A 56,247-nucleotide genomic window follows, 5' to 3' on the forward strand; every position below is an offset into this window, starting at 1 on the left:
GCAAAATAATTAAAAAAATGAACCTAAAAATTTTGGAATATAACATAGAATGTTCGATGCAGTCAATCTTTTTTGCAAACGATTTTAGATTAAATAAAATTTTAAGGTATGCAAAAAAAAGGATTTCCGCTCAAATTGAGGGATGGGATTCATCGATTACAACTGAAATATTAAAAAAATCTAGGTAAGTGAGACTGCGTGCAATTCTACGTTGCATGATAACTATTACTGCAATTTATGCTCTAATATCTAAAATCTAACCTCTAACTTCTATTAAATCTAAAAGATTACTTTTAAATTTGACAATTGAAAATTTTATCAATGCTCAACTTTATCAAGAGAAATATTGCGCTCATCTGGGCCAAAAAACATATCGAAAAATCCAAAAGTTTCAAAGCTAATGCCATCCAGAATCAGCAAGAATTGCTTTTAGATTTGGTAAAAACAGCAGAGAAAACATTATTTGGCAGAGAACATCAATTTGAGTCCATAACATCAATTGAAGATTTTCAAAAAAATGTTCCCATTGCGGATTATGAAGACCTGAAACCATACATCGAAAAAATCAAAAAAGGACAATCCAAAATCCTCTGGCCAGGCTTGCCGGAATATTTTGCGAAAACGTCTGGAACAACGTCCGGCTCCAAATATATTCCCATTTCCAAAGAAGGTATGCCTTTTCAGGTTGCGGCCGCACAAAGCGCCATTTTCCATTACATCGCTCAAAAGGATAATGCGGACTTTGTGAATGGGAAAATGATTTTCCTGCAAGGTTCTCCCGAGTTGGAAGAAGTCAATGGCGTAAAAACTGGTAGGTTGTCTGGGATTGTTGCCCATCACATCCCGAATTATCTTCAAAAAAACAGGTTGCCAAGTTGGGAAACCAATTGTATCGAAGATTGGGAAACCAAAGTGGATAAAATTGTAGAAGAAACCGAGAAAGAAAATATGACTTTGATTTCTGGGATTCCACCTTGGTTGATTATGTATTTTGAAAAACTGATTGACAGACACGGTAAGAAAATCACTCAGATTTTTCCTAATCTCCAGTTGATTATTACTGGTGGTGTTAACTACGAACCTTACCGGGAGAAGATGAACGAATTGCTGGGCAAACCTGTTGACATTGTGCAGACTTTCCCGGCTTCGGAAGGTTTTTTTGCGTTTCAGGATGATTATCAAAAAGAAGGATTGTTGCTTTTGACCAACCACGGGATTTTCTACGAGTTTATTCCACTCGAACAATACGGGAAACCAAATGCTGAACGATTGACGCTAAAAGATGTGGAATTGAATAAAGATTACGCTTTGATTCTGACAACTAATTCCGGGCTTTGGGCTTATTCGATTGGAGATGTTGTCAGATTTATTGATAAAAATCCTTACCGTATTTTGGTAAGCGGGAGAACGAAACATTTTACGTCGGCGTTTGGCGAACACGTCATTGCCTTTGAGGTGGAAGAAGCTCTGAAAGCGACTGTCAAAAAATATCCTGCGCAGATTACCGAATTCCATCTCGCACCAGAAGTTAATCCAGCGGAAGGCTTGCCTTATCATGAGTGGTTTATCGAGTTTGAAAAAGAACCAATGGATTTTAAGGCTTTTAGATCTGAACTGGATCTGCAACTCAGAAAACGAAATACTTATTATGATGATTTGATTTCCGGTAATATTCTGCAACATTTGGTTATTACTAAGCTTAAGAAAAATGCCTTTCAGGATTATGCCAAATCTCAGGGGAAATTGGGTGGGCAAAATAAAATCCCACGTCTGGCAAATGACCGTAAGATCGGAGATTTTTTGTCTGAATTTAAGTTGTCATGATGCCGAAAGCTTTGATAAGAAGAGCAATCCCATAGCCCTAATGGGAACGGCATCCTTTTGCAAATTGGCGGTGAAAAGCTTTGGTTTTGCAAAAGATATAGTGGACAGCAGGTTCCCGGCTCCTTAAATAATTAGTGACTGACGGCTTTTAGTCCTACAATGGAGGCAATTAATGTGAAAACGAAGAATAACCGCCAAAAAGTGGCTGGTTCTTTGAAAATCAAGATGCCTACCATTACGCCACCTACGGCACCAATGCCCGTCCATACAGCATAAGCAGAGCCAATAGGTAAGCCATTTTCGCCGGAAATAGCCTTGAACATTAGCAGCATGCTGGCAACAATGCAGATGGCAAAGCCAATCCACCAGTAGATGCTTTCTTTGCCAGAAGTCTCCTGCGCTTTTCCAAGGCAGGTTGCAAAGCCGGTTTCGAAAAGTCCTGCGATAATGAGTATAAGCCAATTCATGCTGCGAAGATAAAATTTTGAAAATTAACATCAGATTAATTAACGATCGACTACTTTTGTCTTATGATTTCTTTTACACCGCTCAAAGTTTTAAGCAATATAGAGTTTCGGCACCTTTTAACTGGTCGTTTTTTCCTGATTATCGCCTTCCGCATGCTGGCAACATTGCTGGGGTGGTGGGTTTACCAATTGACGAAAGATCCTTTTTCCATTGGTTTGATTGGTCTCTCGGAAGTGATTCCCGCAGTTTCCTGTGCGCTTTATGCGGGTCATATTATTGATATGAAGGAAAAAAAACAATTGCTTCTTTTCTGTAATTATGCTTATGTAGTTTTGATCAGTCTCCTGTTAATCCCTGCATTTTTGGGACACCGGATGCATTTTAGCGGGCATCAAATTACCTATTTTATTTATGCTGTTATTTTCTTTACGGGGATTTGCCGCTCTTTCCTTGGGCCCCTTGTTCCGTCCATGATACCAAGAATTGTGAGGCAAGAAAATCTGCCCTATGCCGTAACGCTTAACCAGGCGACATTTTTAACGGCTTCGGTTTCTGGGCATGCTTTGGGAGGTTTTTTAATTGCATTGATCAGTATTAAATGGACTTTAGTTGTGATTGTTGGGAGTATGACGGTTGCATCTCTATTTTTCTGGACATTACAAAAACAACATTCTGAGAATAAAAAACTGGATGTTAATGTCTTCGAAAGTATGAAGGAAGGTTTGGCATATATTTACAAGACCAAAGAGATTTTGGGTGCTCAGATGTTGGATATGTTTGCCGTGCTGTTTGGTGGGGCGGTGGCTATGATCCCGGTTTTTGCAAGTGATATTCTGAAAGTAGGATCCGAAGGTTTTGGACTCCTGAATGCAGCTTCTGATATAGGATCGATGTTGATTATTATCACGCTGTCGCTGGTTCCTTTGAGAAAAAATCAAGGGAAAATATTACTTTTTGTAGCAGCCGGATTTGGGTTGTGCATCATCGGTTTTGGACTCTCCACAATGTACTGGCTGTCCTTTGGGTTTCTTGTTTTAAGCGGAATGCTTGATGGAATCAGTGTTGTGATCCGGGGAACTATCGTTCAGCTTAAAACACCTGAGCATATCCGCGGCAGGGTACTGAGTGTCAATTCAATTTTTGTGATGTCCAGCAATGAGTTGGGGCAGTTTGAGAGCGGATTGACAGCCAAACTGATGGGTGTGGTAAGATCCGTCGTTTTTGGTGGAACGATGACCGTTTTGACAGCTTTGTTTATTGGAGCAAGTTCTAAGAAATTGCGAAAAATGGAGTATTAATTCTAAGGAACTATTTCAGGTTACCAATTAAAAATGGCTGATCTGCGTTGTCACTATAATCTCTCAGGAAGCCAATTTCTTTATTTTTTGTAATTTCTGACTTGGTAGTACCAGAGAATCCATCCCCAAAATCGATACTGAAATCGATATAAGAGAGTTTGTTTTTGACAAATTTCATTTTATTAAAAACGAGAATGATATTTTTATCTTTTAAGTTTTTTTGTAAACTGACTAGATCTTTTTTTGTCATTTCTTTGTTAAAAACAACTGCAATCACCTTCTTGTTAGATGTGAATGAGAGCATTCCAAAGACAAAAACGGTTAAAAATAGCAGTGGGAAAAGTGTGGTCTTCTTCATGGTCTTTATCAGATGTGCAAATTTATAAAATGTTTTACTAACAGAGATTCCAAAATTTTATTTTTTTAACTCATTATCAGTAATGTTATTAATGATTCGATAACCATGCCAGTTATGAATTAATAAGACTTATTTTTAAAAAAACTGCTCCTATTGAGTCAATGGGAGCAGTTGATATTTAATTATTGTTTATTTTGTAGCTATTACAAAGAGTAATTGGGAGCTTCCTGTGTAATAATCACATCGTGAGGATGGGATTCTTTCAATCCACTTCCTGTAATCATCACCATCTTACCATCTTTTTGAAGGGTTTCTATATCTTTTGCTCCGCAATAGCCCATTCCCGCACGCAATCCTCCGGTTAACTGGAAAATAACATCTTCTAGCTTACCTTTGTGAGGAACCCGCCCTTCGATACCTTCGGGAACAAATTTTTTGGCTTCACTTTGGAAATAACGTTCCTTGCCACCGCGTTTCATCGCAGAAAGGGAGCCCATTCCCTGATAGGATTTGAATTTCCTACCTTGGAAAATAATTTCTTCTCCCGGTGCTTCATCCGTTCCTGCAAGGAGTGAACCAAGCATCACGGCGCCGGCACCACTGGCTATAGCTTTTACAATGTCACCGGAAAGTTTAATTCCACCATCTGCTATGACAGCTACATTTTTCTTTTTTGCAAATTCGTAAACGTTGTAGATGGCAGACAACTGGGGTACTCCAACACCAGCAACAACTCTGGTTGTACAGATAGATCCTGGTCCTACACCTACTTTTAAAACGTTGGCACCAGCTTTTATCAGGTCCTTCGCGGCATCGGCGGTTACAATGTTACCACCAACTATATCAAGATCAGGGAATGTTTTGCGTATTTCGGCAATTTTATCCAGAACACCTTTGGAGTGACCATGCGCCGAATCAATCGCGACGATGTCTACACCAGCTTTTACCAATGCAGTAATACGTTCAATAGTATCTTCACCCACGCCTACGCCCGCACCTACAATCAGGCGTCCGTTTTGGTCTTTATTGGCGTTGGGATATTCCAATTGGTTATCGATGTCCTTGATAGTAATTAAGCCAACCAGCTTGTTGTTTTTGTCAACGATGGGTAGTTTTTCTACCCGGTTTTTAAGAAGGATTTCTTTGGCTTTTTCTAGATTGGTGTTTTTGTCAGAAGTAATGAGGTTCTCTTTTGTCATGATTTCCTCTACTTTGATGTCCAGATTTTCCTGATATTTTACATCGCGGTTGGTTATAATGCCAATCAATGTGTTGTCCTGATCCACAACAGGCAGTCCTGAAATCTTATATTTGGACATTAGCTCCTTGGCCTGAGCCAGCGTGTGGTCTTTGGACAATGTTACAGGATCTGCAATCATTCCGTTTTCGGAACGTTTTACGCGGTTTACCTGAGCGGCTTGCTCTGCGATAGGCATGTTTTTATGGATAAATCCCAGTCCGCCAACCCTTGCCAAAGCAATGGCCAGCTCAGCTTCCGTTACAGTATCCATGGCGGCGGAAACAATCGGAACATTAAGTGAAATTTTGTCTGTAAGTCTTGATTTAAGGGAAACCTGATTCGGTAAAACTTCTGAATAAGAAGGGACTAGAAGAACGTCATCGAAAGTGATGGCTGTCTCTATAATTTTGTTATGAATAGACATCTTTACTTTCTTTGCAAAATTAGATTATTTTTATCAAACAGGAAAATATCTGATTTTTAATTGATGATAATTTAATATTCGGGGGAAAAGTTGAATGGATGACAAAGGCCCCTAGCCCTGATGGAAGCGGCATCCTTTTGCAATATGGCGATGGGAGAGCGATGGTTTTGCAAAAGATACAGCGGACAGCAGGAAATGGCTTCAAAATAATGAAGTTCTTATCACTTACAATTAATCAAAAGCGGCTGAGGATTCCCCAATGGATTTTTATTTCGTTGAATTTGAAAGGGTTGCCAAACTGATTGCCGTTGGAAATCTGAAAACTCATAAGCCCAATAGGCAGAAAAAAGTTGAACCCAAAGCCAAGGCTGTAAAGTTTAGGCGTTATTCCCAGTGCTTTGTTGGACATTTGACCATATTGCGCAAAGAGGTCGAAAAATGCGGAATCGTTTACAAGATAGCGGTATTCGGCGCCGGCAAATGCGTAAAAATCACTGATAAGGCTCTGCTCATTAAAGCCGCGCATGGAGTTCCAGCCGCCAAACCGAAAGAGTTCGTTGGTGGATAATTCGTTTTTGGCACTCAGCAAGGCGGATTCTCCCTTGATGTTGAGGAAATGGTTGCCCGACAGATTGAAATTGTGTTCTGCAGAAAGAAAATACCGAAGTTGATTATATTTTTCTTGGGTTTTATCATAAGTGGTTTTCAGGAAATCTGCTTCTACACGAATGTTGCTTCTATTGATAAACAACGGAATGTCGCTCGTTTCCTGAAACTGGTAATACAGGCCAACGCCTTTTTTGCTGTAATCGCGGCCACCAGTGTAAAGCGAATCCAGAATGGCAGAAGTCTCGAATGTGCCTTTGATACCAAGCCGCTGCTTGGGCGAAAGGTGGTAATAGATTGCGGGCAAAAATTTGACATTCGCAAAAGTGGAATCCTGGCGAAAAATATTGACATTCACATTCAACCCCACATTGCTCCCAAATGTGTAAGGGATGTCGGTCTGTAGGTCAAAAGTCTGGCCTTTGTCCGGGTTGCGTTGCCAATAGATACCAATACTTTCGAAGCTGTTGAACATGTTTTTCATCTGGACATTCAACGTCCCGTTGACGGTAAATTTTTCGGTTTTATCATTTCCGAAACCAATCATTCCGTCAAAAGTGTTGGTTTTCCTTTTTTGCGTGAAAAGAAAAACCTGGGTAGAATCTTTTGTAAATAATGTCTGAGGCGGTTTTTCCAATGCTACAAACTGATGATTCTGCAAGGATTGATTCATCGCAACCAGCGACTTGTCATCATAGTTTTTGCCTAGATATTGTTTGTTGAGGTTTTTAACGAATTGTTTCGGTAAACGCGTATAACCTTTGAAAACAATACCATCTATTTTTCTTTGAGAGGCTGGAACTACCGAAATTTTTACAGAAGGAATCCCATTTTCCATTTTCTGGAATTTGGTTTTCACCCGGTTGAAGGCAAATCCTTTGTCCCGGTACTTTTGGTTGATGTTTTTCTTAAGCGAGTCTAAATTTTTGGTGAAGATCTCATTCTTCTGAAACTTTAAATCATTAACTAAAGAGTCGGAAAAATTGACATTGGCCTGGTTAAAATTGGGGCCTTTGTCATAGTAGATTTCAGTATGGTTTTCGGTTTGTTTGACGTCCTTCAGCTCTGTGAAAAAATAAGAATTCTCTGCCAGAGAATCCAGAAATTTAACTGCTTTGGCGGAATCAGAAACAATTTTTTTAACGTTTGTTTCTTTGTCGATAAGCCAATATTCTTTTTTCTGTGCTGTAGAAAAAACAAAGATGAAAAAAGCAAGTATGTATAAAACACGGGTCAATGTGGATTAATGTCTTTTTGATTGAATTATCAGGCTGAGCGAAGTAGAAGACCTTATGTTATTACCATTAGAAACAGAAACCAGTCTGTTTTATTGTTTATTTAGCTTTTGCAGATTTGATGTCAAGGTTGTTGCTCAGGTTAGGAAACATTTTTAAGAGGTTCTCTTTGGGCTGATTCATCGTATTGATAAAAGTCCAGTTTTTCCCTTTGTTACTGCTGATGGCAATCAAAATACTTTTGTTGGTCACAACACCTTTAGGCGTTTTCATTTGGCTGTCTTCATCCAGTGTCAGCTGGATTTCGTTGTTTTGGGTAATCGGTTTCCCCGGGTTTTTATAATTCAGGCTTTGTATGCTTAGGTCTTTTCCCATTTTGGCATACATCATTTTCATCATCGCAACAGTATTCGCTTTGCCTCCCGTAAGTTCAAAGGATTTTGGGTAGATGTAATTGGCAAAAGTTTCAAAATCTTTTTGCAGAAAGGCTTTTTTCATCGCATTCAAATCCCGGTTGAGTGCTGCATTGGATGTTTGAGCAAAAACAAGGTTTGCTAAAACGAGGCTAAAAGCAATTAACAATTTTTTCATGAGTCCATTTTATTATATTTCTTCATCAGGTTTTCGTAGGTGTTTTGAGGCAAAATCCACTTGAGAGGAACACCAATTTTTTGTCCGAATTTCCCGAAATAATAATGCGCTTTCCATTTTGATTTCGCTAAAAGCTGGTCGATGTAAGCGGCAACCTCCAACGGTTCTGTTCCATCGCCAACGTGGGCATTCATCAGAGCATAAACTTTATCGAAAACCGATTGGTAAGCTTCGGAAACTTTTGTTTTCACCCGGTTTTCTGCAATATTGGTTTTGATGTCGCCCAGATGGAGCGAGCAAACATCAATGTTCCAAGGGTAAACCTCATATCGGATGGCTTCGGTAACTTTATCCAACGCCGATTTGGATGCCGAATAAAATCCGCGGAACGGTAATCCCATCTCTGAACCTATGCTGGAAATGTTGATGATTTTCCCTAATTTTTGCTCCCGCATCTTGGGGAGTACTGCCGTGATCATCTGGACAGAACCAATCACATTAAGATTAAAAAGTCTGGTAATATCTTCTTTTGTAGAATCTTCTACTGAGCCAACCATTCCCATTCCTGCATTGTTAATCAGAACATCAATTCTGGTTTCCGATTTCAGGATTTCAGCAATGGCACTATCAATTTGTTCTTTTTCAGTAATGTCTGTAAGGATCGAAACAAAATAATCTGAAGTTACAGGTTTTCTGCTCAATCCGTAAACTTTGTTTCCTTTTTTTCCAAAATATTCTGCCAAGGCCAATCCAATTCCGGATGATGCGCCTGTGATGATGATCGTTTTCGACATAATTACTCTGTTTCTTGCGTTACGGTTCGGAAATCCTCCCAAAATTCAGGGTATGATTTTTCTACTACATCTTCATTTTCGATATTTAATTCCTTAACCAAAGCAAACGGTGCAAAAGCCATCGCCATACGGTGGTCGTTATATGTTGCGATACTGATATGGTCTTCGGGCTCAATAAATTCTGATGATTCTATTTTTTCGGTGGTGATGTAGGTCCTTACGCCTAATTTTAACAACTCGTTTTGGAGCGCCACCAATCGGTCGGTCTCTTTCACTTTCAAAGTATGGAGCCCGGTGATGATGAACGGGATTTTAAGTGCTGTGGCTGTTACACAAAGGGTTTGTGCAATGTCCGGGCAGTCATTCATATCCAAAGAAATCAATTCGGGATATTCGAAGGAAGGTTCCGGTAATAAGGAAATAGAGTTTTCGGCATAGTCAGAAACCGTATTGATTCCGAAGTATTTCCAATAAATTTCCTTAATCACACTGTCGCCCTGTAACGAGATTGCCTGGTAACTTTTTAGGTTAATGCTTTTCCTTCCAATTGCAGCGAGAGAGTAGAAGTAGGATGCCGAAGACCAGTCGCTTTCCACTTCATAATGCTCGATCCGGGTATTTTCAGGGTGAGGCAGGATTTCTATTTTATTCTCGGCAAAATGGGATTTGATTCCAAGTTCATTAAGGATTTTCAAAGTCATTTCCAGGTAAGGGCGGGAAGTGATTTCGCCTACTAGGTCTAATGTTAATCCGTTTTCCAGCTTGCCTCCAATCAAAATCAATGAAGTCAAAAACTGGCTGGACACATTGGCCGAAATTTTAACGGCATCTTTTTCAATCTTTTTTCCGATGATCTGCAATGGCGGAAATCCCTCTTTTTCCAGATAGGTGATGTCTGCTCCCAAAGATCTCAACGCATCTACCAGAGGTTTGATAGGGCGGTTTTTCATCCGGTCAGAACCTGTAAGGATGGTTTTTTTTTCATCCATAATAGAATAATAGGATGTCAGAAAGCGCATTGCTGTCCCGGCGTGATGAATGTCGATAATGTCGTCATTGGAGTCCAGTGCTTTTTTTAGCAAAGTTGTATCCTGGGAATTGGAAAGGTTCTGAATGTCGATATTGCCAAACAATTTTCCCAGAATCAAAAGACGGTTCGAAATGCTTTTCGAACCGGTGATTTGGATGTTTTTTCCGTCTTTAAGTTGAGACTTTTTTATAATCATCAATACTTATTTTAATTTTTCATTATTGGCGTGACGGTCTTTGTCACGCTCGGTTTTAACCTTCATTTTTTTATCAAAAGCGGCCTGCAAATCTGTTCCGGTTTGGTTGGCTAAGCAAAGCGTCACAAACAGTACATCAGCCAATTCTTCGCCCAGATCTTTGGATTTGTCGGATTCTTTTTCGGACTGTTCGCCGTATCTTCTGGCGATAATCCGTGCCACTTCGCCCACCTCTTCGGTGAGCATCGCCATATTGGTCAACTCGTTGAAATAACGGACACCAATGGTTTTGATCCATTCATCAACTTGATTTTGAAGTGTTGTGATTTCCATTATTGATAAGCGCCTAAAGTTGCAGGATAGGTTCTGTTATTTCCAACTATGTCAGTTGCTGTAACAATCGTGTTCAGATTAGTCCCTTTTGCTTTTGCTTTTGAGTTGGCTTTAACTCTTAAGTTCATTTTTTGAGTAAAATAATTCTGAAATTCGGGGTCTTCATTTCGGATGATATTTTGACCTATAGGAACAAAGGTTGCTTTGTCACTTATTTTAAGGAATGAATTATTGATGTTCATCGTAAAACTCCCCTGATCGATTTTTTTGAAAACCACCATGTCAGGAATATTTCCGTAAATAATCGAATTATTAGCATTAATGATAGGGTTGCCCGTAATTTTTTCATCATTGTTTTGGTAAACATTGGTCGCAAAAATACCGAGTGCAGATAATGAAGGGTTCAGATTCCAATAATTTGCGATTGTGCAGTAATTCAGATTATAAGTCCCGCCACCAGCAACCGCCAGGTCAGCTTCTCCGCAATTATTCATCACCACATTATTGGCGGTGAACTGTTTTGATTGGATGGCGTAGATTCCTGCATTTTGGAAGGTGTGAAAAATAGAATTGTTAATTTCTGCAGTATTTTGTTTTAACTGAAGACCTACATTTCCTCCAAAAAGCTTAGCGTAATTCATTTTTAGTTGTGTGTTTTCCGCCATTTTGATTCCGTTCCAGTTTGCAGGAAGCGTGTCATATTTGGTGTCACTTCTATCGCCCCGAAAAATAACTTCGGCGCCCAAAGTACCGTTCACAATCAATCCAGAATTTTTCTCAAAGTTCATTCCGCTGTTTTTTCGGAAATAGACTTTGGTGCCTTGTTCCATGGTTAGGGTTTTGCCTTCAGCCACATTCAGGTTTCCAAAAATGACCTTCACTTTATCTTTGGTCCAGGTTGTGTTGGTGTTTATGGTTACGGGATCTTTCCCGGTTTGGATAAAATATTCTGCATCCTGAACAACAGAGAACAGCGTGACTTTTTGTTCGCCGGCTGGCGTATTGAAAACCACTTTGTCTTCAGCAATTGCTTCTGGTGCATTGGCAACAGGCGCAATTTCTACAAAAACATAGAGACTATCTTTTCTTCTTAGAGCTACGTTTTCAAAACTCGTCCCAACTTTTCCATCCACATTGATTCTGTAAAGAGAAGAATTGCCGCCTTGTAAAGCGATTTTGGGAATTAGAACATCTTTATCTTCTTTATTATAAACCTTTACAGCATAGGTTTCAGAACGCATTTGGCTGTAAACCGTGTCACAAAAAACAGTATCTGTAGAGAATCTCAGCAGTTGGCTGGGGCTTTCAAACGAAATATCATCGCGGTTGCAGCCGGCCAAAAGTAATATGGCCCAAAATGCCACACCAAGAAGTAATTTAATCTTCATTATTTATCTTTAGTCTTCAAAACTACAAAAATTAAGGTTTTATTTTATTGCGGACGTAAAAAACTGAACATCTTTTTGGATTTAGTGTTTATTCATAATCAATATCAGGTTATGCATTAATTCTTTTGATGATATTACTGCTTAATAAATTTAAAATTGATAATCCCTTCTTTTGTTTTAATATGTAGCATGTAAACGCCGCTTGGTAATCCGGCAACAGGTATTTTTGACCCAGATTTAGTACTGATCTGTTTACCGCTCAGGTCGTAGATGTACACCTTCTCGATGTTGTATTTTGAACTAACGATGTAGAGGTAATCCACGGCTGGGTTGGGGTAGATGTTAAAATATTTTGCGGCTTCGGCAGTGGCCAGTTGGTCTACAAGCCTGATGGGCTCGCGGAATTGTGATAAATCAAAATTGATATTATTGTCAAGTTTCCTAGCGGTATAGGCTTCCACGGTGTAAGTGGCGTAGTCTGACTGTTGCACACTGTTGAAGTTGAGGCTTTCTCCTGTGTTTCCTGTGTTAGCATCCAAATTTTTGAACCATGTAAATGTGTATTGGTCTCCCGATAGGGACTGATCCAACTTGGCCTGCTGCCCAATAATTCCGACAACCTGTTTGTCTTCATCATAACGTTGTGGCGAGTAGCTAAGCTCGGTCTGCTCGGGATAGTAGCCAAGCCTGTTGATTAATTGATCTTTGCTAAATCTGTTGTTGCTGATAAGAAGGATGCTTGGCAGTTTGCCAGGCAACTCACCGGACAGTTGATTGCTATTTAGATTAAGCATTAAAAGTTGCGACATGCCAGATAGTTCCTGAGGAAAACTCCCCGACAATTTGTTGTTATTAAGAAAGAGCTGTTGCAACTTTGGTAAACCTGTTAACGCGGTCAAATTCCCGGAGATGCTATTCCGGCCAAGGTTGAGTGTCTGAAGGTTTTTTAACTGAGAGATTTGTGAAGGAACGGTTACTAATTGATTGTCTTCCAGCGATAGCCATTGCAGGCTTGTAAAATTAGAAAGAGGGCCTAAGCTTTCAGATGACAGATTATTATGACTGAGATCTAAGTTTTTAAGACCTGTAAGTTGCTGTACAGGTGTTGGTATTTGGTTCAGTGCCATCCCGGATAAAGATAAAAACTGAAGCTTAGATAATCCCGAAAGGTTGCCAAAATTGTTTACCAGAATGGGATTATTGTCCAATATCAAGTTTTCAAGATTAGAGAAGGTGCTGATTTTTGAAGGGACATTGCTAAGACCAAGATCGGCAATGTTAAGGTTTTTGATATTATTAAAGCTTTGGAGTAATCCGTTTATGTCGGTGATAATGTAAGAATTACCACCGATGCCAAGATCCTCTAGGTTATAAAGCCCGGAAAGCGCCATCGTTGGATCGCCCGTTAATCTGTTGTTGCTGATGTCTAGCCTCTTTAGCAGGCTTAATGAAGAGATCCCAGTCGTCGTTTCCCCAGAAAGTTGATTATTGCTAAGATCCAGCTTCGTCAGTTTTGTAAGAGACGATATTGTGGAAGGGAAAGTGCCTTTCAGCGCATTGCCAGAGAGGTTTAGTTCTGTAACGCTGTTGTTTTTCACAGAAACTCCAAACCAGTTTTTGGGATCTGAGGTAGTGTCCCAAGTTCTATTCCAATTTTCGCCGCCTGTTGTATTATATATATATAGGAGTGCATCCCGCTCTGCATTAGGAATGCTCCACTGGGAAAATAAAAGGTTAGAAATGAGGATAAAGAATAAAGCTTTTTTCAAATTGGTGTTAAATAAGACGCAAATATAGTAGTAAATTAAATTGTTGTAGTTTTTTGAAGTTAATATTTGCATTATTTCCAATGTCAAATCATCAGCCTTTATAAGTTTTATTTATGATCATAAAAGTTTTATTTTATTTAAATCTACCTCTGCAGTCGTAGGTATTATTACTTATATTCATTTACATTAATTCTAGATAAGTATTTGTATTAATTCCCAGATCTTTCTGGAAACTAAATATTTATAGGTAAAGTATTGTAGATTAAAAAATTATTTATATTTTTGCACCCTAAAATAAAAAGCAATTAAATGCCTACTATTCAACAATTAGTAAGAAAAGGAAGAGCCACGCTTGCCAAGAAGAGCAAATCGGCTGCCCTTGATTCTTGTCCACAAAGACGTGGTGTATGTACGAGAGTATATACCACTACACCGAAGAAACCTAACTCTGCGCTTAGAAAAGTTGCAAGGGTAAGACTTTCTAACGGTAAAGAAGTTAACGCCTACATCCCGGGCGAAGGACATAATCTTCAAGAGCACTCGATAGTATTGGTAAGAGGCGGAAGGGTGAAAGACCTACCGGGAGTACGTTACCACATCGTAAGAGGTGCATTGGACACTGCAGGTGTAAATGGAAGAACTCAAAGAAGATCCAAGTATGGAGCTAAGAGACCTAAACCAGGTCAGGCAGCTGCTGCACCAGCTAAAGGAAAGAAAAAATAATCATTAAATAAGGTACAAAACAATGAGAAAGACAAAAGCGAAAAAAAGACCGTTGTTACCAGATCCAAAATTTAATGATCAATTGGTAACTAGATTCGTAAACAACTTGATGCTTGATGGTAAGAAGTCAATCGCATTCAAGATTTTCTATGATGCATTGGATATCGTAGAAACTAAAAAAGGAGAAACTGAAAAAACTTCACTAGAAATCTGGAAAGATGCATTAACAAACGTTATGCCTCACGTAGAAGTACGTTCTAGAAGAGTAGGTGGAGCTAACTTCCAGATCCCAATGCCAATCAGAGCGGATAGAAAAATTTCTATGGCTATGAAATGGTTAATCAAATATTCTAAAGCTAGAAACGATAAGTCTATGGCTTTGAAATTGGCTAACGAAGTTGTAGCTGCTTCCAGAGAAGAAGGTGCTGCTTACAAAAAGAAATCTGATACTCACAAAATGGCGGAAGCTAACAAGGCTTTCTCACACTTCAAATTCTAATCTGAAATGGGTAGAGATCTTAAATTTACAAGAAATATTGGTATTGCTGCGCACATTGATGCCGGTAAAACAACCACTACAGAAAGGATTTTATTCTATACAGGTGTTAACCACAAAATTGGAGAGGTTCACGATGGTGCTTCTACAATGGACTGGATGGAGCAAGAAGCAGAAAGAGGTATTACCATTACTTCTGCTGCAACAACTTGTAACTGGAATTTCCCAACAGATCAAGGTAAGAAATTGCCTGAAACACAACCTTACCACTTCAACATCATCGATACACCGGGACACGTTGACTTCACAGTAGAAGTTAACAGATCTTTGAGAGTATTGGATGGATTGGTATTCCTTTTCTCTGCCGTAGACGGTGTAGAGCCTCAGTCTGAAACCAACTGGAGACTGGCTGACAACTACAAAGTAGCGAGAATGGGATTCGTAAACAAAATGGACAGACAAGGTGCTGACTTCTTGAACGTTGTAAAACAAGTAAAAGAAATGTTAGGATCCAACGCCGTTCCAATCGTTTTGCCAATTGGTGCTGAAGAAGATTTCAAAGGGGTTGTAGACTTAATTAAAAACAGAGCTATCATCTGGGATGAGGCTGGACAAGGTGCTACTTATGAGGTAGTTCCAATTCCGGACGATATGAAGGATGAAGTTCTAGAATATAGAGAGAAATTAGTAGAAGCTGTTGCTGACTATGATGAGACTTTGATGGAGAAATTCTTCGAAGATCCGGATTCAATTTCTGAAGAAGAAATCAACGAAGCCCTTAGAAAAGCAACGATTGACCTTTCTATTATCCCAATGACTTGTGGTTCTTCTTTCAAGAACAAAGGTGTACAGTTTATGTTGGATGCTGTTTGTAAATACCTTCCTTCTCCAATGGATAAGGATAACATTACAGGTACAGACCCAAGAACTGATGCTGAAATCGAAAGAAAACCATCTGTTTCTGAGCCTTTCTCTGCATTAGCTTTCAAAATTGCTACTGACCCATTCGTAGGTCGTTTGGCATTCTTTAGAGCTTATTCAGGTCGTTTGGATGCTGGTTCTTATGTTCTTAACACAAGATCTGGTAACAAAGAAAGAATCTCAAGGATCTATCAGATGCACGCTAACAAACAAAACCCAGTTGAGTACATCGAGGCAGGGGATATTGGTGCAGCTGTAGGATTTAAGGATATTAAAACTGGTGATACTTTATCTGATGAAAAGAACCCAATCGTTCTAGAATCTATGATCTTCCCAGATCCGGTAATTGGTATCGCGGTTGAGCCTAAAACTAAAGCTGACCAGGATAAAATGGGTAACGCTTTGGCTAAGCTAGCTGAAGAGGATCCAACTTTCCAGGTTAAAACTGACGAGGCTTCTGGACAAACTATCATCTCTGGTATGGGTGAGCTCCACTTGGATATCATCGTAGACCGTATGAGAAGAGAGTTCAAGGTAGAAGTTAACCAAGGGCAGCCACAGGTAGAATACAAAGAAGCATTAACTGCTACAGCTAACCACAGAGAAGTTTACAAAAAACAATCCGGTGGTCGTGGTAAATTTGCGGATATCGTCTTCACCATTGGTCCTGCAGAAGAAGGTAAAGTAGGTCTTGAATTCGTAAACGAGATCAAAGGTGGTAACATTCCAAAAGAATTTGTACCGTCTGTTGAGAAAGGATTCAGAGAAGCTATGAAAAACGGTCCATTGGCTGGGTTCGAAGTAGAAGCTATGAAAGTAACATTGAAGGATGGATCTTTCCATGCGGTTGACTCGGATCAGTTATCTTTTGAGTTGGCTGCAAAACTAGGTTTCAAAGAATCTGGTAGAGCTGCTAAAGCGGTGATCATGGAACCAATTATGAAACTGGAAGTTGTAACTCCAGAAGAATATATGGGTGATATCGTAGGTGACCTTAACAGAAGAAGAGGAACTGTAAACGGTATGGATGACAGAAACAACGCTAAAGTGATCAAAGCTTTCGTTCCACTATCTGAAATGTTTGGTTATGTAACTTCTCTTAGAACATTATCTTCTGGTAGAGCAACATCATCTATGGAGTTCGAGAAATACGAAGCAGCTCCTAACAACGTTGCAGAAGACGTAATCGCTAAGGCTAAAGGTTAATATTAAATTAGATTAAAATGTCACAAAGAATCAGAATAAAACTTAAATCTTACGATTACAACTTGGTAGATAAATCTGCAGAGAAAATCGTAAAAACGGTAAAGGCTACCGGCGCTGTTGTAAACGGACCGATTCCATTGCCAACAAACAAGAGAATCTTCACAGTGTTGAGATCTCCACACGTAAACAAAAAAGCAAGAGAGCAGTTCCAATTATCAGCTCATAAGAGATTGATGGATATATACTCTTCTTCTTCTAAAACTGTCGATGCTCTAATGAAATTAGAACTACCTTCAGGTGTTGACGTAGAAATTAAAGTGTGATAATTAGCACTTTGCTATGATAATAGATCCCTTTTCGAAAGAAAAGGGATTTTTTTGTGTTTAAAAATGAGATTTATCATTAATTGTTATTTATTTAGAATTAATAAAAATAATATTTTTGCAGCAAATAAAAGTTATGAAAAAAACTGTAGCAATATCACTGTTGGTGCTTGGTGCATGCCTATCTCAGGCACAGCAGGTGAAAGACTCTATTAAAAAAGAGACCGGGATAGATGAAGTAGAACTTTTTGGTGAGAAGAAGAAACAACCGCAAGGTCTAGAAGCTATTACGAGATTACCTCTTAAGCCTAGAGATCAAATACAATCTATTTCTATCGTTTCCCACAAAGTAATCGAGGAGCTTGGAGGACTTACTGTGACAGATGTTGCCAAGAATGTACCTGGTGTTACATTATTTTCAAGTTACGGAGGTGGAAGTGAAAGTATGTCTATCCGTGGATACAGAGGTGTGCCTGTTCTCAAAAACGGTGTTCAGATGGATTCTGATTTCCGTACGGCTGGTATGATTACCGATATGCAGGGTGTAGAAAGTATTCAGGTGATTAAAGGTTCTGCTGCAGTTAGTCAAGGTATTGGTAATGGTTTGGGTTCTGCAGGGGGCGTTATAAATGTTGTGACCAAACGACCTCAATTTATCAACCAGACCAATGTGGGCTTCAGGTATGGGAGCTGGGATTTTTACAGGCCTACTTTAGACTTTCAGAGGGTTTTGGACTCTCAGGGTAAAGTTGCAGTACGCTTAAATGCGGCTTACCAAAATAACAATTCTTTCAGAAGTCATGTAAGTGCAGAGAGGATTTATGTAAATCCATCAGTAACTTACCGTCTGGATGCTAAGACGGAAATTAATGTGGAAATGGATTATCTACATGATAATAGAACACCGGACAGAGGGACAATCAATACAGCACCCGGAGATGTTGAAGCTTTGTACCATATGCCAAAAGGGAAATTCTTGGGTTACACTTCTGACTTTTCAAAAACAGAAACTTTCAACTTTGCAACAACAGCCACAAGGCAATTATCTGATAAATTGAGAGCCCGTGTTGCTTTTATTACATCTAACAGTGAAAAGGATTCGGAGAGTTCTTCTGTATCTTTACCACAAGGCGGAACCGATTATAATATCAGACAGCGGATTATTGGTAAATCTCAGGGAGAAGATATCAATAGAGTTTTGCAGTTAGACTTGATTGGGCAGGATGTAAAAACAGGTTTTATCAACCATACATTCCAGGTCGGATTTGATTGGAGAGAAACAGAAACCTCCTCTGTAACTTACGAAGCCTATAAAAATTCTATCGCTCCGCAAAATCTTATCACAGCACGTAGCACAAAGATTGGTAGTACAACTTATAATCCCAACCCGCTGGATACATTTGATGTTGTAAATGGCTCTATATCTAATGTATTGCCTGTAAATGTGGTGTATAAAAGTCTTGGGCGTTCCAATCCTGTTTTAACTCCAAGTATTGGAGCATTGGCTCAGAATGTTATGTCTTTTGGTAAATATTTGAAAGCTCATTTGGGATTAAGATATAGCAGGTTAAGTGGTTCCTCTAGCAGAATTGTAGATACTTGGAATCCACAATTTGGATTGATAGTTTCCCCAATTGAGAACATCAATGTTTTTGGTTCTTATACTACCACAACTTCTCTACGTTCTGTCAATCAGATTCTGCAGGCTGGCGGTAACGTTGGCGCATCGCATACTAAGCAGTGGGAAGCGGGGATCAAGTCTGACTGGTTTAATGAAAAGCTGAGATTCAATGTTACCTTATTCGATATCAACACCGATAATCTATCCTTCCAGATTTTAGATTCTAATTATAACCCTGTTCAAGATGCTAATAAGAATATACTTTATGGTATTGCTGGTAACTTAAAAAGACGAGGAATGGAAGTCGAAGCTATTGGGCGGATCTTAAGTAATTTACAGATTATGGCAGGTTGGGCATACGTAGATGCACAATACAGAAACAGCCCTTCTTATGTAAATGGTTCAGCACCTATGAACACACCTAAGCATACGGCAAACGGATGGCTAAACTACAGGTTTAACCAAGGTGTTTTAAATGGTCTTGATGTAGGAGCCGGTATCTACTATGTAGGAAAACGTCCTGTTGATGAATGGACTCAAAAAACATTTACTGCAGGCCATATCAATAGTGTAGCTCCGGGTTTAAAACCATTTGATATGCCAGAATATACAACAGTAGATGCACAGGTGGGTTATCAATTCAAAAATGGTCTTGGCTTACGAGTATTCTTCAATAATATATTTGATTCAGTTGGGTATAGTTCTTATTTCCGTGGTGGTTATATTGATCAGATACAGCCAAGGAATTTCTCGGCACAAATCAATTATAAATTTTAATATTAACTAAATGGAAGACATGTATCATGTGAAATTGTGGTTGTAACTATAAATAGTTTGCAACCTGAATCAAAAGACTGATACAAAACATCATATTTTCATATCAATTCAAATTTTAAGTTTAGTAAAGACATCGGAAGAAATCTTCTGGTGTCTTTTTTGGATTGATAAAAGAGATTAATTTTATTCTAAAATTATATTTGTTGCACATGTATCTATATATTCTTGGGGTAGTAGGAAGTAGTTTTATAAATAATTTGTCAGTAAAAAATATTGATATTATTTTTTAAATCTTTAAATAATTACTTGATGGGGAAAGCTTATACTTAAGTTATATATTTGCAATGTTAATTTTAATGATATGAGAAAAGGTTTATCAATTATAGTTATATTAATTTCTATTGCTGGGAGAGCGCAGAGCGATAAATTGTGGACAAAAGTTAATTTAGCATCTAGATCAGCTATCGCACAAGGCAATAGATCTATAAAGAACCCTTTGTTGTATGCGCTAGATCACGCAGTTCTTAATAGAATTATCCAAGGTGCATCAAATACTTCAAACAAAACAAAATCTAAAATTATTTTAAGTTTTCCTAATTCAGAAGGAGGTTTTGAGGATTTCAGAGTTTATGAAAAATCTAATTTTGATCCAGTTTTACAGGAAAAATATCCAGACATTAGATCTTATGTAGGAGAGAGTGTCTTTGGTAACTCTAAAATTTACTTTAGCGTTTCATCTTTGGGGCTATCAACAATGGAGTTAAGGACTGATAAAACGGTAGATATTATAGAACCTTATGCTACCGATTTATCTTCTTATGCTGTTTTCAAAAGAACTGATAATGATGGTATTGTCAAAGAATTTGAATGTAAAGTTCCTAATATAACAAGAAGTAAATCCTCCATCTCATACGGTAAAGGTGCTGATGATGCAACACTTAGAACTTATAGGCTTGCCTTGTCGTGTACCGGAGAGTATGGTGCTTGGGCGGGATCTGTACCCAATGCGTTGGCAAGAATGAATGCTACAATGACTCGCGTCAACGGTATATTTGAAAATGAATTTTCTATTCATATGAATCTTATACCGGAAGAAGAAAATATCATTTTTACTAATGCAAATACTGATCCATATTCTTCAGCAAGTACTGGAGCAAGCGGTGCTTGGAATGATGAATTAAAGGGTGTACTTATGGGAACAACTTATGGTATAGGAGATAGCAAATATGATATTGGCCATTTGTTTGGAAGGTCAGGTGGTGGAGGTTCAGCAGGGTGTGTTGGGTGTGTTTGCAATAGCACCAATACTTACAATAGTACTTATCAATGGTATGAACATAAAGGGCAAGGATTTACATCTCCGGGTTCTGGTTTGCCTTCAGGTGACAACTTCGATATCGATTATGTAGCGCATGAGATGGGCCACCAATTCGGTGCCAATCATACATTTACAAAAAACTCTGCGACTTCCGGAAGTAGTAATGAAGGTACAGGTGTGCAAATAGAGCCAGGTTCGGGATCTACAATTATGGGTTATGCTGGTATTACGACTATGGATGTCCAGCAGCATTCAGATCCTTATTTTCATACACTAAGTATTCAACAGATTACCAATTATATAAAGAGTAGTTCTGGAGGCTGTTCAGTAAACACAAATAACAATAATGTCGCACCGACGGCAGATGCAGGACCTGATTACACAATTCCCTATAGTACTCCGTTTATGTTGACCGGTTCCGGTCCAGATAATGATTTAGGTGATATTACATATGCTTGGGAACAAATTGATGATCAAAGCAACTCTGTAGCTCCAAATGACAACAAAAAATCGGGTGTAAATTTTAGATCTTACACTCCAACGGTTAATCCAATACGTTATTTTCCAAGTATGGAAAGTGTATTAAATGGACAATTGTATACTTTGGGAGCTAAAACAAATAAAACACCTATACCTATCAATGTAGAATATTTACCAAGTGTGGCAAGAATTCTTAATTTTAGGTTAACTATCAGGGATAATAAAACTGGCGGTGGAGCCAATAGTACTGATGACATGAGGGTGATTGTAGCTGCCGAATCTGGGCCATTTAAAGTGACCAGCCCAAATACAGCTATTAACTATGCAGGGAAAAGTTCTCAGAGCGTAACGTGGAATGTAGCTTCTACCACTTCTTCGCCGGTTAATTGTGCTAATGTGGATATATTGATCTCAACTGACGGTGGTACTACTTGGTCTGCATTGGCTACTTCTGTTCCTAATGATGGTTCGGAGGTGGTAAGCCTTCCAAATGTTGATACTACAACAGCAAGGATTATGGTAAAGGCTAACGGGAACATCTTTTTTGATGTGTCAGATGTTAATTTTACAATTACCAAAACAGATTTGTCTGTTTCTGATGTCTCTTCAAAATCTGTTAAGGTTTATCCCAACCCTGTAAAAGATGTGCTTAATATATCTAATGTCCCTACCAATGCTTCTTATGAGATCCTTAATGTTGCAGGACAGGTGGTGACAAAGGGCAATTTGTCCGATGGCAAAGCGGCTGTTCGCAGGTTGGTAAAAGGTGTTTACTTTATCAATATAGATCAGCAAGGGACTTCTATCAAAACTAAGTTTATAAAGGATTAATACAATTAAAATTCTCAATATTAGGGCCTCAACTTTTTGAGGCCTTTTTTTTGCTGTCTTATTTTAGTTGTATATTTAAATAAATTTATGGGAATGAATAACAAGAATTTTTTTGAACGGTTTGCCAATGCTGCTACCAATTTTACGGGCAGTTCATATGCTTTTATTATTGCGGTAGTTGTAGTTGTTGTTTGGGGAGTAAGTGGGCCTATTTTTAACTATTCGGAAACTTGGCAGCTGATTATCAATACCGGCACCACCATTATAACATTTCTTATGGTGTTCTTGATCCAGAAGGCTCAAAATAAAGACAGCAAAGCAATACAGCTCAAACTTAACGAACTAATTGCTGCCAGCCGCCAGGCGAGTAATCGGATGGTGGATATAGAAGATCTTACCGAGAAAGAGCTGGATGAGCTGCATCAGTACTTCGTAAAACTGTCAGAATTGACCAAGAAAGAGATGGACATCCATAAGTCTCATTCTATAGACGCCGCCATCAATAATCATAAACGAAAAAGTCATCCTACTTCCGAGGGATAATATCAGTTTTAGTAATATTTCAAATTTTCACGTAACTCACGAAAAATCAAATAATTTCCTTTAATAATTTGCCAATATAAAAAATATTCTTACATTTGCACACTCATTTTAGGGAAGGAGTATGCCTATTTCAGACATAGAACATGACGAAAACCGCTAAAATGCTGAAACAAAATATAATAGATATATATAAATAATGTCAGGTATTATTGGTAAAAAAATCGGTATGACATCTTTGTTTAACGAAGACGGGAAAAACATTCCTTGTACAGTTATTCAAGCTGGTCCATGCGCGGTTTTACAGGTCAGAACCGAAGAGGTTGACGGATATACAGCCGTGCAACTAGGTTTCGATGACAAGAGTGAGAAGAACGTTGGTAAAGCGTTGGCTGGTCATTTTAAAAAGGCTGGTTCTACTCCTAAAGCTAAGATCGTAGAATTCAGAAATGAGTTCGCAGGCGATGTAAAAGCAGGAGACAAGATTGAAGTAGATCTGTTTGCAGAAGGCGAGTATGTGGATGTAACAGGAACTTCTAAAGGTAAAGGCTTCCAGGGTGTTGTTAAAAGACACGGTTTTGGAGGTGTAATGCAGGCAACTCATGGTCAGCACAACAGGCTTAGAGCTCCAGGTTCTATCGGTGCTGGATCAGACCCTTCAAGAGTTTTCAAAGGGATGAGAATGGCAGGTAGAATGGGAGGTAAGCAGGTAACTGTACAAAACCTTCAGGTGTTAAAAGTGGATCAAGAACAAAATCTTTTAGTAGTAAAAGGTGCTGTTCCGGGAGCTAAAAATTCTTATGTAATTATCAAGAAATGGAACTAGTAGTATTAAGTACATCAGGAAAGGAAACCGGAAGAAAAGTAACTCTTGACGAATCTGTATTCGGAATAGAGCCAAATCAGCACGCGGTTTACTTAGAGGTTAAGCAATATCTTGCTGCTCAGAGACAAGGTACGCATAAATCAAAAGAAAGAAGCGAAATTACAGCTTCTACAAGAAAGCTTAAAAAGCAAAAAGGTTCAGGATCTGCGAGATATGGTGATATCAAGTCGCCAACTTTCAAAGGTGGAGGTAGAGTTTTTGGTCCAAAACCAAGAGACTACAGATTTAAACTGAACAAAGCGCTTAAGAGATTAGCTAAAAAATCTGTTTTGTCTCAAAAATTGAGAGATAACAGTATCAAAGTTTTGGAAAACTTGAATTTTGATGCGCCTAAGACCAAAGAATTCATCACATTGTTGGATGCTTTGACACTTACAGGTAAAAAATCATTATTCGTACTTCCTGAAGCTAACAAGAATGTGTATTTGTCTTCAAGAAACTTGCCTAAAACAAGAGTATTGAATTATAACGAGATTTCTTCTTATGATTTGATCAATGCAGGTGAGATTATCTTCTTGGAAGGTGCAGTAGAAAAATTTCAGGACAACTTAAAGAAATAAATCATGTCACTTATTATTAAACCAATTATTTCAGAAAAAGCAAACTATCTTACAGATCTAAGAGGTGCTTATTCTTTCTTGGTTGCTCCTAAGGCAAACAAGATCCAGATCAAAGGTGCTATAGAGGCAGCTTATGGTGTAAAAGTAGCGGACGTTAGAACGATGATTTATGCGCCTAAAGTTTCTTCTAAGTACACAAAAAAAGGACTTCAAGTTGGGAAAACCAATAAATTGAAAAAAGCAGTTGTAACTTTAGCTGCTGGAGAAGTTATTGATATTTTCGCAACCAATTAATTAATTATAACATAATAGTAATGTCTGTTAGAAAATTAAAACCTATCACCCCGGGACAGAGATTCAGAGTTGTAAACAACTTTGAGGAAATTACTACCAACAAACCAGAGAAATCTCTTACAGTTGGTATTAGTAAGTCAGGTGGACGTAACCAAACTGGTAAAATGACCATGCGTTACACCGGCGGTGGACACAAAAAGAAATACAGGATTATCGACTTCAAGAGAAACAAACATGATGTTGAAGCTACGGTAAAAACTGTGGAATATGACCCAAACAGAACTGCATTTATCGCTCTTGTAGAGTATGCAGACGGAGAAAAGAGATATATCATCGCTCCAAACGGGATCAAAGTTGACCAGAAAATCATTTCTGGCGAAAGCGTAGAGCCAAACATTGGTAACGCAATGAAATTGAAAAATATTCCATTGGGTACAGTGATCTCTTGCGTAGAGATGAAGCCTGGACAAGGTGCTATCTTGGCAAGAAGTGCAGGTTCTTCTGCTCAGTTAACTTCAAGAGATGGTAAATACGCCATCATCAAGTTGCCTTCTGGAGAATCAAGAATGATCCTTACAGAATGTTTCGCAATGATTGGATCTGTATCCAACTCAGATCATCAGTTAACCGTATCCGGTAAAGCTGGTAGAAGCAGATGGTTAGGAAGAAGACCAAGAACAAGAGCGGTTGTAATGAACCCTGTAGATCACCCAATGGGTGGTGGTGAAGGACGTTCTTCTGGAGGTCACCCAAGATCTAGAAACGGTATGCCGGCTAAAGGTTACAAAACTAGAAAGAAAAACAAAGCGTCTAACCGTCATATCATATCTAAACGTAAATAATTATGGCAAGATCACTTAAAAAAGGACCATTTATTCATCATACTTTAGATAAAAAGGTTCAGGCAAATATAGAGTCTAATAAAAAGACTGTAATCAAAACTTGGTCTAGAGCATCTATGATTTCTCCAGACTTCGTAGGACAAACCATCGCTGTACACAACGGGAAATCTTTTATCCCGGTTTACGTTACAGAAAACATGGTTGGTCACAAGTTAGGCGAATTTTCTCCGACAAGATCTTTCAGAGGTCACGGTGGTAACAAAAATAAAGGAGGTAGATAATCATGGGATCAAGAAAAAGAGAAAGTGCATTAGCACGTAAAATAGCAAACCAAGATGTGGCAAAAGCGTTGCATAACGATTGCCCTTCTTCTCCAAGAAAAATGAGATTAGTTGCTGATATTATCAGAGGTGTAGAAGTGGACAAAGCTTTGTATATCCTGAAATATTCTAAGAAAGATGCTTCTAACAAGTTAGAAAAAGTATTGCTTTCTGCAATGGCAAACTGGCAGGCAAAAAACGAAGGTGCTGACATCGAGGAGGCTAACCTTATCGTGAAAGAAATCTTTGTAGACAGTGCTAGACAATTGAAGAGACTAAGACCTGCGCCACAAGGTAGAGGTTACAGAATCAGAAAAAGATCAAACCACATTACACTAATCTTAGGTACAAAAGAAAATTAATCAAGGTATGGGACAGAAGACAAATCCAATTGGTAACAGATTAGGTATCATCAGAGGATGGGATTCTAACTGGTTTGGGGGTAAAAACTACGGTGATAGAATCGCTGAAGACTACAAAATCAGAAGATACCTTGAAGCAAGATTATCTAAAGGTGGTATTTCAAAAATATATATTGAAAGAACTCTTAAACTAGTTACTGTAACTATCACAACTGCAAGACCAGGCCTTATCATTGGTAAAGGTGGTCAAGAAGTTGATAAATTGAAAGAAGAGCTTAAAAAATTGACTGGTAAAGATATCCAGATCAATATCTTCGAAATCAAAAGACCAGAACTAGATGCTGTATTAGTAGCAGACAGTATTGCTAAGCAAATCGAAAACAGGATCTCTTACAGAAGAGCCGTTAAGATGGCTATGGCAAGTACTATGAGAATGGGTGCAGAAGGTATCAAAGTAATGATCTCCGGACGTTTGAACGGTGCAGAGATGGCAAGATCAGAATCTTTCAAAGAAGGAAGAATCCCATTGTCAACTTTCCGTGCAGATATCGATTACCACATCGGTGAAGCTCTTACTCAATATGGTAAGCTAGGTGTAAAAGTTTGGATTATGAAAGGTGAAGTTTATGGTAAAAGAGACCTTACACCTCTTGTAGGACAACAGAAAAAAGGACCAGCCGGCGGTAGAGACAGAAATGACAGAGGAGAAAGAGGCGAGCGAGGTGATAGAAAACCAAGAAGAAACAATAACAACAATAACTAAAATTTTAGACTAGACATTTAATTTTAAATTACCGTTACTTTTTTAAAATAAAAAAATCTAAAATCTAAAATCTAAAATCTAAAATTTAGAAATTATGTTACAACCAAAAAGAACCAAATTCCGTAAAGTTCATAAGATGAAAATGAAGGGGATTGCCCACAGAGGTAGTCAACTTGCTTACGGAACTTTCGGAATCAAGGCTACAGAAGGAGCTTGGATCACGGCAAGACAGATTGAAGCGGCGCGTATCGCTGCTACAAGATATATGAAAAGAGAAGGTCAACTATGGATCAAAATATTCCCGGATAAGCCAATTACCAAAAAACCAGCCGAAGTAAGGATGGGTAAAGGTAAAGGTGCCGTAGAATATTGGGTAGCTGTAGTAAAACCTGGTAAAATTATGTTCGAAGTTGGTGGAGTACCTTACGATGTTGCGAAAGAAGCTCTTAGACTTGCAGCGCAAAAATTGCCTGTAGTTACCAAATTCATCGTTGCTAACGATTTTGTTAAACCTCTTTAATCTCTATTATAATGAAAAAAGCTGACATCAAGAATTTAAGCGTAGAGGATATCAAAGTTCAATTGGAAGGTGCAAAAGCTAATTATGCTAAGCTAAAATTGGCTCATAAAATTAGCCCAGTTGAAAATCCTATTCAGATCAGAGATTTGAGAAAAACAATCGCAAGACTTAACACAGAATTAACTAACAAACAATAATTCCTTTTTACAATGGAAAGAAATTTAAGAAAAGAACGAATTGGAGTAGTTTCCAGCAATAAGATGGAAAAAACTATTGTTGTTAGTGAAACTACAAGAGTGAAACATCCAATGTACGGTAAATTCGTTTTGAAAACGAAAAAATATACCGCTCACGATGAAAACAACGAATGTACAGAGGGCGATACAGTATTGATTACTGAAACAAGACCTTTGAGCAAGAGCAAAAGATGGAGATTAGTAAGAATCATTGAAAAAGCTAAGTAATAATGTTACAAACAGAATCAAGATTAAAAGTTGCTGATAATACAGGTGCTAAGGAGGTATTGGTTATCAGAGTTCTGGGAGGAACCAGAAGAAGATATGCTTCAGTTGGTGATAAAATCGTTGTTACGATCAAAGATTCTACACCATCAGGAAACGCAAAAAAAGGACAGGTATCAAAAGCAGTAGTAGTAAGAACTAAAAAAGCTGTTCGTAGAAAAGATGGATCTTACATCAAATTCGAAGACAACGCTTGTGTTCTTTTGAACGCTGCCGGAGAAATGAGAGGAACCCGTGTTTTCGGACCGGTTGCCCGTGAGTTGAGAGACAAAGAATATATGAAGGTTATTTCATTAGCTCCTGAAGTACTTTAATTTTAAAATTTTAAGAAAAATGACAAAAGTTAAAATCAAAAGAGGAGACAACGTAATCGTTACTACCGGAAAAAATAAAGGTAGTAAAGGTGAAGTTCTTGAGGTAATCAGAAAAGAAGGTAAAGACCCTAGAGTGATTGTTGCTGGTATTAATATCGTTAAAAAACATACTAAGCCGTCTGCACAAAACCCTCAAGGTGGTATCGTAGAAAAAGAGGCTTCACTACATATTTCAAACGTATCATTGACTGACAAAAGCGGTAAAGCGACTAAAGTTGGATACAAAGTAGAAGGTGATAAAAAAGTAAGAGTTGCTAAAACAACCGGTGAAACTTTATAATTATAATTACAATGGAATATATAGTAAGACCAAAACAACAATATAAAGAGAAAATTGTTCCTGCAATGATGGAAGAGTTTGGGTACAAAAGCGTAATGCAAGTACCTAAGTTACTTAAAATCGTTGTATCACAAGGTTTGGGTGCTGCTACAGCTGACAAGAAAATTGTTGACTATGCTGTAGAAGAACTAACTGCTATCACCGGACAAAAAGCAGTAGGTACTTTGTCTAAAAAAGATGAGGCTGCCTTCAAACTTAGAAAAGGGATGCCAGTAGGAGCAAGAGTAACTCTTAGAGCTGATAAAATGTATGAGTTCTTAGACAGATTAACATCGTCTGCACTTCCAAGGATTAGAGATTTTTCTGGGATCAAGGCTGATGGGTTCGATGGTAGAGGTAACTATAACTTGGGTATTACCGAGCAGATTATCTTCCCAGAGATCGTTATCGACAAAGTGAAGAAAATCCAAGGGATGGACATCACTTTTGTAACGTCTGCTAACACAGATAAAGAAGCAAAATCTTTATTAACTCACTTCGGTTTACCGTTCAAAAAGAACTAAGAAATGGCTAAAGAATCAATGAAAGCGCGTGAGCGCAAAAGAGAAGCTACAGTTGCTAAATATGCTGAGAAAAGAAAGGCTCTTAAAGAAGCCGGAGATTACGAAGCATTGCAAAAACTTCCAAAAAACGCCTCTCCTGTAAGATTGCATAACAGATGTAAATTGACAGGAAGACCAAGAGGGTATATGAGAACATTCGGTATTTCCAGAGTAACTTTCCGTGAAATGGCAAACAATGGTCTTATCCCGGGCGTTAAAAAAGCAAGTTGGTAATTATTATTAACTAATCGAGGCAATTAAGTTGTTGAGATACTAAAGATAAAAAATAGATGTCAGGCGTTAGGCCTGATGTCTATTGTCTTCAAGTCTTTTCAATACTGGTTGTCATTAACCAATAATTTTAAAACAAAGAAATGGTAACAGATCCAATTTCAGATTTCCTAACAAGAGTAAGGAACGCACAAAGCGCAGGCCACAAAGTGGTGGAAATTCCTGCATCGAAAATCAAAAAAGAGATCACTAAGATTCTTTTTGACCAAGGTTATATCTTGAACTACAAGTTCGAGGATAATGCAGTTCAAGGAGCTATCAAGATCGCTTTGAAGTATGATAAGCAAACCAACAAACCTGCTATCAAGTCTATCCAGAGAGCATCAAGACCAGGTCTACGTCAGTACAAAGGTTCTGAAGAGCTTCCAAGAGTTCTTAACGGACTAGGTGTAGCGATCATCTCTACTTCTAAAGGAGTAATGACTGATAAAAAAGCCAGACAAGAGAAAGTAGGAGGTGAAGTAATTTGCTACGTATATTAATTTTTTAAAACAAGGAAAATGTCAAGAATTGGTAAAGCAATTATAGAAGTTCCTGCTGGTGTTACAATTACCGAGAACAACGGTGTTGTAACAGTAAAAGGTCCTAAGGGAGAATTGTCCCAGGAGCTTACTTCAGGAATCAGCTTAACGCAGGAAGATGGTGTACTTACGTTTACACGTCCTTCTGATTCAAAAGAACATAAGGCGCTACACGGTTTGTACAGAGCGCTTATCAACAATATGATTGTTGGTACATCTACAGGTTTTACAAAGCAATTGGAGCTTGTAGGGGTAGGATACAGAGCATCTCACAGTGGTCAAAAATTAGAATTGGCACTTGGGTTTTCTCACGGTATCGTATTAGAACTTCCAAAAGAAGTAACAATAGATACTTTGACTGAAAAGGGTAAAAACCCAATCATTACATTATCTTCTTACGATAAACAACTTCTTGGAATGGTGGCTGCAAAGATCAGATCTTTCAGAAAACCTGAACCTTACAAAGGAAAAGGTGTGAGATTCGTGGGTGAAAACATCAGAAGAAAAGCCGGTAAATCTGCATAAAATTTAAGAAAATGGCATTAACAAAAGTTGAAAAACGAATCAGAATCAAAAGAAGAGTAAGAGGTAAGATTTCAGGATCTGCAGAATTACCAAGATTATCTGTATTCAAAAGTAATAAAGAGATCTACGCTCAATTGGTAGATGATAAAGACGGTAAAACATTAGTATCAGCTTCTTCTAGAGAGAAGGGCGTAGATGCTAAAGGTACAAAAACTGAAGTATCTGCAGCTGTAGGTAAAGCTATCGCAGCTAAAGCTAAAGCAGCAGGTATCGAGAATGTTGTGTTTGATAGAAATGGTTTTGTATACCACGGTAGAGTGAAAGCTCTTGCTGACGGTGCTAGAGAAGCAGGTCTTAAATTCTAATTTTAAAATTCAGAAATTATGTTAGATAGTAATATAGAAAGAGTTAAACCTGGAGGATTAGAATTAAAAGATCGTCTGGTTGCTGTTAACAGAGTAACTAAAGTAACAAAAGGTGGTAGAGCATTCGGTTTTTCTGCAATTGTTGTTGTAGGTAACGAAGATGGTGTTATCGGTTACGGACTTGGTAAATCTAAGGAAGTGGCTTCTGCTATTGCAAAAGCAGTAGAAGATGCTAAGAAAAACTTGGTAAAAGTACCAGTTGTAAACCACACTATCCCTCACCAGACTTCTGCAAGATACGGTGGTGCAGACATCTTCCTAAGACCAGCGTCTCACGGTACAGGGCTTATCGCCGGTGGTGCGGTACGTGCGGTATTGGAGTCTGCAGGTGTACACGATGTATTGTCAAAATCAAAAGGTTCTTCTAACCCGCATAACGTGGTGAAAGCTACTTTCAACGCATTATTGGATATCAGAAGACCAGAAGAGATTGCAAGAATGAGAGGAGTTTCTCTAAGTAAAGTGTTTAACGGTTAATATTATAATAATGGCAACAATTAAAGTAAAACAAGTAAGAAGCGCTATTAATAGATCTAAGACCCAAAAAAGAACGCTTGAAGCTTTAGGATTTAAAAAACTTCACCAAGTTGTAGAACACGAAGCTACACCTTCCATCTTAGGAATGATCGCTTCTGTGAGCCACTTATTAGAAGTTCAGAAATAAGACAATAGACATAGAGGCAAGAGACTTATCATATAGTCTCTTATCTCTTATCTTTTAATCTATAATCTAAATACAACAATGAATTTAAATAATTTACAACCATCAGCTGGTTCTACATTCAGTACAAAAAGAATTGGTAGAGGCCAGGGAAGTGGATACGGTGGTACTTCTACAAAAGGACATAAAGGTCAAAAAGCGAGAGCTGGTTATTCTCAGAAAATCGGTTTCGAAGGTGGACAGATGCCTTTGCAAAGAAGATTACCTAAATTTGGTTTCAAAAATATTAATAGAAAAGAGTTTAGAGCTATCAATCTAGATACTATCCAAACTTTGATCGATACCAAAAACATTACCGGTGATATCACTAGAGAAGTTTTGGTAGAAAACGGTCTTGCATCTAAAAACGAATTGGTGAAAATCCTTGGTAGAGGTGATTTGAAATCTGGTGTTTCTATCTCTGCTGATAAATTTACCAAATCTGCGGAAGAGGCAATCAACAAAGCTGGAGGTAAAGCAATTACTCTTTAATTAGTACTAATGAAAGAATTTATACAAACACTCAAAAACATTTGGAGCCTGAAAGAGCTGAGAGATAAGATTATCCTTACACTTTCTCTGGTCCTTGTGTATAGATTCGCTTCGTATGTTTCTCTTCCGGCTATTAACATGGCAGAAGTAGGGAACTTACTACAACATTACCAAAAACAAGGCGGGAACCAACAAGGTGCCGGCCTTTTGGGTTTATTATCATCATTCACCGGAGGGGCATTTAGCCGTGCTTCTATTATGGCATTAGGTATTATGCCGTATATCTCCGCATCTATTATTGTACAGCTGATGGGTATGGCAATACCATATCTTCAGAAATTGCAAAAGGACGGAGAAAGTGGACGAAATACCTTGAACCAGATTACCAGATGGCTTACCATTGGGGTTTGTCTTGTACAGGCACCCTCTTATCTTACATCGGTGACACAGTTCTTTTTACCTTATTCACAATTCCAGTCAGCGTATTATATAGATCCAGCGTCTATCATGTTCTGGTTGCCAAGTATTGTGATCCTAGTTGCAGGTTCTTTATTTGCAATGTGGCTTGGGGAGAAGATTACCGATAAAGGGATTGGTAACGGTATTTCCATCCTTATTATGGTGGGTATCCTTGCGGATCTTCCAACAGCATTTTACCAGGAAGTTATTACACAGAATGGTAAAGGTGGTCTTGGAAGCATCATGATTTTGATTGAGGTGGTATTTTGGTTATTGGTAATCCTTTTGGCAATTGTACTTTCTGTTGCAGTAAGGAAAATTCCAATTCAGTATGTGAGTAGGGCACAGGCAAGAGGCGGTGTGAGCAGAAACCTAATGGAAGGAGCCAGACAATGGATCCCGCTAAAGGTGAATGCAGCTGGTGTAATGCCAATCATCTTTGCTCAGGCATTGATGTTTGTACCAGGCTTGCTAACCAAGGTAGACGAATCTAATACATTTTTGGCAGGATTCAAAAATGTGTTTAGCTGGCAGTACAATGTGCTGTTTGCGTTATTGATTATAATATTCTCATTTTTCTATACGGCAATTACCATTCCTGTAAATCAGATGGCTGATGATCTAAAGCGTAATGGTGGATTGATCCCTAAGGTAAGACCCGGGAAAGAGACGGCAGATTATCTGGATGATATTTTATCCAAAATAACCTTGCCAGGTGCAATTTTTTTATCTATCTTTGCAGTCCTTCCGGCCATAGTGCACGGAGCGTTTGTTCAGACAGATAGATTTGCCCTGTTTTTCGGGGGAACATCCCTGTTAATTATGGTTGGCGTTATCCTAGATACCGTTCAGCAAATTAACACCTATCTGCTGAACCATCATTATGATGGGTTGATGCAATCTAAATTATCAAGATCATCAAACCTTTAATAGAATAAATGGCAAAACAGAAACATATAGAACAAGACGGCGTTATTACGGAAGCACTTTCCAATGCGCAGTTTCGTGTAGAACTAGAAAATGGGCACATGTTAATTGCCCATATTTCTGGTAAAATGAGAATGCATTATATAAAACTCTTACCTGGAGACAAGGTAAGACTCGAACTCTCTCCTTATGACTTGACTAAAGGGAGAATAACTTTTAGATATTAAAAATAACAAAATGAAGGTTAGAGCATCTATCAAAAAAAGAAGTGCTGATTGCAAAATTGTACGCAGAAAAGGTGTACTTTTCGTAATTAACAAGAAGAACCCTAAATTTAAACAAAGACAAGGTTAAGAACCGATTAAATTATGGCGAGAATTTCAGGTATTGATTTACCAAAGAACAAAAGAGGCGTTATTGGACTTACTTATATCTACGGTATCGGTAAGAGCACAGCTTCAGAAATTTTGAAAAACGCTGGAATCAGCGAAGACAAGAAAGTCAACGAATGGAATGACGATGAATTGGCTGCAATCAGAAACTACATCACCGAAAATGTAAAAGTAGAAGGTGAGTTGAGATCTGAAGTGCAATTGAACATCAAGCGATTGATGGACATAGGATGCCAACGAGGAATACGTCACAGACTGGGATTACCTTTAAGAGGCCAAAGAACTAAAAACAATTCTAGAACCCGTAAAGGAAAGAGAAAAACTGTTGCTAACAAGAAAAAGGCAAGTAAATAATCTGTAGAATTAATTATGGCAAAACAAACTAAAGTTGTTAAAAAAAGAAAAGTAAAGGTTGAGGCTATTGGTGAAGCGCATATTCAGGCTTCTTTCAATAACATCATCATTTCTTTAACAAATAAAAACGGAGAGGTTATCTCTTGGGCATCTGCCGGTAAAATGGGTTTCAGAGGTTCTAAGAAAAACACGCCTTTCGCTGCTCAGATGGCAGCTGAGAACTGTTCTCAGGTTGCTTTCGAAGCCGGTCTTAGAAGAGTTAAGGTATATGTGAAAGGCCCTGGTGCAGGTAGAGAATCTGCTATCAGAACCCTTCATAACTCAGGTATCGAAGTAAGTGAAATCGTTGACGTGACACCTATGCCACACAATGGTTGTAGACCACCTAAAAGAAGAAGAGTATAATCTTTTAATCTCAAATCTAAAACAATGGCAAGATATATTGGACCTAAAACAAAAATTGCTAGAAAATTTGGTCAGGCAATTTACGGAGACGATAAAAACTTCGAAAAAAGAAAAAATCAACCACCAGGACAACACGGTCCTAACAAAAGAAGAGGTGCAAAAAAATCAGAATACGCTGTACAGCTTGCTGAAAAGCAAAAAGCTAAATACACATATGGTATTCTTGAGAAACAATTTGCTAACCTTTTTAGCAAGGCTCACAGAAGCAAAGGTGTAACCGGTGAAGTACTACTTCAACTTTGCGAATCGAGATTGGATAACGTAGTGTACAGATTAGGTTTTGCTAAAACCAGAGCTGCTGCAAGACAATTGGTTTCTCACAGACACATCACTGTGAACGGAGAGCTGGTAAACATCCCTTCTTATTTGTTAAAAGCTGGTGACGAGATCACTGTAAGAGAGAAATCAAAATCTCTTGAAGTAATCTCTGATGCTTTGGCTTCTAAAGCAAATTATGAGTGGTTACAATTCAATGACGAGAAAAAAACTGGTACTTTTACAAGTGCACCTGAGAGAATTCAGATCCCTGAAGATATCAAGGAACAGTTAATCGTCGAATTATACTCTAAATAATAATTTTTTCAAATTTTTGCTCAACCAGACTATGGCAATTTTAACATTTATAAAACCCGATAAAGTAATCCTGTTAAACTCAACTGATTTTAAAGGACAATTCGAATTCAGACCTTTGGAACCAGGTTTCGGGCTTACAATCGGTAATGCATTGAGAAGAGTTTTACTCTCTTCTCTGGAAGGATATGCTATTTCATCTATCAAAATAGAAGGCGTAGAGCACGAATTTTCAACTATACCGGGAGTGATCGAAGATGTTACAGAGATCATTCTTAATCTTAAACAATTACGTCTAAAAGCTAAAACTGAAAATCCGGGTAACGAGCAGGTAACTGCAAAAGTAACCGGGAAAGAAGTAGTTACAGCTGGAGATTTAGGAGCTTCGATGGCTAACTTTGAGGTTCTTAACCCTGAGTTGCTAATCGCTACTTTGGCTAAAGATGTTACTTTTGAAATTACCTTCAATATCGAGAAAGGAAGAGGATATGTTCCGTCTGATCAGAACAAATCTAACAATGCTCCTGTTGGGACTATTGCGATCGACTCTATCTTTACACCGATTAAGAAAGTGCAGTACAGTATAGAAAATTACCGTGTAGAGCAAAAAACAGACTACGAAAAATTGGTATTGGATATCGAAACTGACGGATCTATCACACCTCAGAACGCTTTAACCGAAGCTTCTAAGATCTTGATCTATCACTTCATGCTTTTCTCTGATGAAAGAATTACTCTTGAAACAGAAGCTGTAAAAGCATCTATCCAGTATGATGAAGAAACACTTCACACAAGACAACTACTTAAGTCAAAACTAGCAGATATGGATCTTTCTGTAAGAGCCCTTAACTGTTTGAAAGCTGCGGAAGTAGAGACTCTTGGGGAATTGGTTTCTTTCAGTAAGTCTGATTTGATGAAATTCAGAAATTTTGGTAAAAAATCTTTAACAGAACTTGAAGAATTGGTTCATTCAAAGGGACTAAATTTCGGGTTTGATGTTGCAAAATATAAGTTAGACGCTGATAAATAATCCTTAAAATGAGACACGGAAAGAAAATAAATCACTTAGGTAGAACAGCTCCACACAGAAAAGCTATGCTTTCTAATATGGCTTGTTCCCTAATTGAACATAAAAGAATCAACACTACTGTTGCTAAAGCGAAAGCTTTAAGAGTTTACGTGGAACCAATCCTTACTAAAGCTAAAGAAGATACAACGCACAATAGAAGAATAGTTTTCTCTTACTTACAAAGTAAAGAAGCTGTTACAGAATTGTTCAGAACTGTAGCTCCTAAAATTGCTGAAAGAAACGGTGGTTACACAAGAATCATCAAGACTGGTTTCAGACCTGGTGATGCTGCTGATACAGCTTTAATCGAATTGGTAGATTTCAACGATATCTACAATCCAAACGAAGCTGAGAAAAAAACGACCAGAAGAAGCAGAAGATCTACTGCTGCTCCTAAAAAAGAAGCTGCTGCTGTTGTAGAAGCTCCTGAAGCTAAAGTTGAAGAAGCTCCGGCTGCTGATACTGCTAAAGAAGAAAAAACTGAAGAATAATATTCTTAAGTTTTTGAAATAGAAAAAGCCATCTCATTAGAGATGGCTTTTTTGGTTTGATTTAGTTTTAAATTAGTAGTTGGATGGTTTCATATAATTAATGATTGTAATATCACATAAAGGCGTTATAACTTAAAGATGACAAAGTTATTTATATTAGATAATATGTAGATAAGTTAGATTTAATTAAACATAAAAAACCGGGAGATATTCATCTTCCGGTTTATAAATTAACTCACCTCTTAATGTCGCTATCTATTCAACATTAATAACGGTTTCTATCTCTGGAGCAAACTGCTTAATGGTGTTTTCCACACCCAATTTCATTGTCGATGTGCTTATATTACAACTTGAGCAATGTCCCAACAATCGTACAGTTACAGTTTTTTCCTGGATGTCTACCAGCTCTATATCACCGCCATCTTTGTTTAAAAAAGGACGAATACTTTCTAAGGCTTCCAAAACCTTGCCTGTAAGTCCAGTTTTGATTAGGTTTGTGTCGTTCATAATATTATTTTTTCTTAGGTGAGCAACCTGCCATAGTTGTAATTTTAACAGCTTCTGTAGGTGGCAAATTGGTATTTCTCTCCACAAGACTCTCTATCATATTTTGTGCTGTTTTGGTATAGACTTCAGCAATTTTTGAATTCTCTTGCAAGGCTGCAGGCCTTCCTACATCACCAGCTTCACGGATACTCTGTACCAATGGGATCTCACCTAAAACAGGAATACCCAAATCTTCGGCCATAAATTGAGCACCCTGCTTTCCAAAGATATAATATTTATTCTCTGGTAACTCTTCTGGTGTGAAATAAGCCATATTTTCAATCAGTCCTAAAACCGGAATATTAATACTCTCCATATTAAACATTGCAATACCTTTTCTTACATCTGCCAATGCAACATGTTGTGGCGTACTTACAATGACAGCACCTGTCACAGGAACTTCCTGAATGATGGAAAGATGAATGTCACCTGTTCCAGGAGGAAGATCTATCAAAAGGAAATCAAGTTCTCCCCAGTCTGCATCGCGGATCATTTGATTCAGTGCTTTAGAAGCCATTGGGCCTCTCCAAACCACAGCCTGATTTGCACCAGAAAAATAACCAATAGACAGCATTTTGACGCCATAATTTTCTATTGGTTTCATCAGGTTTCTGCCGTTGACTTCTACGGAGATTGGCTTTTGACCTTCGGTATCCAACATGGTTGGCACAGATGGGCCATAGATGTCTGCATCCAACAACCCAACTTTGAATCCCATTTTAGCCAAGGTAACAGCAAGATTAGCAGCCACTGTAGATTTACCAACTCCGCCTTTTCCAGAAGCGATGGCAATAATATTCTGAATACCGGGAATCTGTTTCCCTTTAATCTCATTGGTAGGAGGTGTTGCTGGTAATTCAGGGGAAACGATTTTCAATTTGAGGTTGATATTTTCCCCAAATTCTGAAGCGAAGGCCTGTTTCATAGCCACTTCAAGCTTTTTCTTCTCGTGCATGGCAGGGGAATGCGCAGTCATATCAATGTAGACATCATCACCCATTACCTGAAAATTATTCACAAGATCATCAACTTCTATCTCTTTCAGAAAATCCTGAACTTTCGATTTCGTCAGCATAAATTTATTATTCTTAAATGATTACAAATTTACGGATTTTAAAATTAAATTGGAATTAATACAATTTGCGATTTTGTCTATATGGATGATTTTTGGCAGTTAAAAATAATACTTAAAGTGGTCAAAAACATGATTTTTTAATCTTTAAATTAATCTTCAAGCTGTCCCTCCCACTTACTCACGGCAGAAGTTGCCAATGCATTGCCTAATACATTCGTCATACTTCTTCCCATGTCGCAGAAATGGTCGATTGGTAAAATTAACGCAATTCCCTCAACTGGGATATCAAACATGCCACAGGCCGCGACGATGATGACGAGACTTGCCCTAGGCACCCCTGCAATCCCTTTACTTGTGAGCATCAGGACTAGGAGCATAATAATCTGCTGACCCAAAGGCATATCGATGCCATAAATCTGCGCAATGAATATGGAGGCAAATGTCATGTACATCATGCTGCCATCCAGATTAAAAGAGTATCCTAGAGGTAAAATAAACGAAACAATCCTACTGTTGCAACCAAATCTTTCCAATTCTTCCACCAGTTTAGGAAAAACCGCTTCGGAACTTGTGGTTGAAAAGGCAATCAGCAACGGCTCTTTAATTCTCCTTAGTAATTCAAAAAGTCGCTTGCCCAATATGAGGTATCCAACCAAAAGAAGTACAATCCAAAGTATAGCCAATGCGAAAAAGAAATCTCTTAGGTAGATCGCATAGACTTTAAAGATTTCAAAACCATTGGTTGCAACTACTGCCGCAATAGCACCGAAAACCCCTAGTGGTGCCACCCACATGATATAACCTACCATCTTTAGGATGGCATGTGAGATAATATCAAGGCCTTTGATCACCGGTTTCACATAATCCTCACCCATGGCCGATAATGCAATCCCAAACATGACGGAAAAGACTACTATCTGTAATACTTCGTTGGTAGCAAATGCTTCAAACAAACTCTTTGGAATCACGTGTTTTACAAAATCTTCCATTGTAAATCCTTTACTGCTGCTTACAATTTCTGATGCAGAGGAGGCATCCTGAATCGGCAGTTGTGTTACGTGGCCAGGCTCCAGCCAGTTGACCAATGCCAAACCAATCATAAGCGATGCTAAAGAAGCGGTGATAAACCACAACATTGCTTTTGTTCCAACACGGCCAACCATTTTGATATCGCCCATTTTTGCAATACCAACAACCAGCGTGGAAAAAACCAGCGGAGCAATAATCATCTGGATAAGCCGTATAAAAACTGTTCCCAGTAATTTTACATTTTTCGAGAATCCGTCTGCAGAATCCGGGTAAGCAGTATGTACGGTGCCACCCAAGATAACGCCCAAAACCAAGGCAATGATAATGGCGAGAAACAGTTTGTTTTGACCTTTCATAAAAATTTTTCTAGATGTTCTTCAGGCTATCTTTTACCATTTATCACTTGAATAGGAAATAAGGAGCCTCGTAAAAATTGTAATTGAACAAAACTAATATTTTTGAAAGAATTATGGTCGATTTTTTAAATTAATATTAATAAACAATAGCAAAAGGATTCTTTTCAGCATCATAAACATAAAGTATCATTCACGTACAGTTTAAATTAGAACTCGTTCTTTGTATAAATATGATTATCAATGAAATTGCCATATCTAGTACGCTACCACTTTGAAATAAATTCTAACCGTTTATGAAAAGGGATGTCGAAATTGTTATTATTTCGGATGTGCACCTGGGGACTTATGGATGCAAGGCAAAGGAACTTTTGCGGTACCTCAATTCGGTACGGCCGGGAACATTGATTTTGAATGGGGATATTATAGATATATGGCAGTTTAAAAAGTCTTACTTCCCAAAGTCTCATCTTAAAGTGGTTAAAAAACTGATTTCATTCGCCACAAAGGGAACCGATGTTTTCTACATTACGGGTAATCATGATGAGGCATTTAGAAACTTTACAGATTTTGAACTAGGGAAACTGAAATTGTGCAACAAACATGTATTGCAGTTAGGAGCAAAGAAAGCTTGGATTTTCCATGGTGATGTTTTTGATGCATCTGTGCAGCATTCCAAATGGATTGCTAAATTGGGGGGTAAGGGTTATGACCTTTTAATTGCTTTTAACAACTTGGTAAATTGGGCTTTGGAAAAGGCGGGACAGGAAAAATATTCGTTCTCCAAAAAGATCAAGAATAATGTAAAAAAAGCGGTAAAATATATCGGTGATTTTGAATTAACAGCGTCGGAACTAGCTATTGAGAAGCATTTTGATTTTGTGATTTGCGGACATATACATCAGCCTCAGATTAGAGAAGTTAGTAGCAAAAAAGGGACATGTATGTACCTTAATTCTGGCGATTGGGTAGAGAACCTCTCTGCGCTGGAGTATGACAATGGCTCCTGGAATCTCTTTATATATGATGATCACAAGCATCTTTTGCTTGACGATCAAGAAGTAGAAGATCTCAAAGGAATTGATAGTGCCGAACTTCTAAAACTTGTAACACAGATTGTTTAAGACAATTATTTTTAAAAATAAAATACCAAACCAAAATATATTTAATCAATGAAAATATTATATGCCTTCCAGGGGACAGGAAATGGACATCTCGCAAGAGCTCAAGAGATTATTCCTATTCTCAAGAAACATGCTTTGGTAGATACATTGATTAGCGGGCACCAGACGCAGCTAAAATCAGATTTCGATATCGATTTCAGATTTCGAGGTGTCTCACTTCTTTATAATAAGGTGGGTGGTCTTTCTTATAAAAGAACACTCTTACAAAACAGCTTTTGTAAGGCTGCAAAAGTGGTGCGCGATCTTGATCTTTCGGCCTACGATCTTATAATTAATGACTTTGAGCCTTTGACGGGTTGGGCTGCCAAAATGAAGAATTATCCCATTATAGAACTTAGTCATCAGGCTTCGTTAACCTTTAAGGAAACACCCAAACCTGTTAAAAAAGATTGGTTTGGCAATATGGTTTTGAAATATTATGTACCGTGCGAAAGGAAAATAGGTTTTCATTTTGAAAATTACAATGCACAAATAAAGAAACCCGTTATCCGAAGAAAGATCAGAAATCTGGAACCTCATAATAAAGGGCATTATGTTGTTTATCTTCCCAGTTTTTCTGATGAAGTGATTACTAACTTTCTTACGCGGATAGATGTAGAGTGGAAAGTCTTTTCTAAATATGCCAAACATCACCAGAAATTTGGCAACGTTGAAATATTTCCCATAGATGAAAAAAAGTATCTGGACTTTTTTGAATCTTGCGAAGGCATCCTTTGTAATGCTGGGTTTGAGACACCTGCTGAAGCCCTTTTTATGCACAAAAAATTGTTCGTTATTCCAATAGAAAACCAGTACGAGCAGGAGTGCAATGCTTTTGCATTGGATAAGTTGGGTGTGGCTAACGCAGATAAGCTGGATCCTGTTAAGATAAGGGATTGGATTAATTCGCAATCCCATTTAAAGGTTGATTACCCCAACAATATCGAATCGATTATTATGAACGAAGTTCTTAATACATAAAAAAAACCTGCAAACTGCAGGTTTTTTATTTTAATAAGTTAGGCTTTTAAATACCTTGAATAGGCATAGCCTTCTTCACCGTCTTTGGTTTTAATTTTCCACCAGTCGTCGGATGACTGTTCTACCAATGTCACCACTTCTCCTTTTGCAGCTTTACCAACAACAGCAGCATCTGTAGAAGGATCTTTTCTGATATTAAGATTGGTTTCATCTGTAGCCACTGTTAAAGAGGTACCTGCAGAAAGTCCAGAAACCTGAACATCTATATTGATATCTGTCGCCGTGTAAGAAGGGTCTATTGCTCCCAAAGCATTCCAAACGCTGTCTTTAGAACTACTGTTTCCTGCCTTACCGGTAATATATAAAACACCATCTTGCTCCTGAACTGATAAGTCTGATAATCCTGCTGACTGCGCTGCAGCAATTACACTTGAATATTTGTCTTGTAAACTCATTACTGATTATTTTACTGTGATTTTGTTATCGTATTTTCCAATTTTAAGGGCATCAACAGATTCCTTAACCTTTCTTGCATTAGCAGATGTTGTAGATCCTGTTAGAGTAAGAGTTCCGTTAACATCTTCTGCTTTCACACCAGGGATATCTTTTACCGCAGTATTAACTTTTTGCAGTATTGTTGCATCTACTTTATTAACTGTCACAGGTGCGGCAGCTGGTGCTACAGTCGCCATATCATGAACATCTTTGATACCTTGTACTTTTTTTAACGCATCAATAGCAGCCTGTTTATCAGCTTCGGTAGAAAAAACACCACTAAGGTGAGCTTGCCCTTCTTTCACCTCAACCGAGGTTCCTGGATACGCTGTAATTGCTGTTGTTGCTTGTGAAGTAAGTTCTGCATCCGATACTTTCTTTTTACATGATACCGCTGTCATAGACACCATTAGCGCTAGAGCAGCAATTTTGAGTGATTTTTTCATAGTATAAAAAATTATTTTATTGTGTTTTATAGTTATTAAAACTTATGCCAAAATAGTTCATTTAAAGTTTTGAGAAAGATTTGGCTTTTGCATAGGAGTAAAGTTAACAACTTTTTTTAAGGGGCAATAAAAATTAATTAAAATTAACACTCATTGTGATGGGTACATCAGCTCTAATTTTGTGATTAGATTATCTCCTAATATTAGTGTGCTGATAATTACGCACCACAAACTGAAGGCCGGTTTCAAGAATTTCGCCCATCGTTGTGCATTTTTTGAACTGCGAATTGTAGGTGAGTTTCTGTAGTGCCGTCCGTAGTTCATCGATTTTTTCAGGACTTGATAATTCTTCAGATCGCATCGCACTCATCAAATTAAGAAAACGATGATGACTGCTGAGGATTCTTTTCGAAACTGAAGAACGCACCTCTTTCCTGTATTGCTCCACAGAACTGGGTTTCAGTTTTTCTGTTACCAATTCCACCATTTTTTGATTCTCTTTAAAATATTGCGGAAGGTAAATCTTTAGATTACCTTCATAAGATTGCTGGTCAAAGTCGATTGGCCTTATCCTGTAAACCACCTGATCAAAATCGTGAACAGGTATAACAACATAATTGTACGACCGCATATCACCCAGTAGCCCCAGCATACAACGTTCATTAAATTTTACAAACTCTTTGGCAATCTGGGCTTTTTCTCTTTCTGTACATTTGGGTAAATGATCCGCAATAAAAATATCACCCGGAATCCCTAGGATATGCTCTTCTATCAATGTGTCCTCATGAATGAGATAATTAATTCTGTTGAATGAGATAATATCTTCCATCTCCAATCCATAGAGTCTGGAGGCATCGGCTTTTTTGATGTAGAAATTGGTGTAATTATCGTTGAGGATATTACGAACTCGTATTCTAAAGGGTTTTGAATTCCCAAATGTACAGTAGTGGATAGAATCAACAGTTAGAAAGGGTAAAACATCCTGATCACCATCCGAATGCAGTAATGTGTAGATTTTATTGAGGCTGGCCTCTATCTCCCTGTGTTCATGTTCTGAGTAATAAACGCTGAGCCACAAACTGGCTTTTCCATCCTTATCTTCCACCATAGTGTAACCGGAAAATCGTAGAAGATCGTCATAATGAAAACGAAATCCCGTTACGCGATTATTTTCCTCCAGATATTTCTGAAGATCTGTGGAAACCGCATAGATCGGTTTTCGGAATTCTATTTTGACGTCTTTCATAGGATATTCACTGACTGAAATTTTAAGATAAAACCATCATTAGAAAACCGAATATTATTTGGCTTCAGGCTTTCCGTAATGGTTAAGGTTATTAATTTCTGTTTTGTTTCGGTTCTCTTCAATTGTATTCTTCGAGGTTTCTGTATTTTTGTCAAGATCACTTTTAGGATACTGCTCAGCAGGATTCGCTTTGCAAGCGCCTAGACATATCAATGGAATTAATAGGTATAATTTTTTCATTCTGGACATTTTTTATAAAATTAAGTAAAAAACCTCAAAGAAAATTCCTTGAGGTTTTAATTTATAATTAGCATTAACGGCGAATAATTTATTGATTGGCTATAAACTACATATTTCTTCTATATTTTCCGCCCACTTCAAACAGAGCATTGGTAATCTGACCAAGCGAACAATATTTCACGGCATCCATCATCACTTCAAATAAGTTTTGCTGATTGATAGCAGCATGTTGAAGATTTTTTATAGCATCTTCAGATTTTGCTTCATTGGCTTTATGAAAATTTTCCAAATTATGAATTTGTTGCTGCTTTTCTTCTTCCGTAGAACGGATGACTTCTCCCGGAAGCACCGTTGGTGAGCCGTCTTTTCCGAGAAAAGTATTGACTCCGATGATTGGGTATTCGCCGGTATGTTTCAGCCATTCATAATGCATCGATTCTTCCTGGATTTTTGAACGTTGGTACATCGTTTCCATAGCACCCAAAACGCCACCTCTTTCCGTAATTCTGTCGAATTCTGCATAAACGGCTTCTTCCACCAAATCCGTCAATTCTTCAATAATGAAGGAACCTTGAAGCGGATTTTCGTTTTTCGCCAATCCTAATTCTTTATTGATAATCAACTGAATCGCCATTGCTCTTCTCACGGATTGCTCAGTCGGAGTGGTAATCGCTTCGTCATAAGCATTGGTATGCAATGAGTTACAGTTGTCATAGATTGCGTAAAGTGCTTGTAACGTTGTTCTAATATCGTTGAAATCAATTTCCTGAGCGTGAAGTGATCGTCCCGAAGTTTGAATATGATATTTCAACATCTGGCTTCTTTCGTCGGCGCCGTATTTCAGTTTCATCGCTTTAGCCCAAATTCTTCTTGCCACACGCCCGATTACTGAATATTCAGGGTCGATTCCGTTGGAGAAGAAGAACGATAAGTTGGGTGCAAAATCATTGATGTCCATTCCTCTTGACAAATAATATTCCACATACGTGAAACCGTTTGCCAACGTAAATGCCAACTGTGAAACCGGATTGGCGCCCGCTTCCGCAATGTGATACCCGGAAATGGAAACCGAGTAGAAGTTTCTTACTTTTTCTTTGATGAAGTATTCCTGAACGTCACCCATTAATCTCAAAGCAAATTCAGTGGAGAAAATACAGGTATTCTGAGCCTGGTCCTCTTTTAAGATATCAGCCTGAACAGTTCCACGAACAGTCGCGATGGTTTTAGCTTTAATTTCAGCATAAACATCGGCAGGAATCACTTCATCACCTGTAATCCCTAATAATTTTAAGCCTAAACCATTGTTGGAAGGGGGCAATTCTCCGTTATATTTTGGTCTAGCCAAGCCTTTATCGTCGAATTTCGCTTTTAAAACTTCCTCAACCTTAGACTCAAGCTTATTCTCAGCAATGTATTTTTCCACATTCTGATCGATGGCCGCATTCATAAAGAAAGCCAACAGCATCGGCGCAGGGCCGTTGATCGTCATTGAAACAGAAGTTAATGCATTGACCAAGTCAAATCCAGAATATAGTTTTTTAGCATCATCCAAAGTGGCGATTGAAACTCCTGCATTTCCGATCTTACCGTAAATATCCGGTGGTATAGCAGGATCTTGCCCGTAGAGTGTTACTGAATCGAAAGCTGTTGATAAACGTTTCGCAGGCATTTCAGCAGAAACATAGTGAAATCTTCTGTTGGTTCTTTCGGGACCTCCTTCTCCGGCGAACATTCTCGTTGGGTCTTCTCCGGTTCTTTTGAAAGGGTAAATTCCGGCTGTAAAAGGAAATCCTCCCGGCAGATTTTCCTGACCTTTCCATTTGATCAAATCTCCCCAATCATTGTACTTTGGGAATGCTATTTTTGGAATTCTTAGATGGGATAAAGATTCTGTTGAAGTCTCCACTTTAATTTCTGTTCCTCTTACAAAGTATGAATAAAACTCTTCGTGGAAATCTTTTTTTGTATCATCCCAGGTTTTTAGGAAGTCAATGTTTTCTTGTTGAAGTTCTTTTTCGGCTTTTTGATATTCAGCATCTAAAGTTTCATTGGAAATGATGTTTTTAACGCCGTCAATATGATACATTTTTCTCGCCAGTTCAGCCTGTTTCTCGATGTTTTCATCATATATTCTGTTATTTTCAACAATTTCAGAAAGGTACCGAACTCTTTTTGGGGGGATAATCGTTACTTCATCTGTGATTTCATGCTCTACAAATCCTTTTAGATTTAAATCAGTAAATTTATCGTTGATTTTAGAAACCAATCTATTATACAGTTCCGTTGTTCCGTGGTCGTTGAATTGGGATGCTTTTGTGGCATAAACCGGCATTTCGTCCAATGGTTGTTCCCACAATAAATGGTTTCTCTGAAACTGTTTTCTAACGGCTTGAAGTGCATCCAAAGCGCCACGTTTATCTGATTTATTTAAAGCCACCAAATCTGCATAATCTAGCATATCGATTTTTTCCAATTGTGTGGAAGCGCCATATTCAGGTGTCATTACATACATGGAAACATCGGCAAAATCCGAAACTTCCGAACCGGATTGTCCAATCCCTGAAGTTTCCAAAATAATTACATCAGGATGCGCCAATTTCAAAACATTCAAAGCGGAATGAATGAAAGGAGAAACCGAAACGTTGTTCTCTCTCGTCGCCATCGAACGCATATAAACCCTCGGGTCATTAATTGCATTCATACGGATTCTGTCGCCCAAAAGTGCGCCTCCGGTTTTCTTTTTTGAAGGGTCAATTGAAATGATAGCAATTTTTTTATCTGGATTTGAACGTAAAAAACGTCTTACCAATTCGTCCGTTAAGGAAGATTTTCCTGCTCCGCCCGTTCCCGTGATACCGATGATGGGGATATTTAAACCTTTTGATTTTTCGTCAATCGCTTTTACCAATTCAGGTTTTTCTTCTGAGAAGTTTTCAACCGCTGAGATGACTTTAGCAATACTTGTTGGGTTTTCAAAGCTGATGTCGTCTAGATCATCTGGGTTAACCTCTTTTCCTGTTGCAAAATCAGATCTTTTTACCAAATCATCGATCATTCCCTGCAAACCCAACTCACGGCCGTCATCGGGAGAATAAATGCGGTCGATGCCGTAATCCATCAAATCTTTGATTTCTTCCGGCAGGATTACACCGCCGCCGCCGCCGAAAATTTTGATTTGTGGCGAGTTTTTCTCTCTTAGAAGATCGTAGATATATTTAAAATATTCGTTATGACCACCTTGATAAGATGTTAAGGCAATCGCGTTGGCATCTTCCTGAATGGCTGTGTTCACAACTTCCTCTGCCGATTTGTCGTGACCAAGGTGAATGACTTCACATCCCGTTCCTTGGATCACACGACGCATGATATTGATGGCCGCGTCGTGACCATCGAACAACGATGCAGCGGTAACGATTCTTACTTTATTTTTAGGCGTATATTTTGAGGTTTCCATTTCTTGAAATCGATTGTTTCCAAAGATAATATTTTTTAGAAAACAGCAAATTTCAGAAATCAATCACAAAAACTAACTAACATTTGTTAGTTTAATAAAAAAGTGTATTTTTGAATCAATCACATTCAAATTGTTAAAGCGTAAAATAATAGTTTGAATGTCAAATGTTTAAATATGCAAATCACAGAAGAACATTTTTTAAACAAAGAATTGAGTCTAACTGATTTACTCAAATCGGCTTATCGTCTGATGTTTACCGCAAAAACAATGACCGATTTGTTTGAGCAGGAAAAAAAGATAACCTCGAAATACGTTCATGCCACTTCCCGCGGACACGAAGCCATTCAGTTGGCGTTGGGAATGCAGTTATTGCCACAAGATTTTGTGAGCCCTTATTATAGAGATGATTCAATTCTTTTGGGCGTTGGATTAACGCCTTATGAATTGATGCTCCAGCTTTTAGCAAAAAAGGATGACCCATTCTCTGGCGGAAGGACTTATTACGCACATCCAAGTTTAAGAAGAGAGGATTTCCCAAAAATGATTCATCAGAGTTCCGGAACAGGGATGCAAGCCATCCCCACAACTGGAATTGCAATGGGGATGAAATACAAGGAGGAAATCGGGATTGTTGAAAATCTTGAGCAAAAACCAATTGCCGTTTGTTCACTCGGTGATGCAAGCTGTACCGAAGGTGAAGTTTCCGAAGCTTTCCAAATGGCAGCCTTGAAACAATTGCCGATTCTTTACCTTGTTCAGGACAACGAATGGGATATCTCTGCCAACGTAGACGAAATCCGTGCTCAGGATATTACAAAATATATGCAGGGTTTCAACGGTATCGAAACAAGAACCATTGACGGAACGGATTTTATCAAATCTTACGAAACCGTAAAAGAATGCATCAAAATCATCCGTGAAGAAAGACGACCAATGCTGATTCACGCGAAAGTTCCACTATTAAATCATCATACTTCCGGAGTTAGAAAAGAATGGTATCGGGATGATTTGGAAGAATGTCAAAAACAAGACCCATTAATCAAATTAAGAAATGAACTTTCAGAATTCAGCATAGATGATTCCGAAGTTGAATTAATTGAAAAAGAAGTTCAGAATTTGGTAAGAAAGGACTTTGAAAATGCGCTTTTAGCGGAAGATCCAAAACCTGAAGATACTTACAAATACGATTTTGCACCAACACCAATTACGGAAGAAAAAGGCGAACGTTCCCCAAGCGGAAAAACTCCAACTGTAATGGTAGATTGTGCATTATTCGCCATCAGAGAATTGATGCAAAAACATCCGGAAGCTTTATTGTATGGACAAGATGTTGGATTGAGATTGGGGGGCGTTTTTCGTGAAGCCATTACTTTGGCAGCTCAATTTGGAGAGAAAAGAGTTTTCAATACGCCAATTCAGGAAGCATTTATAGTAGGCTCAACGGTTGGAATGAGTGCAGTGGGACTGAAACCTATTGTCGAAGTTCAATTCGCAGATTATATTTGGCCAGGTTTGAACCAGTTATTTACCGAAGTTTCCAGAAGTTATTATTTGTCTAATGGAAAGTGGCCGGTGTCAATGATTCTCAGAGTACCAATTGGCGCTTACGGAAGTGGCGGACCTTACCATTCAAGTTCTGTGGAAAGCGTTTTGTGTAATATAAAAGGAATCAAAATCGCTTATCCTTCAACAGGTGCAGATTTGAAAGGTTTGATGAAAGCCGCCTTCTATGACCCTAATCCTGTTGTAATGCTGGAACACAAAGGATTATATTGGTCAAAAATCGAAGGAACCGAAGCGGCGAAAACTATTGAACCAGATGAGGATTACATCATTCCGTTGGGGAAAGCAAGAGAAGTTTTGCTTTGTGATAATCAAAATGATAAACCAACTTTAACAATCATTACTTATGGAATGGGCGTTTATTGGGCTTCGAGTGCCGCAAAAGAATTTGATAATCAAATCGAAATCATCGATTTAAGAACACTTGCACCTCTGGATGAAAACCGAGTTTTTGAAAGTGTGAAAAAGCATAATAGATGCATTGTTTTGACAGAAGAACCAGTCAATAATAGCTTTGCACAAAGTCTAGCTGCGAGAATTAGTGAAAATTGTTTCAAACATCTGGATGCGCCGGTAAAGGTAGTTGGCGCAAAGAATCTTCCTGCAATTCCTATCAATTCCGAATTGGAGAAAGAGGTTTTACCCAACACAGAAAAATTACTTAAAGAAATAGAAAAGTTGTTGAAATATTAAAATGATGGAAGAAAATATTCTTAACCCGAAAATCAAAATCAATAAAAAGGAATTGATTTTGGAAGAAGCTGCAAAGCTTTTCAAAGAGAAAGGTTTCAGCGGAACCAGTATGCGAGACTTGGCTGAAAAAGTAGGAATGGAAGCCGCAAGTATGTACAATCATATCAAATCCAAAGACGAAATTCTGGAATTGATTTGTTTCAAAATTGCCAATCAATATATTTCGCAATTGCAGGAAATCGAAAACACCAATCAAAGTTTTCAGGATAAACTGAGAGCAATTATTGGACTTCACGTTCAGCTGATTATAGAAGATTCAGCGTCTGTTTCTGTAGCGAATAACGATTGGAAATATCTTTCTGAAGAGAAGAAAAATCAATACAAGCAAATCCGAAAGTCCTACGAAAAAAGCTTTGCCAACATCATAGAACAAGGAATGGAAAGTGGAGAATTCAAAAAAATGAACGTTTCTGTGGCATTATTCACAATGTTATCTTCAATCCGATGGATAGAATTATGGTACAAACCAAGCCGAGAAATCACACCGCAGGAATTGGAAGAAGATTTGAAAACTTTGTTGATGCAGGGTTTAAATAATTAGAATTAAAAGTCATTGTACTTTTTAAATTATACATTTTGCAAATAAGAATGTCAACAACATTTCACCCTTTAATCGTCAAAAAAGTCAAGAAAGAAACTCAAGATTGCGTTTCCGTGAGTTTTGATGTTCCAGCAGAATTATCTGAACAATTCAAATTCATACAAGGACAATATTTGACATTTCGACAAATGAATGGCGAACAAGAGCTTCGTCGTTCTTATTCGATTTGTGCAAGTCCGTGCGAAGGCGAATTAAAAGTCGCTGTGAAAAAAGTTCCTGAAGGTTTGTTCTCTTCTTTTATGAATGAAAACTTGAAGGAAGGCTACGTTCTGGAAGTAATGCCTCCAATGGGAAAATTCTACACAGAACTCAATCCCGAAAACAAAAAAACTTACGTCGCTTTTGCTGCAGGAAGTGGAATCACACCGATTATTTCGATTATTAAATCTGTTTTGAAAAATGAACCGCAAAGTCAGTTTGTTCTGATTTATGGAAACAAAAATAAAGGAACAATTATTTTCAAAGAAGAAATCGAAGCCTTGAAAAACCGTTTTATGGAGCGATTGAGCATTTATCACATTCTCAGTCGCGAAGTTGCAGATGCAGATTTGTTCAGCGGAAGAATCAATTCCGAAAAAGCAGAATCTTTTATTAGGAATATTATTCCGGCAGAAAAAATAGATGAGGTTTTCCTCTGCGGACCAGAAGAAATGATTCTAAGCGTGAGAGATACTTTAATCCAATCAGGTGTTGAGGCAAAGAAAATTCATTTCGAATTATTCTTCAGCGCGGCCTCTGCGGAAAAGAAAAAGGAGCACGATCAGGCAATTAATAAATCCGATGATGATTTTAGCAAAGTCACTGTGAAATTGGATGCAACAGCTTTGACGCTAGATTTAGCTTATCACGGACCAACGATTTTGGACGCCGCTTTACAAAACGGAGCCGATTTGCCGTACGCTTGCAAAGGCGGCGTTTGTGCGACGTGCAAATGCAAATTAGAAAAAGGTGAAGTAGAAATGGACATCAATTATTCCCTCGAAACTGACGAGATTGCAGCAGGATTTATTTTGTCGTGTCAAGCACATCCGCGGTCGGAGGAAGTGGTTGTGAATTTTGATATAAAATAATTCTGTTAAACAAAGATATTATGGAAACAACAGAAATCAATTTAGAAGAACATTTTCAGAATAAAATAGACAGCGAAATCCGTATCGAGCCAAAAGACTGGATGCCTGATGCGTACAGAAAAACCTTGGTTCGCCAGATTTCCCAGCACGCCCATTCCGAGATTGTCGGGATGTTGCCGGAAGCGAATTGGATTACTCGTGCCCCAACTTTAAACCGAAAGAAAATCCTATTGGCAAAAGTTCAGGACGAAGCCGGACACGGACTTTATCTCTATTGTGCTGCCGAAACTTTGGGTGTTACAAGAGATGAAACGATTAATGATTTACATTCCGGAAAAGCCAAATATTCCAGTATTTTCAACTATCCAACTTTGACTTGGGCAGATATGGGCGCAATCGGCTGGTTGGTAGACGGTGCTGCAATTCTGAATCAGGTTCCGCTTTGCAGAGCGTCTTACGGACCTTATGCCAGAGCGATGGTTAGGATTTGCAAGGAAGAAAGTTTCCACCAAAGACAAGGTTACGAGCTGATGATGAAACTCACGCAAGGTTCGCCGGAGCAGAAAGCGATGGCTCAGGATGCCTTCAACCGTTGGTGGTGGCCGACTTTGATGATGTTCGGACCCAAAGATGCCGAATCCGGAAACACAGAACTCTCAATGAAATGGCGCATCAAACGCTTCACCAATGACGAGCTGAGACAGCGTTTCGTAGATGTTTCCATTCCTCAGGCAGAATATCTGGGCTTGACGATTCCCGACCCGGATTTGAAATTCAATGAAGTAACCGGACATTACGAATTCGGAGAAATCGATTGGGACGAATTTTGGAAAGTGGTCAAAGGAAACGGAGCTTGTAACAAAGAAAGAATCGAAACCCGCAAAAAAGCCTTCGATGAAGGCGCTTGGGTAAGAGAAGCGGCAACCGCTTATCACGAGAAAAGAAAATTAAGAGAAGAACAAAATAGAAAAACAGTCTAAAATGCAAAATACAGAGTGGCCGCTTTGGGAGGTTTTTATCAGGAGCAGACAAGGTTTGGATCACAAGCACGTGGGCAGTCTCCACGCTGCCGATGCAGAAATGGCAATCCAAAATGCACGCGATGTGTATACCAGAAGGATGGAAGGTGTCAGCATTTGGGTCGTAGAATCCAAGCATATCCACGCCACCAATCCCGATGATTTCGAAGCATTTTACGAACCTTCGGAAGACAAAGTTTACCGCCATCCCACGTTTTATCACGTTCCGGAGGAAGTGAAAAATATGTAATATGATTTTTAGGGCAGCTTAATCCGCCTTCCGCTCCCAATCTTTTTATTTTTTAGCAAAAAAACAAAAAGGATTTTCGCTCAAGTCGGGCTGCTGTAATTCAACGTTTAAAAAGAGCGTTATTTAAAATGGAAAACAATCAAAATAACTGGCTAAATAATATTCTGCATCTTGCAGACACCAGCCTGATTCTCGGTCAGCGTCTTTGCGAATGGTGTGGCAAAGGACCAGTCTTGGAGCAGGATATTGCGATGTCCAACATCGCTTTGGATTTGTTGGGAGAATCTTCCAACTATTATCAATACGCTGCCGAAATTCAGGATGAAGGGAAGACCGAAGATGATTTAGCTTTTCTTAGAAACGAGCGCGAGTTCAGGAATTTACTTCTAGTTGAAAGAGAAAACGGGCATTTCGGAGATACGATGGCGAGACAATTTTTCTTTGATGTGTATCATCATTTATTATTAAGCGAATTGAAGAATCATCCCGATTTGAAACTCGCTTCCATTGCCGAAAAATCTTTGAAAGAAGTGACCTATCATCTGAAATGGAGCAGCGAATGGATGATTCGTTTAGGAGACGGAACGGAAGAAAGTCACAACAAAATTCAAAAATCAGTTGAAAGTATTATTGACTTTACAGACGAGATGTTCATTCCAACCAACTGGGAATTAGAATTAATTGAACAAAACATCATTCCAGATATAAGAACTTTCCGAGCAAAATGGGAAACAAAAGTTCTGGAAATCCTGAATGAAGCAACTTTGTCTGTTGATTTCTCAAAATCGAGACAATTAACCGGCGGGAAAGACGGAAAACATACCGAGAAAATGGGTTATATCTTAGCAGAAATGCAAATGATGCAACGTACCTATCCTAATGTGGAATGGTAAACTGTAAGCTAAGTCTTGACGAATCAGAGAAAAACAAATTCAAAAATGAAAAATATATTTCGCTTGGTCATTTTTTCTTTATTGATTTTTTCTTGTACCAAAAAAGTCCTGAGACCTAAATTAACAGGTGTCATCATTGATGAAAAGGGCGCTCCTGTAGACAGCTGTAACGTTGGGGAAACAATGACAGATAGACACGGCAGATTCGAATTGCCAGAAATAACGGAGATGGGATTTGTCACGCTCTTTGGCAGAAATCCTATTTTCATCCGTGAAGATATTATAAAACGTGGTTATGAAAAACGATTTCTAACTGCTAAAAGTGGTCGCGGTGGTGTCTCGGAAGGAAGCGCCTGGGATATGGATACGATTGTTTTACGAAAGATCAATAAAGATTTTGCATCCATCAAATTAAAAGACCTGTGGCTGGCTGGGATGACAAAAAATAATGATACTGTTTTTTTAACCAAAAAAGATAAGAAGTATGATGAAGGAGAAATTGATGTGATTGCGTCCAATTGCGATACGTATTCGAGAGGTTACTATTTCGGACTGGACAATCTTCCTAAAAATGTTTTTGAAAGGCATATAGAATTGGATTTAAGAACAGACATTCTGAAAGTTAAAAGAGTATTGATTTATGGGAATACTGCAACAAGTGAAAAAACAAAGTACGACACCATTTACACCCAGGGTCAATGGAAACAAAAAGATAAAACAATTTTTCTTCACTCGACTCTATCGGAAATAAATGGAAATTACAACGTCGTTGATTTCAATCACAACTCTATAAAATTGGTCAAGCAATAATTTTTAAAATGAGTAAACAGGCGAATTTTCCTACAGGTTTAAAAAATTTTTAATGTACGGAAAACAACGGATGATAAAGTAAAAAATGACAGTCACAGAAGAACATATCTGGCAAATCCTAAAGGAAGTTCCCGACCCGGAAGTTCCCGTTCTCAATCTTTTGGATTTGGGAATTATCCGCGATGTGAATCTTAATGAAGATGAAATAGAAATTGTAGTGACACCAACTTATTCTGGTTGCCCCGCCACATCTATGATTAATATGGCTATCAGAATGAAACTGATTGAAAAAGGTTTCAATAATATTAAATTGACCAATCGACTAAGTCCGGCTTGGACCACCGATTGGATGACGGAAGAAGGAAAACAAAAATTGAAAGCCTACGGCATCGCACCACCTGTCTATTCAAAAAGTAGTGACGAGCTATTCTCAAAAACAGATGAGGTCGAGTGTCCGCTTTGCAATTCAAAACACACGCGTTTGGTAAGCCAGTTTGGTTCTACAGCCTGCAAGGCACTGTATCAATGTGATGATTGCAAGGAGCCTTTTGATTATTTTAAATGTCATTAATCAGTTATTTAGTTAAAAACAAAATAGAAAAGTCATTATACTTTTTACATCATACATTTTACAATAAAAAATGAAAATAGGAATAGTCGGTAGTGGCGCAATGGGAAGCGGAATAGCACAGGTTTTGGCGACAGCCGGAAACGAGGTTTTGTTGTACGACAGCAATCCATTGGCTGTAGAAAAAGCCGGTCAAAACCTCGAAGCACAGTTTCAGAAATTGGCTGAGAAAGGCAAAATGACATTCGAAGAAGCTGAAACTTATTTCGATAATATTAGATTAAGCGATAAATTATCCGAATTAAAAGATTCCGAATTAATTATCGAAGCAATTGTTGAAGATTTAGGAATTAAGAAAGATTTGTTTCAAAAGCTGGAAAGTCTGGTTTCCGAAGATTGTATTTTGGCGACCAATACGTCATCATTATCCATTGCATCCATTGCATCTGCTTGTCAGAAACCGGAACGAGTGATTGGAATTCATTTCTTTAATCCGGCACCTTTGATGGCTTTGGTAGAGATTATTCCTGCAGTTCAGACAGACAAGGATTTGATTTCGAAAACGAAAGTCTTAGTAGAAAGTTGGAAAAAATTACCGGTTATTGCAAAAGATACACCTGGTTTTATTGTGAATCGCGTTGCAAGACCATTTTATGGAGAAGCAATCCGAATTTTGGAAGAAGGAATTGCAGACTGTGCAACCATTGATTTTGCAATGACGAGTTTGGGCGGATTCAGAATGGGACCATTTCAATTAATGGATTTCATCGGTCACGATGTCAATTATAGAGTGACAGAAAGTGTTTTCAAAGAATTCTTTTATGACCCGAAATTCAAACCGTCATTCACACAAAAAAGATTATTTGAAGCCGGGTATTTCGGAAAGAAATCAGGAAG

At 38.3% G+C, this 56,247-nt stretch carries 67 protein-coding genes (1 of these 67 only partly in view); 49 read left to right on the plus strand and 18 right to left on the minus strand.

The genetic code is table 11. The annotated features are described in order from the left end of the window. Both AC00Y6_RS12800 and AC00Y6_RS12805 read left to right on the plus strand, forming a co-directional pair. The coding region (locus AC00Y6_RS12800; RefSeq protein WP_474491010.1) for a hypothetical protein at positions 1–188 on the plus strand (188 nt) is incomplete at its 5' end. A gap of 133 nt (positions 189–321) precedes the next feature. Continuing rightward, positions 322–1,824: a GH3 auxin-responsive promoter family protein gene (locus AC00Y6_RS12805; protein ID WP_474491011.1), complete on the plus strand. Its 1,503-nt coding sequence runs from the start codon at positions 322–324 to the stop codon at positions 1,822–1,824. A gap of 131 nt (positions 1,825–1,955) precedes the next feature. Here AC00Y6_RS12805 and AC00Y6_RS12810 read toward each other — a convergent pair whose 3' ends face one another. Continuing rightward, positions 1,956–2,291: a DMT family transporter gene (locus AC00Y6_RS12810; RefSeq protein ID WP_474491012.1), complete on the minus strand. Its 336-nt coding sequence runs from the start codon at positions 2,289–2,291 to the stop codon at positions 1,956–1,958. Positions 2,292–2,354: 63 nt separating this feature from the next. Here AC00Y6_RS12810 and AC00Y6_RS12815 point away from each other — a divergent pair, with 63 nt between their 5' ends. Further along, positions 2,355–3,590: an MFS transporter gene (locus tag AC00Y6_RS12815; RefSeq protein ID WP_474491013.1), complete on the plus strand. Its 1,236-nt coding sequence runs from the start codon at positions 2,355–2,357 to the stop codon at positions 3,588–3,590. 10 nt (positions 3,591–3,600) lie between these two features. On the opposite strand, the gene AC00Y6_RS12820 is transcribed toward AC00Y6_RS12815, so the two are convergent. The 9 genes from AC00Y6_RS12820 to AC00Y6_RS12860 form a co-directional block, all read right to left on the minus strand. Next, a complete protein-coding gene (locus tag AC00Y6_RS12820; protein WP_474491014.1) occupies positions 3,601–3,948 on the minus strand; it encodes a hypothetical protein in 348 nt (115 codons plus the stop codon). Between the two features lie 203 nt (positions 3,949–4,151). Continuing rightward, positions 4,152–5,612 (minus strand): IMP dehydrogenase, encoded by a 1,461-nt coding sequence (gene guaB / locus AC00Y6_RS12825; protein WP_474491015.1) that lies wholly within the window; start codon positions 5,610–5,612, stop codon positions 4,152–4,154. Positions 5,613–5,847: 235 nt separating this feature from the next. Continuing rightward, positions 5,848–7,455 (minus strand): BamA/TamA family outer membrane protein, encoded by a 1,608-nt coding sequence (locus tag AC00Y6_RS12830; RefSeq protein WP_474491016.1) that lies wholly within the window; start codon positions 7,453–7,455, stop codon positions 5,848–5,850. A gap of 97 nt (positions 7,456–7,552) precedes the next feature. Continuing rightward, complete coding sequence (locus AC00Y6_RS12835) at positions 7,553–8,044, minus strand: hypothetical protein (protein ID WP_474491017.1); 492 nt, start codon at positions 8,042–8,044, stop codon at positions 7,553–7,555. After that, positions 8,041–8,838, minus strand: a complete 798-nt coding sequence (locus AC00Y6_RS12840; protein WP_474491018.1) for an SDR family oxidoreductase — start codon at positions 8,836–8,838, stop codon at positions 8,041–8,043. The genes AC00Y6_RS12835 and AC00Y6_RS12840 overlap by 4 nt, the downstream gene beginning before the upstream one ends. A 2-nt stretch (positions 8,839–8,840) precedes the next feature. Continuing rightward, positions 8,841–10,064 (minus strand): 3-phosphoshikimate 1-carboxyvinyltransferase, encoded by a 1,224-nt coding sequence (locus AC00Y6_RS12845; RefSeq protein WP_474491019.1) that lies wholly within the window; start codon positions 10,062–10,064, stop codon positions 8,841–8,843. Between the two features lie 6 nt (positions 10,065–10,070). Continuing rightward, entirely contained in the window at positions 10,071–10,397 is a 327-nt protein-coding gene (locus tag AC00Y6_RS12850; protein WP_474491020.1) for a nucleotide pyrophosphohydrolase, read from the minus strand. Then, on the minus strand, positions 10,397–11,785 hold the full coding sequence (locus AC00Y6_RS12855) for a hypothetical protein (RefSeq protein ID WP_474491021.1): 1,389 nt from the start codon (positions 11,783–11,785) through the stop codon (positions 10,397–10,399). The genes AC00Y6_RS12850 and AC00Y6_RS12855 overlap by 1 nt, the downstream gene beginning before the upstream one ends. Before the next feature lie 134 nt (positions 11,786–11,919). Then, on the minus strand, positions 11,920–13,554 hold the full coding sequence (locus AC00Y6_RS12860) for a T9SS type A sorting domain-containing protein (protein WP_474491022.1): 1,635 nt from the start codon (positions 13,552–13,554) through the stop codon (positions 11,920–11,922). Between the two features lie 309 nt (positions 13,555–13,863). Here AC00Y6_RS12860 and rpsL point away from each other — a divergent pair, with 309 nt between their 5' ends. From rpsL to rplQ, 35 genes are all read left to right on the plus strand, one after another. Next, positions 13,864–14,277, plus strand: coding sequence for a 30S ribosomal protein S12 (gene rpsL / locus AC00Y6_RS12865; protein WP_002983146.1), 414 nt, complete (start codon positions 13,864–13,866; stop codon positions 14,275–14,277). 22 nt (positions 14,278–14,299) lie between these two features. After that, positions 14,300–14,776, plus strand: coding sequence for a 30S ribosomal protein S7 (rpsG, locus tag AC00Y6_RS12870; RefSeq protein ID WP_312767065.1), 477 nt, complete (start codon positions 14,300–14,302; stop codon positions 14,774–14,776). A gap of 6 nt (positions 14,777–14,782) precedes the next feature. Then, positions 14,783–16,900, plus strand: coding sequence for an elongation factor G (gene fusA, locus AC00Y6_RS12875; RefSeq protein WP_474491023.1), 2,118 nt, complete (start codon positions 14,783–14,785; stop codon positions 16,898–16,900). Positions 16,901–16,917: 17 nt separating this feature from the next. Continuing rightward, positions 16,918–17,223: a 30S ribosomal protein S10 gene (gene rpsJ, locus AC00Y6_RS12880; RefSeq protein WP_002661363.1), complete on the plus strand. Its 306-nt coding sequence runs from the start codon at positions 16,918–16,920 to the stop codon at positions 17,221–17,223. A 136-nt stretch (positions 17,224–17,359) separates the two neighbouring features. Beyond that, entirely contained in the window at positions 17,360–19,621 is a 2,262-nt protein-coding gene (locus tag AC00Y6_RS12885) for a TonB-dependent siderophore receptor (protein ID WP_474491024.1), read from the plus strand. Positions 19,622–19,982: 361 nt separating this feature from the next. Next, complete coding sequence (locus tag AC00Y6_RS12890) at positions 19,983–22,250, plus strand: zinc-dependent metalloprotease (RefSeq protein ID WP_474491025.1); 2,268 nt, start codon at positions 19,983–19,985, stop codon at positions 22,248–22,250. Between the two features lie 93 nt (positions 22,251–22,343). Next, on the plus strand, positions 22,344–22,793 hold the full coding sequence (locus tag AC00Y6_RS12895; protein WP_474491026.1) for a low affinity iron permease family protein: 450 nt from the start codon (positions 22,344–22,346) through the stop codon (positions 22,791–22,793). 196 nt (positions 22,794–22,989) lie between these two features. Beyond that, positions 22,990–23,616, plus strand: coding sequence for a 50S ribosomal protein L3 (rplC, locus tag AC00Y6_RS12900; RefSeq protein WP_474491027.1), 627 nt, complete (start codon positions 22,990–22,992; stop codon positions 23,614–23,616). Continuing rightward, positions 23,607–24,236: a 50S ribosomal protein L4 gene (gene rplD / locus AC00Y6_RS12905; protein ID WP_474491028.1), complete on the plus strand. Its 630-nt coding sequence runs from the start codon at positions 23,607–23,609 to the stop codon at positions 24,234–24,236. The genes rplC and rplD overlap by 10 nt, the downstream gene beginning before the upstream one ends. A gap of 3 nt (positions 24,237–24,239) precedes the next feature. Continuing rightward, complete coding sequence (gene rplW, locus AC00Y6_RS12910; protein WP_072997618.1) at positions 24,240–24,530, plus strand: 50S ribosomal protein L23; 291 nt, start codon at positions 24,240–24,242, stop codon at positions 24,528–24,530. Between the two features lie 20 nt (positions 24,531–24,550). Further along, a complete protein-coding gene (gene rplB, locus AC00Y6_RS12915; RefSeq protein WP_474491029.1) occupies positions 24,551–25,372 on the plus strand; it encodes a 50S ribosomal protein L2 in 822 nt (273 codons plus the stop codon). A 2-nt stretch (positions 25,373–25,374) separates the two neighbouring features. Beyond that, positions 25,375–25,653 carry a 30S ribosomal protein S19 gene (gene rpsS / locus AC00Y6_RS12920; protein ID WP_028122169.1) on the plus strand — a complete coding sequence of 93 codons (279 nt, stop codon included), beginning with the start codon at positions 25,375–25,377 and terminating at the stop codon, positions 25,651–25,653. A 2-nt stretch (positions 25,654–25,655) separates the two neighbouring features. Further along, positions 25,656–26,054, plus strand: coding sequence for a 50S ribosomal protein L22 (gene rplV / locus AC00Y6_RS12925; RefSeq protein ID WP_474491030.1), 399 nt, complete (start codon positions 25,656–25,658; stop codon positions 26,052–26,054). Between the two features lie 7 nt (positions 26,055–26,061). After that, a complete protein-coding gene (rpsC, locus tag AC00Y6_RS12930) occupies positions 26,062–26,817 on the plus strand; it encodes a 30S ribosomal protein S3 (protein ID WP_474491031.1) in 756 nt (251 codons plus the stop codon). 94 nt (positions 26,818–26,911) lie between these two features. Beyond that, positions 26,912–27,337, plus strand: a complete 426-nt coding sequence (gene rplP, locus AC00Y6_RS12935) for a 50S ribosomal protein L16 (RefSeq protein WP_474491032.1) — start codon at positions 26,912–26,914, stop codon at positions 27,335–27,337. A gap of 11 nt (positions 27,338–27,348) precedes the next feature. Further along, on the plus strand, positions 27,349–27,534 hold the full coding sequence (rpmC, locus tag AC00Y6_RS12940) for a 50S ribosomal protein L29 (protein WP_076782296.1): 186 nt from the start codon (positions 27,349–27,351) through the stop codon (positions 27,532–27,534). Between the two features lie 12 nt (positions 27,535–27,546). Beyond that, positions 27,547–27,801 carry a 30S ribosomal protein S17 gene (gene rpsQ, locus AC00Y6_RS12945; RefSeq protein ID WP_474491033.1) on the plus strand — a complete coding sequence of 85 codons (255 nt, stop codon included), beginning with the start codon at positions 27,547–27,549 and terminating at the stop codon, positions 27,799–27,801. A 2-nt stretch (positions 27,802–27,803) separates the two neighbouring features. Then, positions 27,804–28,172: a 50S ribosomal protein L14 gene (gene rplN / locus AC00Y6_RS12950; protein ID WP_027383311.1), complete on the plus strand. Its 369-nt coding sequence runs from the start codon at positions 27,804–27,806 to the stop codon at positions 28,170–28,172. Between the two features lie 19 nt (positions 28,173–28,191). Further along, entirely contained in the window at positions 28,192–28,512 is a 321-nt protein-coding gene (rplX, locus tag AC00Y6_RS12955; RefSeq protein WP_474491034.1) for a 50S ribosomal protein L24, read from the plus strand. Between the two features lie 11 nt (positions 28,513–28,523). Further along, the gene (gene rplE, locus AC00Y6_RS12960; protein ID WP_474491035.1) at positions 28,524–29,075 is read left to right on the plus strand and encodes a 50S ribosomal protein L5; all 552 of its coding nucleotides are present in this window, start codon (positions 28,524–28,526) and stop codon (positions 29,073–29,075) included. Positions 29,076–29,078: 3 nt separating this feature from the next. Further along, complete coding sequence (gene rpsN / locus AC00Y6_RS12965) at positions 29,079–29,348, plus strand: 30S ribosomal protein S14 (protein WP_027383308.1); 270 nt, start codon at positions 29,079–29,081, stop codon at positions 29,346–29,348. Between the two features lie 140 nt (positions 29,349–29,488). Beyond that, on the plus strand, positions 29,489–29,887 hold the full coding sequence (rpsH, locus tag AC00Y6_RS12970) for a 30S ribosomal protein S8 (protein WP_027383307.1): 399 nt from the start codon (positions 29,489–29,491) through the stop codon (positions 29,885–29,887). An 18-nt stretch (positions 29,888–29,905) separates the two neighbouring features. Continuing rightward, complete coding sequence (gene rplF / locus AC00Y6_RS12975) at positions 29,906–30,451, plus strand: 50S ribosomal protein L6 (protein WP_474491036.1); 546 nt, start codon at positions 29,906–29,908, stop codon at positions 30,449–30,451. A gap of 11 nt (positions 30,452–30,462) precedes the next feature. After that, positions 30,463–30,816 carry a 50S ribosomal protein L18 gene (gene rplR, locus AC00Y6_RS12980; RefSeq protein ID WP_474491037.1) on the plus strand — a complete coding sequence of 118 codons (354 nt, stop codon included), beginning with the start codon at positions 30,463–30,465 and terminating at the stop codon, positions 30,814–30,816. Positions 30,817–30,834: 18 nt separating this feature from the next. Further along, a complete protein-coding gene (rpsE, locus tag AC00Y6_RS12985) occupies positions 30,835–31,353 on the plus strand; it encodes a 30S ribosomal protein S5 (protein WP_474491038.1) in 519 nt (172 codons plus the stop codon). A 10-nt stretch (positions 31,354–31,363) separates the two neighbouring features. Further along, entirely contained in the window at positions 31,364–31,540 is a 177-nt protein-coding gene (rpmD, locus tag AC00Y6_RS12990) for a 50S ribosomal protein L30 (protein WP_076782289.1), read from the plus strand. A gap of 78 nt (positions 31,541–31,618) precedes the next feature. Then, entirely contained in the window at positions 31,619–32,068 is a 450-nt protein-coding gene (rplO, locus tag AC00Y6_RS12995) for a 50S ribosomal protein L15 (protein WP_474491039.1), read from the plus strand. Positions 32,069–32,077: 9 nt separating this feature from the next. Further along, positions 32,078–33,457 carry a preprotein translocase subunit SecY gene (gene secY, locus AC00Y6_RS13000; protein ID WP_474491040.1) on the plus strand — a complete coding sequence of 460 codons (1,380 nt, stop codon included), beginning with the start codon at positions 32,078–32,080 and terminating at the stop codon, positions 33,455–33,457. An 8-nt stretch (positions 33,458–33,465) separates the two neighbouring features. Further along, entirely contained in the window at positions 33,466–33,681 is a 216-nt protein-coding gene (infA, locus tag AC00Y6_RS13005) for a translation initiation factor IF-1 (RefSeq protein WP_076782287.1), read from the plus strand. A 10-nt stretch (positions 33,682–33,691) separates the two neighbouring features. Further along, positions 33,692–33,808, plus strand: a complete 117-nt coding sequence (gene rpmJ / locus AC00Y6_RS13010; protein ID WP_007839480.1) for a 50S ribosomal protein L36 — start codon at positions 33,692–33,694, stop codon at positions 33,806–33,808. Positions 33,809–33,822: 14 nt separating this feature from the next. Then, positions 33,823–34,200, plus strand: coding sequence for a 30S ribosomal protein S13 (rpsM, locus tag AC00Y6_RS13015; protein WP_076782286.1), 378 nt, complete (start codon positions 33,823–33,825; stop codon positions 34,198–34,200). A 15-nt stretch (positions 34,201–34,215) separates the two neighbouring features. Continuing rightward, entirely contained in the window at positions 34,216–34,605 is a 390-nt protein-coding gene (gene rpsK, locus AC00Y6_RS13020) for a 30S ribosomal protein S11 (protein WP_076782285.1), read from the plus strand. 24 nt (positions 34,606–34,629) lie between these two features. Then, complete coding sequence (gene rpsD / locus AC00Y6_RS13025) at positions 34,630–35,238, plus strand: 30S ribosomal protein S4 (RefSeq protein WP_474491041.1); 609 nt, start codon at positions 34,630–34,632, stop codon at positions 35,236–35,238. Positions 35,239–35,269: 31 nt separating this feature from the next. Then, entirely contained in the window at positions 35,270–36,265 is a 996-nt protein-coding gene (locus AC00Y6_RS13030; RefSeq protein WP_474491042.1) for a DNA-directed RNA polymerase subunit alpha, read from the plus strand. Between the two features lie 8 nt (positions 36,266–36,273). Beyond that, the gene (gene rplQ, locus AC00Y6_RS13035; RefSeq protein ID WP_474491043.1) at positions 36,274–36,795 is read left to right on the plus strand and encodes a 50S ribosomal protein L17; all 522 of its coding nucleotides are present in this window, start codon (positions 36,274–36,276) and stop codon (positions 36,793–36,795) included. A gap of 255 nt (positions 36,796–37,050) precedes the next feature. Here the strand turns inward: rplQ and AC00Y6_RS13040 are convergent, their stop codons facing one another. The 3 genes from AC00Y6_RS13040 to AC00Y6_RS13050 form a co-directional block, all read right to left on the minus strand. Next, positions 37,051–37,302, minus strand: coding sequence for a NifU family protein (locus AC00Y6_RS13040; protein ID WP_474491044.1), 252 nt, complete (start codon positions 37,300–37,302; stop codon positions 37,051–37,053). A gap of 4 nt (positions 37,303–37,306) precedes the next feature. Beyond that, entirely contained in the window at positions 37,307–38,416 is a 1,110-nt protein-coding gene (locus AC00Y6_RS13045; protein ID WP_474491045.1) for an Mrp/NBP35 family ATP-binding protein, read from the minus strand. Between the two features lie 149 nt (positions 38,417–38,565). Continuing rightward, on the minus strand, positions 38,566–39,801 hold the full coding sequence (locus AC00Y6_RS13050; protein ID WP_474491046.1) for a dicarboxylate/amino acid:cation symporter: 1,236 nt from the start codon (positions 39,799–39,801) through the stop codon (positions 38,566–38,568). Between the two features lie 293 nt (positions 39,802–40,094). Here AC00Y6_RS13050 and AC00Y6_RS13055 point away from each other — a divergent pair, with 293 nt between their 5' ends. Together AC00Y6_RS13055 and AC00Y6_RS13060 are read left to right on the plus strand one after the other, a co-directional pair. Further along, the gene (locus tag AC00Y6_RS13055) at positions 40,095–40,922 is read left to right on the plus strand and encodes a UDP-2,3-diacylglucosamine diphosphatase (protein WP_474491047.1); all 828 of its coding nucleotides are present in this window, start codon (positions 40,095–40,097) and stop codon (positions 40,920–40,922) included. Positions 40,923–40,970: 48 nt separating this feature from the next. After that, the gene (locus tag AC00Y6_RS13060) at positions 40,971–41,942 is read left to right on the plus strand and encodes a glycosyltransferase family protein (RefSeq protein WP_474491048.1); all 972 of its coding nucleotides are present in this window, start codon (positions 40,971–40,973) and stop codon (positions 41,940–41,942) included. A gap of 38 nt (positions 41,943–41,980) precedes the next feature. Here AC00Y6_RS13060 and AC00Y6_RS13065 read toward each other — a convergent pair whose 3' ends face one another. The 5 genes from AC00Y6_RS13065 to AC00Y6_RS13085 all read right to left on the minus strand — a co-directional run bounded on the left by AC00Y6_RS13065 (position 41,981) and on the right by AC00Y6_RS13085 (position 47,823). Beyond that, entirely contained in the window at positions 41,981–42,397 is a 417-nt protein-coding gene (locus AC00Y6_RS13065) for an SH3 domain-containing protein (protein WP_474491049.1), read from the minus strand. Positions 42,398–42,403: 6 nt separating this feature from the next. Then, positions 42,404–42,883 (minus strand): BON domain-containing protein, encoded by a 480-nt coding sequence (locus tag AC00Y6_RS13070; protein WP_474491050.1) that lies wholly within the window; start codon positions 42,881–42,883, stop codon positions 42,404–42,406. Between the two features lie 190 nt (positions 42,884–43,073). Next, positions 43,074–44,129, minus strand: coding sequence for a hypothetical protein (locus AC00Y6_RS13075; protein WP_474491051.1), 1,056 nt, complete (start codon positions 44,127–44,129; stop codon positions 43,074–43,076). Positions 44,130–44,183: 54 nt separating this feature from the next. Further along, complete coding sequence (locus AC00Y6_RS13080; RefSeq protein ID WP_474491052.1) at positions 44,184–44,369, minus strand: hypothetical protein; 186 nt, start codon at positions 44,367–44,369, stop codon at positions 44,184–44,186. A gap of 106 nt (positions 44,370–44,475) precedes the next feature. Beyond that, positions 44,476–47,823: a methylmalonyl-CoA mutase family protein gene (locus tag AC00Y6_RS13085; RefSeq protein ID WP_474491053.1), complete on the minus strand. Its 3,348-nt coding sequence runs from the start codon at positions 47,821–47,823 to the stop codon at positions 44,476–44,478. 174 nt (positions 47,824–47,997) lie between these two features. Here AC00Y6_RS13085 and AC00Y6_RS13090 point away from each other — a divergent pair, with 174 nt between their 5' ends. From AC00Y6_RS13090 to AC00Y6_RS13130, 9 genes are all read left to right on the plus strand, one after another. After that, positions 47,998–50,079, plus strand: coding sequence for an alpha-ketoacid dehydrogenase subunit alpha/beta (locus tag AC00Y6_RS13090; protein WP_474491054.1), 2,082 nt, complete (start codon positions 47,998–48,000; stop codon positions 50,077–50,079). A gap of 1 nt (position 50,080) precedes the next feature. After that, positions 50,081–50,680 (plus strand): TetR/AcrR family transcriptional regulator, encoded by a 600-nt coding sequence (locus tag AC00Y6_RS13095; RefSeq protein ID WP_474491055.1) that lies wholly within the window; start codon positions 50,081–50,083, stop codon positions 50,678–50,680. A gap of 47 nt (positions 50,681–50,727) precedes the next feature. Then, on the plus strand, positions 50,728–51,810 hold the full coding sequence (gene paaE / locus AC00Y6_RS13100; protein WP_474491056.1) for a 1,2-phenylacetyl-CoA epoxidase subunit PaaE: 1,083 nt from the start codon (positions 50,728–50,730) through the stop codon (positions 51,808–51,810). A gap of 20 nt (positions 51,811–51,830) precedes the next feature. Next, complete coding sequence (gene paaA / locus AC00Y6_RS13105; RefSeq protein ID WP_474491057.1) at positions 51,831–52,790, plus strand: 1,2-phenylacetyl-CoA epoxidase subunit PaaA; 960 nt, start codon at positions 51,831–51,833, stop codon at positions 52,788–52,790. Between the two features lies 1 nt (position 52,791). Beyond that, on the plus strand, positions 52,792–53,079 hold the full coding sequence (gene paaB / locus AC00Y6_RS13110) for a 1,2-phenylacetyl-CoA epoxidase subunit PaaB (protein WP_474491058.1): 288 nt from the start codon (positions 52,792–52,794) through the stop codon (positions 53,077–53,079). A gap of 128 nt (positions 53,080–53,207) precedes the next feature. Next, entirely contained in the window at positions 53,208–53,972 is a 765-nt protein-coding gene (gene paaC, locus AC00Y6_RS13115; protein WP_474491059.1) for a 1,2-phenylacetyl-CoA epoxidase subunit PaaC, read from the plus strand. Positions 53,973–54,017: 45 nt separating this feature from the next. Further along, positions 54,018–54,782 (plus strand): hypothetical protein, encoded by a 765-nt coding sequence (locus AC00Y6_RS13120; RefSeq protein WP_474491060.1) that lies wholly within the window; start codon positions 54,018–54,020, stop codon positions 54,780–54,782. Between the two features lie 85 nt (positions 54,783–54,867). After that, positions 54,868–55,353 (plus strand): 1,2-phenylacetyl-CoA epoxidase subunit PaaD, encoded by a 486-nt coding sequence (paaD, locus tag AC00Y6_RS13125; RefSeq protein ID WP_474491061.1) that lies wholly within the window; start codon positions 54,868–54,870, stop codon positions 55,351–55,353. A gap of 70 nt (positions 55,354–55,423) precedes the next feature. Continuing rightward, on the plus strand, positions 55,424–56,247 hold the 5' portion of the coding sequence (locus tag AC00Y6_RS13130; protein ID WP_474491062.1) for a 3-hydroxyacyl-CoA dehydrogenase NAD-binding domain-containing protein. Its footprint extends 337 nt past the window's final position; the window shows 824 of its 1,161 coding nt (coding positions 1–824); it begins with the start codon at positions 55,424–55,426; its stop codon lies beyond the right edge, outside the window.

Source organism: Epilithonimonas sp. (genome assembly GCF_056329745.1).

Excerpts from the sequence above, each read along its gene's own strand:
- rpsH (WP_027383307.1), top strand. The coding sequence starts at position 29,489 with ATGGTAACAGATCCAATTTCAGATTTCCTAACAAGAGTAAGGAACGCA.
- AC00Y6_RS13085 (WP_474491053.1), bottom strand. The coding sequence starts at position 47,823 with ATGGAAACCTCAAAATATACGCCTAAAAATAAAGTAAGAATCGTTACC.
- rpsJ (WP_002661363.1), top strand. The coding sequence starts at position 16,918 with ATGTCACAAAGAATCAGAATAAAACTTAAATCTTACGATTACAACTTG.
- AC00Y6_RS13060 (WP_474491048.1), top strand. The coding sequence starts at position 40,971 with ATGAAAATATTATATGCCTTCCAGGGGACAGGAAATGGACATCTCGCA.
- rplQ (WP_474491043.1), top strand. The coding sequence starts at position 36,274 with ATGAGACACGGAAAGAAAATAAATCACTTAGGTAGAACAGCTCCACAC.
- AC00Y6_RS12885 (WP_474491024.1), top strand. The coding sequence starts at position 17,360 with ATGAAAAAAACTGTAGCAATATCACTGTTGGTGCTTGGTGCATGCCTA.
- AC00Y6_RS12840 (WP_474491018.1), bottom strand. The coding sequence starts at position 8,838 with ATGTCGAAAACGATCATCATCACAGGCGCATCATCCGGAATTGGATTG.
- rpsL (WP_002983146.1), top strand. The coding sequence starts at position 13,864 with ATGCCTACTATTCAACAATTAGTAAGAAAAGGAAGAGCCACGCTTGCC.
- paaC (WP_474491059.1), top strand. The coding sequence starts at position 53,208 with ATGGAAAACAATCAAAATAACTGGCTAAATAATATTCTGCATCTTGCA.
- rpsN (WP_027383308.1), top strand. The coding sequence starts at position 29,079 with ATGGCTAAAGAATCAATGAAAGCGCGTGAGCGCAAAAGAGAAGCTACA.
- guaB (WP_474491015.1), bottom strand. The coding sequence starts at position 5,612 with ATGTCTATTCATAACAAAATTATAGAGACAGCCATCACTTTCGATGAC.
- rpsE (WP_474491038.1), top strand. The coding sequence starts at position 30,835 with ATGTTAGATAGTAATATAGAAAGAGTTAAACCTGGAGGATTAGAATTA.
- paaE (WP_474491056.1), top strand. The coding sequence starts at position 50,728 with ATGTCAACAACATTTCACCCTTTAATCGTCAAAAAAGTCAAGAAAGAA.
- rpmD (WP_076782289.1), top strand. The coding sequence starts at position 31,364 with ATGGCAACAATTAAAGTAAAACAAGTAAGAAGCGCTATTAATAGATCT.
- rpsG (WP_312767065.1), top strand. The coding sequence starts at position 14,300 with ATGAGAAAGACAAAAGCGAAAAAAAGACCGTTGTTACCAGATCCAAAA.
- paaB (WP_474491058.1), top strand. The coding sequence starts at position 52,792 with ATGCAAAATACAGAGTGGCCGCTTTGGGAGGTTTTTATCAGGAGCAGA.
- rplD (WP_474491028.1), top strand. The coding sequence starts at position 23,607 with ATGGAACTAGTAGTATTAAGTACATCAGGAAAGGAAACCGGAAGAAAA.
- AC00Y6_RS13120 (WP_474491060.1), top strand. The coding sequence starts at position 54,018 with ATGAAAAATATATTTCGCTTGGTCATTTTTTCTTTATTGATTTTTTCT.
- rpsC (WP_474491031.1), top strand. The coding sequence starts at position 26,062 with ATGGGACAGAAGACAAATCCAATTGGTAACAGATTAGGTATCATCAGA.
- infA (WP_076782287.1), top strand. The coding sequence starts at position 33,466 with ATGGCAAAACAGAAACATATAGAACAAGACGGCGTTATTACGGAAGCA.
- AC00Y6_RS13070 (WP_474491050.1), bottom strand. The coding sequence starts at position 42,883 with ATGAAAAAATCACTCAAAATTGCTGCTCTAGCGCTAATGGTGTCTATG.
- rplB (WP_474491029.1), top strand. The coding sequence starts at position 24,551 with ATGTCTGTTAGAAAATTAAAACCTATCACCCCGGGACAGAGATTCAGA.
- AC00Y6_RS13075 (WP_474491051.1), bottom strand. The coding sequence starts at position 44,129 with ATGAAAGACGTCAAAATAGAATTCCGAAAACCGATCTATGCGGTTTCC.
- AC00Y6_RS12895 (WP_474491026.1), top strand. The coding sequence starts at position 22,344 with ATGAATAACAAGAATTTTTTTGAACGGTTTGCCAATGCTGCTACCAAT.
- AC00Y6_RS13040 (WP_474491044.1), bottom strand. The coding sequence starts at position 37,302 with ATGAACGACACAAACCTAATCAAAACTGGACTTACAGGCAAGGTTTTG.
- AC00Y6_RS13065 (WP_474491049.1), bottom strand. The coding sequence starts at position 42,397 with ATGAGTTTACAAGACAAATATTCAAGTGTAATTGCTGCAGCGCAGTCA.
- AC00Y6_RS12890 (WP_474491025.1), top strand. The coding sequence starts at position 19,983 with ATGAGAAAAGGTTTATCAATTATAGTTATATTAATTTCTATTGCTGGG.
- rpmJ (WP_007839480.1), top strand. The coding sequence starts at position 33,692 with ATGAAGGTTAGAGCATCTATCAAAAAAAGAAGTGCTGATTGCAAAATT.
- AC00Y6_RS12845 (WP_474491019.1), bottom strand. The coding sequence starts at position 10,064 with ATGATTATAAAAAAGTCTCAACTTAAAGACGGAAAAAACATCCAAATC.
- rplR (WP_474491037.1), top strand. The coding sequence starts at position 30,463 with ATGGCATTAACAAAAGTTGAAAAACGAATCAGAATCAAAAGAAGAGTA.
- rpsK (WP_076782285.1), top strand. The coding sequence starts at position 34,216 with ATGGCAAAACAAACTAAAGTTGTTAAAAAAAGAAAAGTAAAGGTTGAG.
- AC00Y6_RS12820 (WP_474491014.1), bottom strand. The coding sequence starts at position 3,948 with ATGAAGAAGACCACACTTTTCCCACTGCTATTTTTAACCGTTTTTGTC.
- paaA (WP_474491057.1), top strand. The coding sequence starts at position 51,831 with ATGGAAACAACAGAAATCAATTTAGAAGAACATTTTCAGAATAAAATA.
- rplF (WP_474491036.1), top strand. The coding sequence starts at position 29,906 with ATGTCAAGAATTGGTAAAGCAATTATAGAAGTTCCTGCTGGTGTTACA.
- AC00Y6_RS12835 (WP_474491017.1), bottom strand. The coding sequence starts at position 8,044 with ATGAAAAAATTGTTAATTGCTTTTAGCCTCGTTTTAGCAAACCTTGTT.
- AC00Y6_RS13055 (WP_474491047.1), top strand. The coding sequence starts at position 40,095 with ATGAAAAGGGATGTCGAAATTGTTATTATTTCGGATGTGCACCTGGGG.
- fusA (WP_474491023.1), top strand. The coding sequence starts at position 14,783 with ATGGGTAGAGATCTTAAATTTACAAGAAATATTGGTATTGCTGCGCAC.
- secY (WP_474491040.1), top strand. The coding sequence starts at position 32,078 with ATGAAAGAATTTATACAAACACTCAAAAACATTTGGAGCCTGAAAGAG.
- rplX (WP_474491034.1), top strand. The coding sequence starts at position 28,192 with ATGACAAAAGTTAAAATCAAAAGAGGAGACAACGTAATCGTTACTACC.
- AC00Y6_RS12850 (WP_474491020.1), bottom strand. The coding sequence starts at position 10,397 with ATGGAAATCACAACACTTCAAAATCAAGTTGATGAATGGATCAAAACC.
- AC00Y6_RS13080 (WP_474491052.1), bottom strand. The coding sequence starts at position 44,369 with ATGAAAAAATTATACCTATTAATTCCATTGATATGTCTAGGCGCTTGC.
- AC00Y6_RS13030 (WP_474491042.1), top strand. The coding sequence starts at position 35,270 with ATGGCAATTTTAACATTTATAAAACCCGATAAAGTAATCCTGTTAAAC.
- rplW (WP_072997618.1), top strand. The coding sequence starts at position 24,240 with ATGTCACTTATTATTAAACCAATTATTTCAGAAAAAGCAAACTATCTT.
- AC00Y6_RS13095 (WP_474491055.1), top strand. The coding sequence starts at position 50,081 with ATGATGGAAGAAAATATTCTTAACCCGAAAATCAAAATCAATAAAAAG.
- AC00Y6_RS13045 (WP_474491045.1), bottom strand. The coding sequence starts at position 38,416 with ATGCTGACGAAATCGAAAGTTCAGGATTTTCTGAAAGAGATAGAAGTT.
- rplN (WP_027383311.1), top strand. The coding sequence starts at position 27,804 with ATGTTACAAACAGAATCAAGATTAAAAGTTGCTGATAATACAGGTGCT.
- rplO (WP_474491039.1), top strand. The coding sequence starts at position 31,619 with ATGAATTTAAATAATTTACAACCATCAGCTGGTTCTACATTCAGTACA.
- rplV (WP_474491030.1), top strand. The coding sequence starts at position 25,656 with ATGGGATCAAGAAAAAGAGAAAGTGCATTAGCACGTAAAATAGCAAAC.
- AC00Y6_RS12810 (WP_474491012.1), bottom strand. The coding sequence starts at position 2,291 with ATGAATTGGCTTATACTCATTATCGCAGGACTTTTCGAAACCGGCTTT.
- AC00Y6_RS13050 (WP_474491046.1), bottom strand. The coding sequence starts at position 39,801 with ATGAAAGGTCAAAACAAACTGTTTCTCGCCATTATCATTGCCTTGGTT.
- paaD (WP_474491061.1), top strand. The coding sequence starts at position 54,868 with ATGACAGTCACAGAAGAACATATCTGGCAAATCCTAAAGGAAGTTCCC.
- rpsS (WP_028122169.1), top strand. The coding sequence starts at position 25,375 with ATGGCAAGATCACTTAAAAAAGGACCATTTATTCATCATACTTTAGAT.
- rplE (WP_474491035.1), top strand. The coding sequence starts at position 28,524 with ATGGAATATATAGTAAGACCAAAACAACAATATAAAGAGAAAATTGTT.
- AC00Y6_RS13090 (WP_474491054.1), top strand. The coding sequence starts at position 47,998 with ATGCAAATCACAGAAGAACATTTTTTAAACAAAGAATTGAGTCTAACT.
- rplP (WP_474491032.1), top strand. The coding sequence starts at position 26,912 with ATGTTACAACCAAAAAGAACCAAATTCCGTAAAGTTCATAAGATGAAA.
- rpsQ (WP_474491033.1), top strand. The coding sequence starts at position 27,547 with ATGGAAAGAAATTTAAGAAAAGAACGAATTGGAGTAGTTTCCAGCAAT.
- AC00Y6_RS12855 (WP_474491021.1), bottom strand. The coding sequence starts at position 11,785 with ATGAAGATTAAATTACTTCTTGGTGTGGCATTTTGGGCCATATTACTT.
- rplC (WP_474491027.1), top strand. The coding sequence starts at position 22,990 with ATGTCAGGTATTATTGGTAAAAAAATCGGTATGACATCTTTGTTTAAC.
- AC00Y6_RS12805 (WP_474491011.1), top strand. The coding sequence starts at position 322 with ATGCTCAACTTTATCAAGAGAAATATTGCGCTCATCTGGGCCAAAAAA.
- rpmC (WP_076782296.1), top strand. The coding sequence starts at position 27,349 with ATGAAAAAAGCTGACATCAAGAATTTAAGCGTAGAGGATATCAAAGTT.
- rpsD (WP_474491041.1), top strand. The coding sequence starts at position 34,630 with ATGGCAAGATATATTGGACCTAAAACAAAAATTGCTAGAAAATTTGGT.
- AC00Y6_RS12815 (WP_474491013.1), top strand. The coding sequence starts at position 2,355 with ATGATTTCTTTTACACCGCTCAAAGTTTTAAGCAATATAGAGTTTCGG.
- rpsM (WP_076782286.1), top strand. The coding sequence starts at position 33,823 with ATGGCGAGAATTTCAGGTATTGATTTACCAAAGAACAAAAGAGGCGTT.